The following is a 57,671-nucleotide window of genomic DNA, read 5'->3' on the forward strand; positions in this document are numbered from 1 at the left end:
CTAAAAATTACTTCCGATTCTATTTTATCACTACTTTCAATGCTCCCACAAACCTGTTCTGCTTTTTCAATAAGTTTATCATTGGTATTGTCATATAATCTAATTCCTGAAGCCGGAAGTATAGTGTTTTCAAAGACATTTTTTCCATATAAACTTACATTCTGAAAAGTTAAATTCGTCAAGTCACAATTCTTAAATACCGTTTCATTATTCTTTACTTTCGGATGTATATCGTTTAGTATTGGATTTTTCATTAGTCCAGAAAATTTACAATCATAAAAATGTTGTCCAGTAAATAAGTCAATTCCGATAAATTGACAATTTTCAAATCGACAGTTTGTATAAATAGCAGGTGTTCCAAGCGAACTATATTTTCCATAGAACTTACATTCGATAAAAGTACTGTCTGAATATTTAGAATTAAATCCGAGATAGCAGTTTTTAAAATGAACATTCCTAAACGTTACGCTTTTAATATCTGCTTTTTTAACTGTCAGTTCTTCAAATAAAATATCCGAAAACTCTTTGTTTTCAATTCTGCCATTCCAATCTATTTTATGTTCTTTGGTTTTTTTCATTCAATTTGCAGCTAACTCGTTTATATCAACATAAAATACATCTATATACCCCCAAAAAGGCCTATAATCGATGTATTTCATCCTCGTTTACTAATTTCACCGAAATTTCTCTCAAAAGCAATAGCGTAATCTTCCCGGTTGTAAGAAGTTATCAACTTGTCCGGTTTTCTGTTTCGGTAAACAGGTGGGTGGACTATTCGACAGTAATCATGTTTAAATGCTCCTTGGAGCCTGTCATCTGCCAATGGGTCAGCGATATGGGAATACAGCCCATGCTATTTAGGGTGTCAAAAAAGTCCTTAAGCACAAAGTCCTCCCCATTGGCCTCTTTTTGATGGGCGTATGCGGCCATCGCACTTTCCAACAAGTACTTTCCGGTAATGTAGCTGGTGCCATACCCGGGTTGGCGCAAATAGAGGTGCTGTTCAAAAATGAGCAGTTCCTTTTCGGTTTTCATCCAGCCCCTTGGGGTGTATTCGCTATGGATGCCGCCGGCTTCTTCCATGGTCATTTCGTTGGCGTGGGCGTAGAGGGAGCCCAAGCCCCGTGCGGCACGCTGCGCGATCATGATGTACACAATCTCGCGCGCCCTCAGACTGTCTTCGTACAGGCCCGCCTGCATAAACATTTCTTCCACGGCGGTTGCGGTTCCCTCGTTTCGGGAATCCCAAATGTTGTACAACAAAGGTCCTTTCCGGATTTCACTGGGATGCGGCTCCGTATCCATACGCGCCAGTTCAAACCAATGGTAAAAATGGGAGTAGAGCGGTCTGGGGTCGTAATGTTCCCCTATAGTGAAGAAATTGCGTTTTTCTGCGGGAATGAACTCGCCCAAGTGCTCGCGTAGGGCGGTATCAAAATAGGGTTTTACGGTTACGATGTCCTGTTGGTCCAGAAAATTGATCAAACTTTTGGCGGCTTCATCAGCCATTTTATCATAGGCTTCGGGGGAATCCGCAGCGACCAGTTGGGGCAGGTTTCTGTTTTTGTGCTCCTCCAGTTTTAGGGAGGCCCACGCGCGGTCGAGTTCCCGCTTTAGAATCATGACCTCATCTTCCCAGGTCAAGGGCACCAAGTGGACATTTTGCAAATACCAGGTGTAATTCTCCTTGCCAATGCCCGAAGGGCCAGTTTTGGTCTCCGCTTCGGCCCGTAACCAAGTGGCAAATTCGTTGGTGGATGCAATGGCCTCATCGATTACGGAAACCAATTCTGCATCTGTGGCAAGACTTGGCCGTTGTTTTAGTTCGGACAACACCTCGCTTTGGGTTTCAATATCCCGAATCCCGGCAATCCATAAATCCTTGGCGTTTCCGGTCAGGTTTTTTTGTGCCTGCGCGTTTAGCGGGGCAATCACTTTTAAGTCATTTAAAAGTCTGTCCCTTTCCTCTTTTGAAAGGGGAAACCTGTAGGTCCATAGCTCCGTGGTGCCATGATGGGTGGGTCCTTCGTGGGCGGGCACATCACTACGGGCGGTCCAAACCGTTTTGTAATAGGCGGGATCACGCACCCAAGGCTTCAAAATTCGATGGTTAAAGTCATAACCGTTCATTTCGGCCCATACGATCATCCAATCCACTTGATTTTCCACGGACCAGTTGGTGGTGTCGATAGCTTGCAGTTTGGACTGTAACTCTTTAAATGTAGGCCAGCGCTTTTCAAAGGTTTCGGCCGTGTAATCGGGAGCCCCATCCAAAAGCGGTGGGTTTTCGAAGGCTCTCCATTCCTTGAACAAGGTAACGAGGTCCCCATAATCGTTGGAGGTGAATACGGTTTGGGTCTGATTCTCTTCTGAACCGTTTTTCTTTTCGGTCTGGCAGCCGATACAAAGTAAGGTCAATAACGCTAGGGTGATGGTGGTTGTTTTCAATGGGTTGCTGTTTAGTTGGTCTCTAAGTTCGTTGAAATAGGGTTTAAAAACAACAACTAAAGGAGCGGATGGTGAATTTGACCTACAATGAGCTTAAGAACGCCACCAAATCCGTCTCCTTATCCAGTTCCAATTTCTTTTTTAGTCGATACTTTGATTTTAAGATACTATCGGGCAGTACATTCAGTGTGGCCGCAATCTCCTTGGTGGTCAGGTTCATCCGCAAAAAGGCAGCCAACCGGATTTCCTTTTCGGAAATGTCCGAGTAAATGGTCTTGAGTTTCTGGTCAAAGTCGTTATGCACCTCGGCAAAGTAGGTTTTGAACACTTCCCAGTCCTTATCGGAGGCATTTTCCTTTTTTAACAGCATCACGATACGCCGAAATTCCATTTTGAACTTTTCCGGGGAGTTTTTAATGTTCTCCAGGTTGTCCATCAACTCTTGGATAAAGGTATTTTTCTGCACTAAATGCAGGGTCTGGCTGGCGAGTTCCTTTTTCTTGTGCGCAATTTCCTGTTTGTAGATTTCCTCCTGTTTTTCGCGAGCGATCTTGTTTTTCTTCATTTTCTGGCGGTAACCGAACACCAAAAGACCAGAAAGGGCTAGGGCAGAGGCCATGCCTCCGGCATACAGACCTTTGGTGAGTCGGTTCACCTCGGCCTGTGCGTTCAGCGTATTGATTTCCTCTTCTTGCAGGGCGATTTCGGCTTCTTTCTTTTCGGTTTCGTAAATGGTTTTGAGTTCTTCTATTTGCTGGGACTTTCTACTGTTGAAAATACTATCGTTTATGATTTGATATGTTCTTAGGTCCGCTATGGCATTGGTGTATTTGCCCAAGCTTTCGTGGATTTGACTACGTTCCTTATAGGATTGTCCAAGGATGGAAACGGCACCAATACTTTCGGTCATTTCAATTACACGGTCCATTTTTTTTAGGGCTTCGCCAAACTCATTGGATTGGTAATCAACTTGTGCGAGTTCTTTGAGCGAAGAAGCGATGTCGAGTTGTATGCCAGTACTTTCCGATACCTTGTACGACTCTTCCAGAAATGTTCTTGCATCATTCAAGAGCCCCTTTTTGGCATGGATTCGACCCAAATCTCGCAGCGCAGTGGATAAAGCTGATTTTACGCCCACTTCTTGTGCCAATGTCATGGCCGCTCTTTGGTACTCCTCAGCCTTTTGCATATCCCCAAGCGCTTCAGCGGCCAACCCCGCATGGTTGGCGGCATAGGATTGGTATACCTTATCATCTTCATCGCGATAAATGGCAAAGGCTTCCTCCTCATAGGCAAGGGAAGCGTTAAAATTTCCAAGCTTGTATTCAATCTGCCCCAATTGCAACAATGCATCTCCCTTTCGTACCTTGTCTCCCACCTCTTCAAAAAAACGTAACGCATTTAGGGTTTCATTAAGGGCCAGGGTATAATTGCCCTTGTCCATGTACACGCTTCCCAAAACCTCATATTCTGCGCCGATTAGGTTGAATTCCTTTAAATCGGTCTCGTTTCTGTTTTGATCATTATATAGTGCGATGTTTCGATGGGTAATTTCAATGGCCCTGTCGTAATTTCCTTTTTCACGTTCAATTCCGGCTAAGGAATGGTTGGCGAAAATTTGTCCCCTGATGGACTTTATTCCCTTGAATTTCTCCAATGAAAGCTCATAGAAATAGGTAGCTGAGTCGTTCTCAGTTCGGTTGGAAAAATAATTCCCAAATTGAAGATAGCCATTGGCAATTCCCTTTTTGTAGTCCAGTTTTTCCGAAAGGTCAAACGCTTGTTGTGCGTAGTCTCGAGCCTTATCGGGGTCCGTGAACATCATCCTTTCATGTATTCGGGAAAGCACTTGGGCTTTTTCAATGGATTCTGGAAGTTGTTCGGCGCGGGTGATTAAACTGTCCAATTCTTTTTCCCGGCCTTGGGCGTTTATGGATTGCCAAAAAAGGGAAAGCAAGCTTAAAATAATGGTGTAGTGTTTCACGAGGTTATCCTTTATGCTTTCTAAAGTAATAAATAATCCAGAGCGCTGTAACCTCCCAATATATGGGCCCAAACCCCCTTGTCCATTCATTGTCCATGGATTTGAATGGGGCTTACTTTTTTATTTATGACATAAAACATTGACTATCAAATAAATATAATATTCATAAACATCCTGAGTACAATCAATGTCCATCTCCCTTTAACCGTATTAAATCCTTGTGTGTCCATACTTTGTCCATATCAGTAAATAGGTTGGTGACGGTTTGAAGTCTAATTTCGACAACGTTGAACCCTTTAAACCAATTAGTTATGAAATCAATTTCAAAAAAAATCAACTTATGGACCCTGTTGATATGGTCCATGACATTATGCCTCGCTGTTTCGTGCAGCAAGGATGAAGGAACGGATCCTCCCATTGACAACGGAGGCGAAAACGGGGGCGAAAATGGCGGTGAGGAAAATGATGACCTGGAGGCCATCAACGCATATATTGAAAATCTATCTTACAATCCCGATGAGCTTTTAAATGTTCAAGATACGGGCGGAAGCGCCACGGAACGTACCGTAACCAATGATAATACCATAAATACAGGCCCTACATTGGGACAGCTTTTCGAATGCAGGACACAAGACTACAATTTGGAGTCCAATTTTGACGATGTGGCCATTTTGCGTCCGACCAATGGTATTGTTTTTCCCGGGGCCTTGGTCGTGGGCAACCAAGGTATGCTGGATGGCGCTCCAGACCCTTTGACCTTGGGTAGGGCACCGGTAACGCTTCGGTTGGACCTACCGGGAATTGGATCGCAAGGGAACATTGTGGTGGACAATCCTACAAACTCCTCCGTACAGTCCAGTATTGATAATGCTTTGGAGTGGTGGAACGCCAACGCTTACCAAGAGGGGTATGTGAACGCTTCCAATTCTTCCTATCAAGCTTCCACTTCCTACTCTTCCAAGCAATTTAGTTTGGATGTTGGCCTGAATGTGGAATGGGCCACGGGATCATTGGCCTCACAATTTGATTATGAAAGCACAACGGAGAAGCGATATGCCGGAGTAGTGTTCAAACAAGTTTTCTACACGGTGACGATGGACACCCCAAGCTCCCCTGGCAGTGTTTTTGATACTTCTGTAAGCCAAGCCGCTGTTGCATCTGCCATGGATTCCGATACACCACCAGCCTATGTGAGTTCCGTTTCGTACGGACGCATCATTATGGTGCGTATGGAAACCACCAATACGAATACGTCGGTTGAGTTGGATGCAGTTTTGGAATACGCTGGAGGCGTTAGTGGTGTGGGAACGGTCAACTCGACCTATGATGAAATCTTAAAAACCTCCAACATAACGGTGGTTACCATTGGCGGAAATGCCGAAGCAGCCTCCGAAGCCATCAATTTGGCGGATATTGAATCTGGCTATGGTTCTTTGAACAGTGTGATTACGGGAGAGAATGCGGTGTACAGTAGGGATAATCCGGGAGTGCCCATTGCATATACCATCCGGTACTTAAAAGACAATACGCTGGCCAAAATGGGGTATACCACGGATTATCGCGTGGAAAGTTGCCAAACATTTAGGTATGACCACGCCAGTGTTGACGTGGACAACAATTCAATTTTTGATGTGCGGTACAGGTTTATTTATAAAACCGCCGGAACCAACAATACGGTGATTGGTGGCTATAACACCGTAAACAATGGACAACGCTCCGTGAAAAGTCCACCGGATGGAGCGCACGATGTGGAAGTGGAATTCCAGTTTCAGGATGCCTTTGTTTGGAGGGCATTGGGAAGTCCTAGGCCTTATGGGTATCTGAGCAGTCAAAAGTGCTTCGAAGTGACCAATAATCTACTTCTTCAGATTACACTTTCACCCATTAGCTGTAATTAATTAGTGCTGACAGTCGGCCGCTCAAGTGGGGTTCAACCATTTGATGCCGGCTGTTTTTATTTGATTACCCTTACAACCCTTTGTTGATTAGTTCAGCCTGTTGTTCTTCCTCTAAAATGTCCGCCGCATAAATCTTGTAGAAGTCCTCCACGTAGTAATCGTGCATTCGTTGACCTTGATCCATGTAATTTCTGGAGGTTTTCAGGTAGGACAAATACTCGTCATGAGCATCGAGTGCCTTGTAGGCTTTTGCCGTATAGAACCTATTTTCGGCCAGATCATCTATCTGTTCCTGTTTTTTGAATTGCTCAATGGCCTTTTCGTATTCTCCCTTTTCCAAATACATGGCGCCCAGATAAAGGTGGTCCACCAGTCCAGGGTTGATTTTATTTTTCTTAATTCGTTCCTGAATAAGATTGATGGCAGCTTCCAGCTGTCCCAAATGGCGTAAGCAAAGCGCGACATAGATATCTGCATGGGTGTCATCGTGCACCAGTAGTTGTTCGTTCTTATTGTTGGAGTGGATAAAACGCTCCAACAGTTTAAAATCTTCCATGGCGCCTTTATAATCCCTAAAAAAGTTGAGCCTGCATCTGCCCCGATAAAGGAGATTGTTCAAGGTGTCATATTCCACGGCTTTGTCTATCAGTTTTTTCCAGGTGACAAAGTCACCGCTTTTTAAATAGGCCGTCGATTTTTCCCGATACGGATAATCCCATGTGGGGTCCAAGGTGATGGCACTGTCCAAAATGGATTGAAACTCCCTGCTGAACTGGTAGTGGCCGGCAATTTTCTCTGCTGCCAAGCAAGCTTCGTATCGTTCCATTTGTCCAGTGTACTTGTAATAATTGCAATTGGGTTGTCCCCAAACCAAGGAACCGGGCAAAAAGCATAAGTAAAGTAGTATCAATTTTTTCATGGCATTACCTTTTCGATGTTTCCTTGGTTGATTTTAAAAACTACATATTGGTAATAATCGATGGGAGTCCCATCCTTGTTTTGGATTTTCCATCCTTTGAGTTCGCGTGATAGTTTCATCAATTGGGACGATATATTTTTATCAAATGGCCGTTCCTGATAGTTTTCGTCAGCTTCCAAAAGTCGAAATCGGCCTGTTTGTCCTTCACAGTTGACCATAAACCGTATCCGTATCCATCCGGACTGTTCACTGCTTACCGGCTTATACTGTTGAAGAAAATAATCTTCCATAGCCTTCTTTTCCCCATCAAACTGTAGCCCTTGGCTCATGTTGAAGTACTGATAGACCTTGTCATCCCCATGGCAGGGCTGAAAGGATGACTTGTCCAATGTGGTGTCATGTTCAATATCCCCGACCCATCTGGGGTAGGTAGTGGTGGGAATGGGCCGCTGATTATTTTTGCCCGAAAAGTCGCAGGAAACGCTGATTGCCATTAAAAAAAGGACGAGAAAGAATTGCTTTAAATGCATTGGTATTCAAATAAAATGATTGACCACCGTTTGGGTCAGAATTATTCAATGCAAGGCCATAAAAAATGCGTGTTGCTAAAATCGCTATTTTTTCTGAACCACCCAATAACTATTTTATAGTGCATTTGTTTTTGAAAAAACTTCTTCCGTTCGAGTAGGTCTTTTTTGGTTTGTTTAGCTTGGGTTGTTATTGACCAACAGGATACGGGAAAATTGGAGGGGAAGGTTGGGGGAAGTGATTTGGTGGGGGTGGAATGAGGTCGTTATCTTGTTTGTGTATGATTCCGTAGGGAGTAAAAATCTTAGGAAATTTCCGAGTAGGATTGAATTAGATAGATTTAAGGGTGTGAGAAATTATAGGCCTTAAAAGTACTGGGCTATAGATTTAACACTTTTTTGCAGCGTATTTTTATTCATTTTGAAGATGATGACGGTATTGGTCACAGATTTTCCCATTTGGCATTTACCATATCAAAAATGTTGAACATTTTAAGTTTAAAATAGTAAGATTTTAAATCCTTTTTGGATAGGTTTTCCTGCATTTCTTGATACATCATTTCTGGATTTTCTTTTATTTCCGCTGCTTCAAATTTGTTAAATAAATTAATCCATCTCGAGTCTTCTTTTTTTGCTAATTCAATCATTTGGCGTTCACACTCAAATACGGTTACGGCGATTTTCTTATCAATTTTATGCCATGGGTCATATTCTTGAAAAGGCTCGGACTTAATGCGAAAGCCCTTATCCGAAATTACTTTATTGTACACCTCCAAATAGCTTTTTCCATTTCCATCTATTAAAACACCATCGTTGATTAATAACTTTTCATAATTATCAATAATAGCTTTGATGTCATAACCCTCTTGTTGATATTTTGAATCATAACATTGTTGGAGTATGTCATCAAGTTGAAAAGATTGTTCATTACACGATGTGATGAGAAATGCGAATGACATAATGTAAATGAATCTATTTTTCATAATCTTCCTTAAATTAATATCTAACGTTAAAGGACATGAATCGTTTTTAATACTTCGACTGCGCTCAGTACAACATGATTTATATTGACCGATACTGAATCCAGTTCAGCACAAGTAACGAAGTTCGTAGAAAAAACCGTGGCATGCAATGGGGTAAGTGACTGATTTATGACGAGTTGTGAACACGACAAATCAGGACAGCCTGTCATTTCGAACGGATGTGAGAAATCCAAAGATGGCAAAGAGATTTCTCCATCGCCAGTGCCCTCCTCATTTCGAAGAGACGACAATCATAAAAGCTGTTGATTTGTCATTCCTGTGAAAACAGGAATACATCTGCAAAAAAGGTTGTAGTGAACACCCTTGCATAGGTCGACTACGCTCAGCATCCAACTAGCATCATAAATAGGATTTATTTCTTGGCCTCGACCAATTCCAGTTGGTCCACGCTCACATTGGTGGTGAACATTCCGTAGTTGACCACGGCCTTGCCTTTTTCCAAGGTATCGATACTCCCCACGGCTTTGCCATCCTGCAAGCGCACGCGGTCGCCCACCTTAAATAGAGGTCGCGGTTTGTTCTTTTCGGCCTGGATTTCTTTCTTCTTTTTGATCCTTTTCTCTACCCGCACCTTTTTAATCTGCTGCTCCAGTTCTTGGGCTACCTGATGTTGCTCCTGTTGCTTCTCCTTGGCTTTTTTGGCCGTAGTCTTTCTGCGTTTGCTGTTCTCAGTTTCCACAATGCGTAGCATTTCAGAGATCAAAGGGCGCTTTTTCTTGTCGATAAAGTATTTTTCGGCGGCGGTATTCACCTTGTTGCCCAATTGGATCATGCGTTGGTTGTGGTCGTACATCTCCTGATAGCTCTCCAACTTGGACTTGATCTTGGAATTCAGCTTTTCCAAACGCTCGTTTTCTTCACGCGCCTTGATTTCCTCTTCCTTCAGCTTGGAGCCCGTTTCCACCATTTTGCTGCGCTCTTTCTGCAGTTTGGCTATGGTGGCATCAAACCGGACCTTGCCGCGTTCAATTTTCTTCTTCGCCTTGTTGATCAGGGAATAGGGGATGCCGTTCTTTTGGGCTACCTCAAACGTAAAGGAACTCCCCGCTTCGCCCAATACCAATTGAAAGGTGGGTTCCAGCGTTTTGGCGTTGAACAGCATATTGGCATTGGTGGCATGCGGCAACTCGTTGGCCAAGGCCTTGAGATTGGCGTAGTGGGTGGTGATCACCCCATAGGCTTCCCGCTCATAAAAGACCTCCAAAAAGGCTTCCGCCAAAGCGCCGCCCAATTCAGGGTCGCTACCTGTTCCAAACTCATCGATAAGGAACAAGGTGCGTTCGTTGCACTTTCGCAGAAAGCGGTTCATGTTCTTGAGTCGATAACTGTATGTACTTAAATGATTTTCAATGGATTGATTATCGCCAATATCCGTTAAAATCTGGTCAAAAAAGCAGACAGAGCTACGCTCGTGCACGGGTATCAGCATCCCGCTTTGAAGCATGACTTGAAGCAGTCCGATGGTCTTTAGCGTGATACTTTTTCCACCTGCGTTGGGTCCGGAAATCACGATAATACGGTTTTCCGTATGCAGCTTAATGGTCTGCGGCCAGGTCTTTTCGTTCTTTCGTTTGTTGGACAGGTAGAGCAGGGGGTGGAAGGCGTCCCTTAGGTACAGTTCGCGCTCCTCGTTGATGTCGGGCAGCAAACCGTTAATTTCGTTGGCATACTTGGCCTTGGCCGCGGTAATGTCAGTTTCCGCCAAATAGGATTGGTAGGTCTTCAACAGTTCCAAATAGGGCCGAATCTGGTCGGTTAATTGGTTGAGGATACGTTGGATCTCTTCCTTTTCCTCAAACTCCAGATTGCTCAGCTCGCGGGTGTGCGAAAGCGTAGCTTCCGGCACTATGTAAACAATGCTTCCGGTTTTGGAGGTGCCCATCACCGTGCCTTTCACCTTTTTGCGGTGCATGGCCTTTACGGCCAATACCCTACGGTTTTCCATAACGGATTCCCGGATTTCATCCAAAAAGTCCAAGGATTGGTAACGGCCCAAGGCACTGCTAAAACTTTGATTGATCTTGCTCCGCACTTCGTTGATCTGCATTCGAATCAATCGGAGGTCGTTGGAGGCGGAATCCTTGACTTCACCGAATTTGTCGATCACCGCATCGATGGCATCGGGAATCTCGGGATGCAGCTCCAGTCCATTGACCTTATCAAAAAGCAAAGGATAGTATTCCTTGAATTTCTTAAAGAATTTCTGGTGGATTTCCACGGTTTTGCAAATCCCCCCGATTTTTCGGAAACCTGTAATCTCCAGCGTGCTATTGTCAATCTTCAACAGGCCAAGCTCGCTGTTGATATGGTCAAAACCATGATTTGGAATGCGGTTGTCGTTGGAAAAAGAGGCCAAATACTCCGAGGTTTGCCCCAATACGGCCATCAGTTCCTCTTTTTTTCGATACGGTTGGATGTCCAACGCCTGTTCCTTGCCCAATTCGGTATTGCAGCGCGCAGCGAGTTGGGTCAATACGGTCGGGAATTCGAGGTCTTGAAGTGTTTTGGAGTGAATGTTTCGCATCTTTTTCTACTAGCAGCGCAAAGATAGGATTTTGAAGTGTTTTGTAACCTTAGTGCCTGTAAAAACAATCGGCATTACGTACTTTTGACATCCACTGAAAACGAATCAACCCATTACAAAGTGATGAGAGGCGATAACACGGTAATCTATATTATTGCAGCGGTGATTTTGTTGCATTTTGTAGCCGGCATTGGCTATTTGATCTATAAATTGACCAAAAAGAAGTAAGAAACGGTATGAACGTGGACATTGAACCTAGCTGGAAAGCACAATTGGACCGGGAATTTGAACAGGCCTATTTTCAGGATTTGGCAACATTCGTGAAGCAGGAATATCAAAATCATACCTGTTACCCAAAGGGTAAGGACATTTTTTCCGCTTTTGACCATTGTCCGTTCCAAGAAACCAAGGTGGTAATCATAGGGCAGGACCCGTACCATGGACCCAATCAGGCCAATGGCCTGTGTTTTTCCGTGAAGGATGGCATCCCACATCCGCCGTCCTTGGTCAATATTTTTAAGGAAATCAAAGTGGATGTGCAAAAACCTTATCCTAAAAGCGGCAATTTGGAACGCTGGGCGGAGCAGGGGGTACTGTTGCTCAATGCTACGCTAACGGTGCGGGCCCATGAAGCGGGAAGTCATCAAAATAAAGGCTGGGAACGCTTTACGGACGCGGTTATTCAAACGGTTTCCACCGAACTGGAAGGAGTGGTGTTTTTGCTTTGGGGCGGATTTGCCAAGAAAAAAGCAAAGCTTATCGACAAAACCAAGCATCACATCCTCACATCGGGACACCCGAGTCCTTTGAGCGCTAACCGAGGTCTGTGGTTTGGCAACCAGCATTTTAGTGCCACCAACAAATTGCTGGCCCGAATGGGGAAAGAGCCGATTGATTGGTGACATCTGGCACCCCTTGTCTTTCGACTCCGATGGACCTGACATCACTTTTTGAAAAACTATTTCCAAAGAAAGTATGATGCATCCTGAATCTTCGCTATCAAATTCAGGTCGTGCAGTCTGGCCTGTACCTCATTGACGGTCTTTTCGGAGAGTTGTTCCTGTCCCCAGTGGGTTTTGGAAAGCCATTGTTGGATATCCTCCAATTGCTGTTCGTAGCGGTTGGCCAAGGTTCTGTCGATACTGGGAATTTGTTTGAATTCCACGGTATAGGTATTGATCACTTCCAAAATGTGTTTTACCAAGCCCTCATTCGCTTGTAAAAAGCTATTGTTTGCTGCAATCACAAAGCAGGGCCATGGAGTAGGGCAGTCGCCAACGCGTTTGAAGATTCCTTTGTCCACCAACGGCTTTGTGGTAAAATGCTCCCACATAAAATAAGCGCCAGAACCCTGAGTTAAGCTTTCCACGGCACCATCTAGGTTGTTGATGATCTCAAATTGAAGGTTTCCTGTGTCCCAACCTTGGTTTTGCGCATTGATGTAGGCCATGAGATGGCTTCCGCTACCCATGCGGCTGATGGCTATTTTATCATGTTGCAATGAAGCAATCGAAGTTCTGTCGCTGTTGGCGGCTACATGAATACCCCAGAGCAAGGGGGACGACACGTAGGTTTGCACAATTTTACTTGGATTGCCTTGGGAGATGCTCTTGATGATGCCTTCGGTGAGAATAATGCCCATATCGGCTTCCCCATCTTGAAGCATTTGGGTCATTTTGCCCGTTCCTTCGGGTATATCGGTCCATTGGAGCTCAATTCCCCTGTCTTCGAAAGCGTTGTCTTCCATAGCTAAATGCCAAGGCAGATTAAAATGCTCTGGAACCCCTATAATGCGTACCTTTTTCATATTGTTTTGTGCTTAGACATCTAAAAATAGGATGCCGTTTGGTATCTGTCAAAAAAATCCATCCAAAAAATTATACCAGTTGACTTTTGGAGAGGTGTTCCAAGGTAAACTCTATCAACTCATCGATGGTTCTATGTCCATTTTTGGAAAACTCACCAGTGGCCCTGTTGGCCAAGATTGCATTGAGCGAAACAGCACGGTGTCCATGTAATTTAGCGAGGCCATACATACCGGATGTCTCCATTTCCAGGTTAGTAATCTGTCTCCCATCATATGAAAAACCAGCTAATTTCTCATTGAAGTCTTTGATAGTGGGTGCTAGTCGCAACGACCTTCCCTGTGGACCATAAAATCCTGAATTAGTTACAGTTATTCCAAATCGTATACGATTATTAGTAAATTGATTGGCTAAATCTTGGTCAAAATCAACGGCATAGGGGTGGATCTGGTAGTGGCTCCAGCCCAGATAATCGCTCAGGGCCTTTTCCAAGGCTTGGTTTTTGATGTGTCCACCACCGTAGAAGTGTAGCAAATTATCAAACCCGACACCTGTACTGCTCATCAAAAAGGAGTCTACGGGAATATTGGCCTGCAGAGACCCAGATGTACCGACCCGTATAAAATTCAGTGTTCTTTTCTGCTGTTTGATTTCCCTTGACTTGAAATCGATATTGACCAGCGCATCCAATTCATTAAAAACGATGTCAATATTGTCCGTGCCAATGCCTGTGGAGATTACCGTTAAGCGTTTGCCGGCATAGGTGCCCGTGTGGGTTACAAATTCCCGCTTTTGTTTCTTGATTTCTACAGTATCAAAGTATTTGGAAACCGCTTGCACGCGATCGGGATCTCCGACGGTGATAATGGTGTCCGCAATATCCTCTGGAAGAAGATTGAGATGGTAAATGCTCCCATCAGCATTCAGAATCAGCTCTGAATTGCCTAGTGAAGCATCCATAAATTAAAGTTTCAGGATTCGTTCGGTGTCCGTGTTGTATAGGAAGTTATACTTTAAGGAACCTCCCAAATACATTTGATTATCACGCAGTTCCGAATAGTAGTTTGTCTCCTGTTTGAGCACGTGCAACCCTTTTTTGGTCAACTTGACCGGATTAAAGGAGCTGAACAATGGCTTTAGGGAGGTAATCATTCGGTCGTATTGGGTGTCTCCAAATCCGTAATAGCCTTGGTTGGCCAAAAGGTTGCCCATCAATTCCTTTTTGGATTTTGGTTTTTGTTCCTTGGCCACTTCCAAGATGTGGTTTTCCAAGTCGTTCAATCCATTTTTGATGGTAGGGAAGCGTTTTAAATGGGTTTTAAGCGCCTCTGAGAGGTATTCAAACTGGAAATCGTTGTTGGCCATTTGGTTTTCCAAACGGATTGGGTTATCGCTGCAATAGAGTTGCCAGATGTAGTCGGCGTATTCAATATCGTCCTGCGAAAGCACCTTTCTGTTGTCGTACAGCTCCATCAATTTGGCATCACTGAGTTCGTTCAGACCATATAGCTTAGTGGAGCCTTCTACTTTACCACTACAAACCAAGGATACTTCGGCATGTCTACGGTGGGTTTTGAGCCAACTGAGCACCGCCAGCATGTTTATCTGGCAAAAAAGGTCGTACTCGAACCACAGCACAATATGATCTTGCTGCTTGTGATTACAGAGCGACCGATATTCTTTGAGGGTTTTTTCGATGAACCACGATTTGGAAATCTTGTAGTTCTTGTTCAAAAATTCGAACCTAGTCTTCCAGAAGGATTCGCTACCTACTGTGGAGAGGGTCTTGCCTTCGCAAAGCATTTCCCTCCAGGTGATTACATCTCCCTTAAATTGCAAAGATTGTAACCTAGACGTGAAACTGTCCCCGTTGGTTATGTGCAACAGTGATTTCATTTTCAGTTTAGTTTTCGTTGGTTAGGAAGAATAAAAGTAATGTTTAAAGCAGGAATTCAAAAATTTTTTCACAAAACATTGGTCTGGAACGCAAGTTTTTAACATGAATTAAAAATGTAATCGATTTTTTGTTAAATCCTTTGCTTATCCGCCCACTCGCTTCACCGAGAAGCCATTTTCCTTTAGAAAATCCATGATTTTGTCCCGATAATCCCCCTGGATGATAATGGATTCATTTTTGAAACTACCGCCCACACCTAGCAGTGTTTTCAGGTCTTTGGCCAGTTTTTTAAAATCGCTATCGGCCCCATTGTAACCTTCGATGATGGTGACGGGCTTCCCTTTGCGTTTTTCGTATTTACAGATAATCGGATCATCCTGAAGCCAATAGGGAGATTTCCCCTCGTTGGTTTCCGGCGTTTCTTCCGGTTCGTGATCGGGAAAAAGGTTTTTTAACTGGTCTTTAAGGTCCATGCTTACTTTTTTACGAGTCCTAATTCAATCAAGCGCTCGTGTAAATATTCCCCAGCGGTAATATCTGCAAACCCTTTAGGGTTTTCCTCGTCAATGCAGTTTTCCAGACAATTTAGGGGCATATCGCTCACTGGGTGCATAAAGAACGGCACAGAGTAACGGGAGGTGCCCCACAATTCTTTGGGAGGATTTACCACTTGGTGTATGGTCGATTTCAATTTATTGTTGGAAAGTCGTGACAGCATATCGCCCACATTGATCATCAATTGGTCCGGTTGAGCAATGGCATCCACCCAGTTGCCTTGGTGGTCCTTTACCTGTAATCCCTTCCCGTGGGCGCCCATCAGCAACGTAATCAGGTTAATGTCGCCGTGCGCTGCCGCTCTAACGGCATTTTTGGGCTCTTCGGTAATGGGCGGATAATGGATGGGCCTCAAAATGGAGTTTCCATTTTTGATGTAATCGTCAAAATAGGTTTCCTCCAAGTCCAAATGAAGCGCCAAGGCCCGGAGCACGTACTTGGCCGTTTTTTCCAACATTTTATAGGTTTCCTTGCCCACTTCATTAAAATTGGGAAGCTCCTCCACGATGACGTTGTCCGGGTATTCCGCCTTCAGTTTCGGGTTGTCCTCCACATATTGGCCAAAATGCCAAAACTCCTTGAGGTCGCCCTCTTTTTTTCCTTTGGCGTGCTCCTTTCCGAAGGAAGTGTAGCCACGTTGTCCACCAATACCTTCAATCTCGTATTTGTCCTTTACCTCTTGCGGAAGGTGGAAGAACTTTTTGATTTCCGCGTACAGGCTATCTACCAGATCGTCCGATAAAAAATGTCCGCTTAGTGCCACAAAGCCAATATCTTCAAAAGCGGCGCCTATTTCTTTGACAAACTTTTCTTTTCTTTTGGGGTCGCCCGAGACAAAATCGCTCAGGTCTACGCTTGGAATCGCACTCATATCGTCATCTTTGATGTAGCGTCAAAAATAAGGAATTAAGCCGAGGGTTTTGGAATTTTTGAATGGTTTTGAACGCCTTTTTACTACTTTTAACCAACCTAATTTTTAAATATGAGGTATCATGTGGGCAACTTGGAACAAGAGAAGTTGCTGGAACTGTACAAAGGAATGTTGAAGCCTCGAATGATCGAGGAAAAAATGTTGATTCTCCTCCGTCAGGGCAAAATATCCAAATGGTTTAGCGGTATCGGCCAAGAGGCCATTTCCGTTGGCGTGACCCATGCCCTAAAGACCAGTGAGTATATTCTGCCCATGCACCGAAACTTGGGGGTGTTCACTTCCCGTAACATTCCATTGCACCGACTCTTTGCGCAATGGCAGGGCAAGCAAAGCGGCTTTACGAAAGGTAGGGACCGAAGTTTTCATTTCGGTACCCAGGAATATAAGATCGTGGGGATGATTTCCCACCTGGGACCGCAATTGGGAGTGGCCGATGGCATAGCCCTGGCCGATATGCTACGCAGGAAAAAGCGGGTAACCGCCGTGTTTACCGGAGAAGGAGCTACCAGTGAGGGGGATTTCCACGAAGCGCTCAACGTCGCCTCTGTTTGGAACCTTCCTGTGCTTTTTTGTATCGAGAACAATGGCTATGGACTGTCCACGCCAACCAACGAACAGTACAATTGTGAGCATTTGGCGGATAGGGCCAAAGGCTACGGTATTGAATCACGAATCATTGACGGCAACAATATTTTGGAGGTATATGCCAAGGTGGATGAGCTCTGCAAAGCTATCCGAAGAAGACCACGACCAGTGCTCTTGGAATTCAAGACCTTTCGGATGCGCGGACACGAGGAGGCCAGCGGCACCAAATATGTCCCGGATAAGTTGATGAAGGAATGGGCCAAAAAGGACCCCATTGCCAATTATGAAAGCTTTTTGTTGGAGCAAGGTTTGATTTCCCAAGAGGATATCGATAGCATCAAGGAGGAAATCAGCGAGGAAATCAATTCAAATTTACAGTTGGCTTTTGATGAACCTGAAATCTCATCAGATGAAAGTAAAGAATTAGAAGATGTCTATCAAAAGTTTGAATATCAACTTATTGAACCTAAATCAAACACCAAGGAAGAACTGCGGTTTGTCGATGCCATTTCACAAGGTTTGGAGCAATCCATGTACCGCCATAACGAACTCATCATCATGGGACAGGATGTGGCGGAATACGGTGGCGTGTTTAAAATAACGGAAGGATTTGTGCCCAAGTTTGGCCGAAGCCGTGTTCGGAACACGCCCATTTGTGAATCCGCGATTGTCTCTACTGCCATGGGTCTATCCATTAATGGGATGAAGGCCGTTGTGGAAATGCAGTTTGCAGATTTTGTGAGCTCTGGGTTCAATCCCATTGTGAATTATTTGGCCAAAACGCATTACCGTTGGAACGAAAAAGCGGATGTGGTGATACGCATGCCCTGCGGAGGTGGGGTAGGCGCAGGTCCGTTCCACTCCCAGACCAACGAGGCGTGGTTTACCAAAACCCCGGGGCTTAAGGTAGTCTATCCTGCCTTCCCCGATGATGCCAAGGGACTTTTGAATACCGCGATCAATGACCCCAACCCCGTTTTGTTCTTTGAACATAAGGGATTGTACCGTAGCGTAAAAGGAGAGGTGCCCACCGATTATTATACCTTGCCGTTCGGTAAGGCGAGGTTGCTCCAAAAGGGCGATTCCATTACCGTGGTGACCTACGGTGCAGGTGTGCACTGGGCCTTGGAGGTCTTGGACAAGCATCCCGAAATCGATGCTGAGCTTTTGGACCTGAGGACACTCCAACCATTGGATACCGAAGCGATTTATGCTTCCGTGAAGAAAACAGGGAAACTCATCATACTGCAAGAGGATACGCTGTTTGGTGGTATTGCCAGTGATATTTCGGCAATGGTCATGGAGCATTGTTTTGAATATTTGGATGCGCCTGTAAAGCGGGTAGGGAGCCTTGAAACACCTGTTCCGTTTGCCAAGTCGCTGGAATCCAATTACTTGCCTAAAAATAGGTTTGAGCAGCAATTACTCGAATTATATCGGTATTAAAATGAGCGACTTAGCTGTTTTTTTTATACTTTAACAACTATTCATACGTCCCCAATCGTATATTTTTTGAACATTAACTTAATTACTTATGATGAAACAATCACTTTTATTGATGACCATGATGGGCTTATTGCTCTCATCGTGTTCCGTTTCCAAAAGCGCTAGAACGCAACGCAATCTGTTCAGCGGTTCTTGGAATTTGGACAATGTGTATTACCAAAACAATTCAGGAAACTTTAAATCCACCTTATTCAACGATGCAGAGGATATCTGCTTCGAAGGCAGTCAATGGTTTTTCCGGGACAACAATAGTACTGGGCGCTACACCATTGCCCAAAGTTCGCTCTGCCAAGGCGGAGACCGTTTTTTTAGATGGTCCGTGGTGGAACCGGAACAAAACTATCAGAGCCAACTTCAGTTTAAATTTATCGATGAAAACCGGAAGGATATTTCAGGTGGTTATGGCTACCGTTTGAACATCGTTAGCCTGTCCGAGCAATCCATGACCTTGAACTCCAATGTCTCTGTGGATGGTCAGCCTGTGACTATTGTTTACGAATTCTCAAAAAGATAATTAGATGAAAAATATAGTTTTAAAAGGAGCAGCGGCTTTTATGGCGCTGTCCATGATCATTAGTTGCGACGCAGTTAAAAATGCAAATAACACCCAAAAAGGAGCTGCGATCGGTGCCGGAAGTGGCGCAGTGATCGGTGGTGTTATCGGCAATAACGTAGGAAAAGGCAATACCGCTTTGGGCGCCATTATCGGTGCTGTTGTAGGTGGTGCTGCCGGAGGTTATATCGGTAACCGAATGGACCGTCAGGCCGAGCGCATCGAGGAAGAAATCCCAGGTGCAGAGGTACAACGTGTCGGTGAAGGAATCAACGTGACCTTTAGCGGAGAAAACGGTGTCTATTTTGATACCAATAAAGCCGATATCAAGGGAGCTTCTGCCGCTACATTGGATAAATTGGCAGGAATCTTTAAAGAGTATCCCAAAACCAATATTTTGGTGGAAGGCCATACCGATAGCGATGGGGCCGCCGAATACAATATGAGCCTATCCCAACGTAGGGCACAATCCGTGACCTCCTATTTGATTTCAAAGGGAATCTCCAGCGGACGCTTTACCACCAAGTGGTATGGGGAGGAGCAACCTGTGGAAAGCAATGAGACCGCTGCAGGCAAAGCGGCAAACCGTCGCGTGGAGTTGGCCATTATTGCCAGCGAGGAGCTTAAGGAGGAAGCCCGAGAGCAAACTGGTAATTAAACAATTTTACCACATACAAATTGAGAAAGGTCCGGAAAATCTGGGCCTTTTTTTATGAATGTTAAATAAACCATTAAATGTTAGTTAAGTCCAGCAAGATTTAGCGGATTTTGTTTAACTTAATGGTTATCAATCCATTAATGTTAAAATTTCAACCCCTATATGAGCCACTTGACCCACTATAGTACCAAAGAGCAACAAGCATTGGTGATGCGGGTGGAACGCAACCATAGAATGGTGCAACGACTCAACGAAAAGTTGAAGTCCTATACCCACGAGCCCAAATGCCTCAAAAGGTTCGAAAAGTTTTACGAATTGAACAAAAGCATTCAGAACTTCAAAAAATACGATGCCCGTATCATGACCATCATCCGCCAGCGGCATCTTGATTTTAGCGACCTCGACCAGAGCGAAGTGGAAAACCACATCAGACTCTTTAAAAAGTTGGAGAGTGATTTCGCCTCGTATTTGTTGGAGCTGGACAAGCCCCTTTAAAAATCTCCGATTTATTTTTGACCCAATTCGCCGGGCCATAGTAGTTTCTTTTTGAAACATGCGTAATATTGCAGCGCAGTTAAACCAGATTGCTATGGGAAAATCCTCAAATTCCGCCTTGGTGATACTGGCATTTTTTGCCATTTACGTCATTTGGGGCTCTACCTATTTGTTGAACAAGATTGCGGTATTGGAACTGGAGCCCTTTATGTTGGCGGGTTGCCGATTCACCGTGGCAGGGCTTTGCATTTTCCTTTTGGCAAAAATTATGGGAATCAGCCTTAGCATCACCAAAAAACAACTCTGGAATACCATCATTGCGGGCGTACTTTTTTTAAGCATTGGAAACGGCTTTGTCGTTTGGGCATTGCGGTATGTGGATACCGGTTTTGCCGCTTTGGAAATCTCCGCTCAACCTCTGATTATTCTGTTATTGATGCGCATCCTACAAGGGAAAAAGATACAGCCCATGTCCATGGTCGGGGTACTGCTGGGTATTTTGGGCATTTACCTTTTGGTAAGTCAAAAACAGATCATTGCGCAAGAGGAATCCATTTTGGGGATGGTGACCATCTTCTTTTGTTTGGTCTGTTGGGCCTATGCCAGTCTTTTTGTGGCCAAAGCCGACCTTCCCACCAATTATTTTGTGAACACCGGCTATCAAATGTTCTTCGCAGGCATCATTTTGGGGCTGATGAGCCTTGCCTTCGGCGAGGAATGGTCATCACCCTTGGGCTGGAGTACCGAAGTCCAAGTCTCCATGCTCTTATTGGTTTTTTTGGGAAGCATCGTGGCCTTTACCTCTTTTAACTACTTGCTCAAGGCCGTTTCCCCGGAAAAGGTGGCTACTTCCACCTACGTAAATCCCATTGTGGCCCTTTTGCTGGGATGGTATTTTTTGGATGAGCAGATTACCCTGCAATCCATAGTGGCCGCCGTGATCCTATTAACGGGGGTATATTTCATCAACACCAAGAAAACACTGGCCATCTTCGAGCGCTTCAAACGTTAAGACTGCGTTATTTTTTGAGGGATTGACACCGCTTTTTTGTATTTTCTATGGACTAAAAACCATAATGAGATGAAGACTACAGCAAAAATCGGGGCTTTTATGCTACTGCTGATGACCCTTGCCTGTGCATCCAACAAGAATAGTGCAACCCCAGAAGAAATAGCCGCACTGGAAGATATGATAGAGAATCGAAATTTTGAAATTCAAGCCCTGTGGGCACGGCCCATGCCGAGCCAAGGGATGAACAATATTACCAATGCCGGATTGCTGCCTTTTGGCAGTACGGCCAATCGTATCGATATTACTACAACGGGTGGATATTTCCGCATGGTAGGGGATACCGTTAAGGCCAACCTTCCCTATTTTGGTGAACGGCAAATTGGTGGACATTATAACCCAAAAAAGGCGGGAATCCAGTTTGATGGCGTGCCCAAGGAGCTATCCTTTTCGTCCAATAAAAGGGAGACCGGAAAAATTATGCAGTTTACCATCAATGACGATTTGGAGAACTACCAAGTGTACGCGCAGCTCTTCCCCAACGGAAATGCCTTGTTGACCATCTCAAGTTCACATCGCAGGAATATCGGGTATCAGGGGAACGTCTCCAAGTACGAGAAAAAAGAGTAGGAGGCTAAGTGCGTGGTAGCCATATTGGTGTACTGCATCAATATTTTAAATGCACCCATTCAATATCCAAATCCAAACCGCTTCCGCTTTCCATGTTTTTATCATAGCTTTAAGCTTTCAGAAACCAAAACACCTAAAAAATCAAAATGAAAATGAATCAATTGACCTTCAGGTCTTTGTTGCTACTGATGTTTTCCGTAGTTATTCTTTCCTGCAAAGGCAACTCGGAAAACAAAGAAGAAGCTTCGGAAGAGAATGCCGAACCCACTACGGAAACAGAATACACGGGAAATTTAACATTGGATAGGCTCAACCTTCCCGAAGGTTTCCACATTGACACCTATGTCGAAAACTTGGAGGGTGCCCGTTCCATGGCCATGGGACCGGATGGCACCTTGTTCGTAGGAACCCGTAACGAAGGAAAGGTATATGCCGTAAAGGATACCGATGGGGATTACAAGGCGGATAAAACCTACACCATTGCCACCGATTTGGAACAGCCCAATGGCGTAGCGGTGAAAGATGGCGCTCTTTATGTGGCCGCCGTAAGCCGTCTGTTCAAGTATTCGGATATTGAATCCCAGTTGGAAAATCCACAGGAGCCCGAATTGATCTACGATGACTATCCCACCGAATTTCATCACGGTTGGAAGTACATCGCCTTTGGACCCGATGATAAATTGTACGTGCCCGTAGGCGCTCCCTGCAATATTTGTGACAGTGCAACGGTGGACAAGCGTTATGCCTCCATCACCCGAATGGACCCCGACGGCAGCAATCGTGAAATTGTGGCCCATGGCGTGCGAAACACGGTCGGCTTTACCTGGCATCCCGAAACCCAAGAACTTTGGTTTACAGATAATGGTCGGGATATGATGGGCGATAATATACCTCCTTGTGAACTGAACAAATTGACCGAAGTGGGCCAACACTTCGGCTATCCCTTCTGTCATGGGGGCACCATAAAAGATCCTGAATACGGTGACCAGCGTCCCTGTTCCGATTTTGTGCCACCAGTACAGCCCTTGGGTCCGCACGTAGCCCCTTTGGCGGTTAAATTTGCCAAAGGTCCCATGTTCCCCGAAGCGTACCGAGGACATGCGCTAATTGCAGAACATGGCTCTTGGAACCGTTCGTCGAAAATCGGCTACAGAATCACTATGGTAAAATTGGAAAATGGAAAAGCCGTAAGCTATGAACCTTTTATTGATGGTTGGTTGGACGAGGAGACCCAAGAAGCCTTTGGGCGTCCGGTAGACCTGTTGTTCTTGGAAGATGGCTCCTTGCTCATCTCGGATGATGAGGGCAATGCCATTTACAGGGTCACCTATAAAGGATAAAACATAACGATTTTAGAGAAGGTACTTGGGAATGGACATTTGCTCCATTTTCCAAGTACTTTTTTTTTGGTCTGGGTCGGTCACCTCTACAAAGAACAAATCTGATCGGCCGTCGTCCGAACGAAGGTGCTCTAAGGTATAGATGCATCCCCTGTAATGGAATACGTATTCAGCGCCAGCACCGTCCTCATTTTCAGTAATGGTTCCCTGACGAAGAATCAAATTGGGTTTGGCCAAAATGCTGTTGCTCTTGTGCCAACACAAATAACGGACTTCACCCGAGCACATAAGGTCAATACGAATGGTGAACTGATCATCACCACAATAGGCCAAAATACGTTCAATGCTAGTGTCTCTCCAATAGATGGCTCAGTAGGTTTTAATAAGGTTTGGAGTCTTCTCGAACGGTCAAAAAATGACTGTATTGCTTCAAACAGGGTATTTTTTGGTAAAGATGGCCCCGAACATCCAACCGATCATGAAGATGATGCAGCCCAACAGAATCAAACAAATAATTTGTAAGGTATTTATGGTATCAATTATAGTCATACTCTTTAAATTTTTATAAGCAAGCTACACAATGTGCAATAATTTTTCGCAGCCAATTGACGGATGCCCCTTTTGATCTGACGAATGGCCCTTCCCGATCCATGGATGCGATTTTTGCCTCTTTCCAAAAGTGCTGAAAAAGGGAAAATTGTCCATTCACTGGCGAAGTCCGTCCATTTTTCCGAAACTGCGATTGCCGCAACTTTGTTCCATCAAAAATTAAGTTGAATCAGTTAAATAAAATACCATGAAAAATTTGATGCGAACAGTAACATTGTTCCTATTTACCATTACGGGTGTGTTTGCCCAATTACCAGAACCGGGTTTCACTATTGACGGTTCCACTGCCATTGTGATCACCGACCCACAAAACGATTTCCTGAGTCCCGATGGTGTGGCCTGGGGTGCCGTGGGGCAAAGCGTGCAGGAAAACAACACCATTGAGAACTTGGAGACCATTTTTAAATTAGGGGAACAGTACAACATTCCCGTTTTTATCTCTCCCCATTATTATTATGAGCACGACCATGTGTGGAAGTTCGAGGGAACCCTCGAAAAATTGATGCACAACATCAGCATGTTCGATCGTGGGGACCAACTCAATGTGGAAGGTTTTGAAGGTTCCGGTGCCGATTGGTTGCCCCGTTACAAAAAATACATTGAAAAGGAAAGGGTAGTGGTCACCAGCCCACACAAAGTGTTCGGTTCCGAATCCAACGATTTGGCCCTACAGTTGCGCAAACAAGGGGTGGACAAGGTGATCTTGGCCGGAATGTCCGGTAACCTGTGTGCTGAATCGCACATGAGGGAATTGGTGGAGAACGGTTTTGAGGTGGCCGTGGTGGGCGATGCCACCGCTTCTGCTAAATTGCCCGGATTGGATGGCGACCAAGCTGCCCAAACCAATTATAAAATGATTTCCAGCCGGGTGTTTACCACCGACGAATTGGTGAAAGAGCTCAAAATGCATCCGGTGAAATAAGTTTTCATGTGGTTGATGTTGAAGTGGAGTGGCAAGGGGCCGGACCGTTGGTTCGGTCCTTTGTTTTTTTGTTGAAATACCTCATTCTGAATTCCCGCTTTTGTTGGCAGATCTGTTTATTTCAGAATCCCATCCAGTTTATGAGAACCTGAAACCTGCTTTCGCAGCCATGCAGGCAAGTTTAGGTTGACGGAAACCAGCTTTTTCCTATCTAGGGAAAATTGTCCACGGACTTGCGTCATCTGTCCATTTTATCCCAGCGCAGAGCGCCCCACCTTTGTCATGTCAAAAGTTGACAAGCAAATCATAAATCAAAAACAGAAAGTTATGACACGATTACAAGCATTAGATCCAAAGGAAGCAACCGGAAGATCCAAAGAATTATTTGAAGGCATCCAAGGCAAATTGGGTATGGTTCCCAATATGATGCGTACCATGGGGAACTCCCCAGCTGTTTTGGAAGGCTATTTGAATTTGAGCGAAGCCTTGGGCAAAGGGTCCTTGGGCGGTAGATTGGGCGAGCTCATCGCCTTGGCCGTTGCCGAGTCCAACGCCTGTAACTACTGCCTTTCCGCGCATTCCTTTATTGGTGAAAAGTTGGTGGGTATCGACACCAATACGCTCCAATCCGCTAGGGATGGCATCAATTCCGACCCCAAAGTGGCCGCAGCGCTTCAGTTTGCCAAGACCTTGATCTCCAAAAACGGACGGGTATCCTCCGAAGATGTGGAAACCGTAAAAGCTGCCGGTTTTTCCGATGGAGCCGTGGGCGAGATCGTAGCGCACGTAGCCTTGAACATATTGACCAATTATTTCAACAATACGGCCAATACCGATATCGACTTTCCCGTAGTGGAAGCCGCAACGGTCTAATCAGTAACAATTAAAAATCAGAAAAGATGAAAACAATCAAAAATGTAGTACTTCTAGGATTGGTGTTCTTGGCTGCCATAAGCGTGAACGCCCAGACCCCTCCAGTAGACGATAACGGCCTTGCCATTGGTGGGTACGATGTGGTCGCTTATTTTTCCGGAGCGGCTCAAAAAGGGAGCAAGAGCTATGCAGTTAAGCACCGCGGCGCTACCTATTACTTTGCCAACAAGGCGAACCAAAGCGCCTTCAAACAATCGCCTAACCAGTATCTGCCCCAGTTCGATGGCTATTGTGCTTGGGGCGTAGGGGCCAAAGAGGCCAAGTTTCCCATCAACCCGGAAACCTATACGGTGATCGATGGCAAATTGTACCTCTTCTTCAATGGTCCGTTCAACGGGGAACCGTTCAACACCTACGAAGATTGGGGACAACGCACCACGGAGCTCAAAACGGCAGCACATGCCAATTGGCCCAAAGTAAAGAACAGTAAGTAGTTTTAATTAGCAGTAAGGGTAGGGTCCCGCCATAGGTCCTGCCCTTTTTTAATGCAAAAAAATCAACAACATGGAGATCGAAAAAAAATATCCGCTGCCTCCCTTTACCGAGGCCACCGCACGCGAAAAAGTACAATTGGCCGAAGATGCCTGGAACAGCCAAGACCCTGAAAAGGTGAGCAAGGCCTATACGGAGGACACCGAATGGCGCAACCGTTCCCAGTTTATCAATGGGCGCGAGGAAGTGGTCGCCTTTTTGACGGAAAAGTGGCAAAAAGAAAAAAATTACAAATTGAGAAAGGAACTATGGGCCTTTACCGACAATAAGATTGCAGTTCGGTTTGAATACGAATACCAGAATGCCGAAGGAGCGTGGATACGCGCGTATGGAAACGAGAATTGGGAGTTCAACGAGCATGGGCTGATGCAGAAGCGCTATGCCAGCATCAACGATTTGCCGATAGCCGAATCGGAGCGAAGATTGTAGTCATTTTGGAGTTATGTCACTTCGAGCGCAGTCGAGAAGTCTTGAATATCAATACAAAAATGCGGTCAAGACCGCTTAAAAGTGAATAGTAATAAGGATTTCTCGATACAATTTTTGGACCCCGGTCCAAAAACCACTCGAAATGACATAGGATTGTAGATTGCTAAATGCAGACAATTGAAAACTGATTACTGAAAACTGATTACTGAAAACTGATTACTGAAAACTGCCAACTGATAACTGACAACTGCCAACTGATAATTGAACATACATGGACATCTACAACACCAACACGCTCATCGACGAACAGACTGGTAACCTGGCCTTTAAGCTTTCCGAATTTGAGGATGGCTGCCAGTTTTGCGATCTGCACCGGTTGAACCAGTATTCCTTGATTTGGATCAAAAAGGGGAGGGGTACCGCCCAAGTGGACTTTTCGGAGTACACGTTTACGCCAAACACCCTAGTTGCCGTAACGCCCTATCAACCTTTTGCGCTAACCGAGGAAGAACCGTTGGAGGGCGTGGTGTTGCAGTTCCATCCCGATTTTTTCTGTATCCACAAGCACCACGAGCAGGTGGCCTGCCACGGGGTACTGTTCAACAATATTTACAGTCCGCCCATGCTGCAGGTTACGGCCGATATCCAAAACGAGCTGGAGCTGCTCATCCAGCAGATGTATGCCGAGGTACAAAAACCGGAACTGGCCCAGTACGAGCTATTGGTCTCCTACCTTAAGATTTTTTTGATCACCACCTCCCGCGCCAAGGCCAAGCAACAGCCCGAAGCCTTGGAAGGCAGCCCAGACGAAAAGGAACCCTTTATCCTGCAAAAGCTCAAAAACCTGATAGAGACGCACTACAAGACCATGCACTCTGCCGGGGAATATGCCGATCTGCTCAACATTAGTCCCAAAGCGCTCGCCAAAATGACCAAGAACCATTTTAACAAGACCATGACCAACCTGATCAGCGAACGGATCATTATCGAGGCGAAGCGCGAGCTGTACCTCACCAACAAGACCGTAAAGGAGATTGCCTACGATCTGGGGTATGACGATGAGCACTACTTTAGCCGCTTTTTTAAGAACAATGCGGACATCTCGCCTAGTACCTACCGCGAAAATGTGGGCTTTGCCCGCGCCATGGCCTAACCCCACCGCCCTATGAAAGCCCATGTGGAATACCAAACCCTGCCGCTGCCCTTTGGGCAGGTGTACGGCACCCTAAAGCAACGGATTACCGAGCACGGTTTTTTGCTGCTGCACGAGATTGACACCCAGGCCATTGTGGCCCAACACGGGATTACCATACCGCCCTTGCGGCAATTGCTCTTTTTTGAGCCCAAATACATTGCCCAGATCATGGCGGGCGACCCTTTGGCGATCAACGACATTCCCTTAAAACTGGTATTGCAAGAACTGGATACTAACACCACCCAATTGAGCTTTAAAAACCCTGTGGGCAGCTTACAGGATTATGGATTGGAACCAGAAATGGCGGAGGAATTGTTGGAGCGGGTGCAAGGGATGTTTTCTTTTTAAGGAGAGTTGGATTTTTGGATTTTTTGGAATGTAGAGAAAGCCTTTTGGGGCTTTTTTTGTGGAAAAACCTTAGTTTTTTTAAGGTTTTTATGCAATGAGGTTTTAGCATCAATAATTATATTTGGATATTACTTCCCCATGCTTAGAACATTACCTGATATTCCATTTTAATGATATACGAGTGTATTAGTATTATCATTAATAATTTTAACTAATAAATAGATTAATGGCCAACGAAACAAAACTGGAAGTTTACACAATTAAGGTTAGAGAGAAAGGGAAAAAGAATAGCGCACTACCATTGGAGAATTTTGTAGGTACGAATGATTTTTTGAAGTTTTTTCAAGAATATATCAAATCATTTGATCAACAATTAGAGTTAAATGAGGCTCAAAAAAAATCTTTAAAACTTGATTCTGCAACGCTTTCGTTCATTGAATCTGATAGAATGATCAGTGGTATTATTGAAAGTGGCGATTATGGTTATGCAGGGACAGGTGTAAATATTAAGACAGGAGAAATTAGCTATGAAAGGACAGTTGATGATACTGAAATAAAACCGTTTTACTTTTTAATTTTTATGCCCAAAGGCAAAGGGTTAGGTTTTTTTATGCTACAAAGGATTGGAGTTTACGGAATACACAGTGTTTTTAAAAAACATTTAAATAATTTTTTTGAATCCCGTTTTGCTAATCTTAAATTAGATATTGATCAATTTGTTTCAAAAGAATTAGCAAGAGCCTATGTTGAAAAAGGTACTATTAAGGAAATATCTTTGGTAAAATACAATTTGCCTGCTGACATTGCAGAAAAGATAGATTTAAAAGGATATCAAAAGGAAATCAAATCTTTGGAGCTAAAAATAAAGGCTAAAAGTAGATTGCCTTTTAATGATAAGGCGGCAAAGTTTATGGACGATCCAAACACTGCTTTTTTTTCAGTTGAGGCATTGGAAGATTTAGGTTTTGATGGAAGCCACATAATCAAAGTCAAATCAAAATTTAATGGTAATACTCGAACTGTAGATTTATCTGATACAGGTCAAATTCGACCTTATTATGATATTGATAGTGATGTCGAGAAGAACAATGATGGCCATCCAACCTTCAAGAGTATAGATAAAGTTGCAAAAGAATTGATTAAAGAGTTAACTTCATAAAATGAATGCTCTTGAGAAAATAAATATAAAACAAATAATCAAGAATCATCTTGCTACTCTGGTAAACGACAATTCTAAAAAGCCTGAGTTTTCTGATTGGTTAACATTTTTGATTATACCAGCAGTTGTAGCTGGTGTTTTGGTTTATTTAAAAATTGAATTGTCAGAAAGGGCAATTAATATTGTTATAACTACATTATCAATCTTAGTAGGACTTCTATTTAACGTTATTGTTATTCTTTTCGATATCTTAAAAAGAGATAATTCGGAAAGAATTAAAAATGAACTTCTAAAACAGCTTTTAACAAATATTTCCTATTCAATATTCATTTCTTTATTTATAATATTTCTTACTGTAATGACATTTTTTAAAATTGAAATATGGGTAACTATTTGCACATTTCTAGTTTATTTTTTTCTTTCTCATTTCTCACTTACAGTACTTATGATTTTGAAAAGAGTCTATGCGTTATTTTTAAATGAAATGAATGAAATTGAAGAAGATAAGTGAGATTGAAATTTATAGTTTATTTATAACTAATTTATTTAACCCAGTTAATTCTTTAATTGTTGCATCGTCATAACCTTTGGCTTTCATTTTCTTGGCAATATCCAACGCCTTCTCTTTTTCGGCCCTCTTCCTTTCCGTTTCCAATTTAAAGGCTTCGAGCTCCTTTTTTTCGGGCCCGGTAACCTCATAAAAGCCGCTTTTGCGCAATTGGTTCATGATCCCACGGTCCTCAAAACTGGTATAACTGGTTTCGGTAATCACCAAATGGTCCAGCACTTCCACATGGATTAGTTTGCCCACTTTTAGCATATGGTCGGTAAAGTTAAGGTCGGCATCGGTCACCTCGTGCGAGCCGCTGGGGTGGTTGTGCACCAAGATCAGCTTGCTGGCGAGTTTGTAGATCGCCATCCGGAACACATCGGGCGGGTCGGCATTTACCCGGTTGCTGGCGCCAAGGCCGATGAGCTCCACAAACAAGATCTTATTGTTGTTATTGAGCCCCACCACCCAAAAGTGCTCTTGGTTGCGGCGAATCTTGTTTTCGCGCAACAGAACCTGCTGCATGATCGCATATATGTCCGCAGAGTTGAGCACCTTGATCTTTTGTTCTTTGGTAAGCCGTACGTTCATGGTAGGTAAGTTATGTATTGGGATGGGAAATTTAGGCGAAGCACGCCAATAATGCAAACAGTGCCTCAAAAGAAACCGATCGCCCCCGCCCATGGTTTCCTAAAAAAGCGTCACAAGCAACCCCAAAGTTTCGTACATTTAAAAAACTCAACTAAAACACACATTATGGACACTATAGCCGTTAAGGCCTTTGGCACCCAATCTGCCGAAGCCGACCTAAAACAAATGCAGATCGACCGAAGAACGGTCCTCGAAAAGGATATTGAAATTGATATTATGTACTGCGGGGTCTGCCATTCCGACCTTCATTTTGCCCGAAACGATTGGGGCATGACCCAATATCCGGTGGTTCCCGGCCACGAGATTGTGGGCAAGGTCACCCAAGTGGGTTCCAAGGTTTCCAAGCACAAAGTGGGCGATATCGTCGCCGTGGGCTGTTTGGTGGATTCCTGCCGTAGCTGCCAAAGCTGCAAAAACGATGAGGAACAGTACTGCCCCGAATGGGTGGGCACCTACGGTGGCTTCGACAAACATTTGAACAGCCCCACCCATGGAGGCTATTCCGAAAAAATTGTAGTGGACGAGGACTTTGTGCTCCGCGTGCCCAAAAATCTGGACTTGGCGGGTATCGCCCCCGTACTCTGTGCGGGCATCACCACCTGGTCCCCGTTGCGCCACTGGAAAGTGGGCAAGGGCAGCAAAGTGGCCGTAGTCGGTTTGGGCGGCTTGGGACACATGGCGTTGAAATTGGCGTCGGCCTTGGGTGCTGAGGTGACCTTGTTTTCGCGATCCACCAATAAAATGGATGATGCCAAGGCCTTGGGAGCGGACCATGTGGTGATATCCACGGACGAAGCCCAAATGGAACAGGCCGCAGGCCAGTTTGACCTGATTATCGACACCGTACCCTACGAGCATGATCTTAACCCTTACGTGGCCACTTTGGCCACCAACGGAACCTTGGTGGTGGTGGGCTATTTGGGGCCATTGGACCCCATGCTGGTCACCGTGCCTATGATCATGGGCCGAAAAAGCGTTGCAGGTTCCTTGATCGGGGGCATTGCCGAAACCCAAGAACTGTTGGATTTCTGTGGCGAGCACAATATTACCTCGGATGTGGAAGTGATCAACATTCAGGACATCAACACCGCCTACGAACGCATGCTCAAAAGTGATGTGAAATACCGTTTTGTCATTGATATGAAATCATTGAAGGGGTAGTGGGGGTCGTACCACCAAATCAACTTGCTGGACAAGGTATTCTTTAAATTAAAACCGCCCTTTGCAAATGGTCCGCAAAGGGCGGTTTTTTTTGCGCAAACGTACTTAAAGTTAGGAGATACCATCAACGCAAAGTGTAATTTGACAAAAGCTCAAGAAACCATTGGATATAAATACAATGATATTTACAAGGAATACTTAAATGAAATTTACCAGAAGTATTTAGATGCCTTGAAGACTGATTTATCTATAATATGATACCATTCGTAGTAAATTAAAATCTTTAGTTTAAAAAAAATCTTACTTTTATAACGCACATAAAAATTAAATTAACTCCATACTTCAATGCACGGCATAGTTAGCTGTGATTCCACCAAACATTGCATCATTTTATGAAAAACGCTTCTTACCTACTTGTGTTGTTCACTTTGTTGATATCCTGTACCAAAAGTGAAGAACCAAATTCCACCAATATTCCTGAAACACCCGATGCAATTGAGCAGGGAGCACAATCCTTTAGTATTAGCAATAAGGAGATAACTGCTAAAAGCACTTCAGGCCTAACGGCTAAAGAATTTATTCCAGCCAATGTTTTTGTTAGTGTGGAAACCAGCAATGGTGCTACTATTTTAAATAGAAAAAAACTTAGTGTAATAGATAATGGTGTTGATTATGTTACGGAAGAGATAATGCTGGATCCCGGAACATATAAATTAACTGAGTTCATAGTCATAGATTCTGATGATTTTGTCATTTCCTTGGTGCCAAAAGCCACCTCCGCATTATCTCAGTTTACCAGTACATCGCTTCCATTTAATTTCCCTGTACAAGAAGCTAATTCAAAGAATACACCTGTCGAAAATATTGAGGCAGCCGGCTATTCTTGGGTGCAATTTGGATATGAGGACGATGACCTCGCTTTCCCCGAATCTGATGATTTCTTTACACTAACAGTTGATGATACGGAAAATCTAACAACCAAAACAATTGTTCTAAAGTCACTAACTGGCTCAACTTATAAGGTTGATTGGGGGGACGGTACTGTTGATGAGTATGTTTCAACCCTAAGTGACCTGAACATAAATAATGAACTGTCCCATGATTTTGAAGATAATGGTATTTATGAAATAAAGGTTATCGGGGCCATTGAGGCTATTGAAGAGTTAGAGTTTCGAAATAACGTTCCTGAACATGGTTATCAAAGTAATCTTGTATCGGCGAATATTGGAAATTTGATTTTGTTGTCGACAATAGAATTTCATTTGGGTAAATTATCAACTTTGGATACATCCAGTAATATTGATTTGGAATATCTAAGTTTAGGGTACAATCAAATTATTGATTTAGATCTCACAAAAAATCAAAAATTAAAAAAGCTTTATGCAAGGTATAATCAGCTAACGGCGATAGATGTTTCCCAGAATCCTGATTTGGAATTTTTGTGGATGGAAGGAAATCAAATTTCCAATTTGGATGTTTCCAATAACTCAAAATTAAGTGTATTGCTAGCAAGAGGGAATGTTTTAACCAATGTAGATTTTACTAATAATCAGGACCTCCAGCGATTTGATTTGAGCAATAATTTACTGTCCAGTATTGATCTTTCCCAAAACCTAAGTTTATTTGAAATCAATGTTGGGGCAAATAACCTCACTCAAATAGATCTTTCCAATAATATAGAATTAGAACGTATAGATTTATATGAAAATCAAATAAGCTCGATTGATCTTTCTTCAAATCTGAGACTAAGGGATTTGTATATAGGTGATAATTTGTTGGATAATATAGACTTAAGTTTACATAGTAGTTTCGAAAGGTTATCAATTCACAATAATAATTTAACTATTCTGGATTTATCCAACAATCCCTTGGTATCCCATTTGTATGTTGGCAGTAATCAATTGAGTGCAGCCCAATTGGATTTGATAATTTCCGGTATTTATGATAATGCCGTTTCAAACTCAATTAACATGGGATATATCGATTTTCAAAACAATCCAGGTACGGATTTGATTGACCAAACTACTATTGCTAAAATCAATGAATTAGCTCTGGATTATGATTGGTTTTTTAATAACGGTTAATAGTTAGGCTGATTAATCCAAGATGACAAAGGTTTAGGTCAAGTCATAGTATAAAAAAGGCGCACTCAATGGTACGCCTTTTACTTTTTATATAAGTCCAGTCTTACTGTTTCATTCCGGGTACACCTTCCGGTTTTTGGGTCTGCCAAGGAAACGGCTTCGCTGCTTTTTCCACAGGGGCCACTTCATTCAAGGTCTCGGCATCGTACACTCCTCCATTTTTGACCACATGGGTCAAGGTATTGGTGTTGCGGATATCTTCCAACGGATTTTGGTCCATAATCAGGATATCGGCCAATTTGCCTTCCTCAATACTGCCCAAATCTCCGTCCAAACCAAGGGCTTCGGCGCCCAAAATCGTGGCGGTTTTTAAGGCGTCGATATTCTTCATGCCTCCGCTGGCTACCGACCACAGTTCCCAGTGGTAGCCCAATCCTTGCAACTGGCCATGGCTTCCTACGCCGCCAATACCATCAGCTTCTACCAAATCCTTCATAAACTCGGCGTGCTTTTGGAATACGTGCTCTTCGGGCATAAACCAGGCGGCCCTTCTGCGCGATTTCTGCGCCAACTCTTCGTAAGGCGTAAAATACTGCAGCTTTTGGTCGTGGTATACATCCTCGGTAGCATAGTAGTAGTTTTCCGCCCAAGGTCCGCCGTAGGACACCAAAAGGGTAGGGGTCACTGCCATTTTGGATACTGCAACGGATTGCACCACATCCTTATAAATGGGATAAATGGGGAAGGAGTGCTCGTGCCCCGGGTAGCCGTCTAACAACTGGGTCATGTTGAGTTTAAAGTCCAATCCACCTTCGGTGGTTGGCATCAATTCCAGTTCCTTGGCCGCCATGATTACCCATTGGCGCATTTGGCGATTCCCTACCAGATACATTTTGATGCTCTTGGTGTTGTAATACTCGCTGTACTGTTTGAGCACATCTTTGGCGTGCTCCAACGATTTGAGTTTGTACGACCAGTAGCCAACACCGGGACCAGTGCTGTACACACGGGGCCCGTGCATCATTCCGGCATCTACCATATCGGCATAGGTGAGCACATCGGTGGTTGCCGTTTGTGGGTCGCGCGTTGTGGTGACGCCATAGGCGAGGTTCGCGGAATAGATCCAGATCTGGTTTTTATGGATGCCCCAATTGGGCCACATATGGGCGTGGGTATCCACAAAGCCAGGGGTAATCGTCTTGCCGCTGGCATCGATTTCCACGGTGCCTTTGGGCACTTCCAAACTACCTGAGGCCCCAACGCCTTTGATGCGGTTGTTCACGATCAGGATATCGCCATTCTCGATGACCTGGTCACCTTTCATGGTAATGATCCTGGCACCTTTGAGCAACACACTGCCTTCGGGAATATCCTTGGTATAATTGACCTTTACCTTGATTTCATCCGCTTCAAAGACCTTGTCCTCTTCCTTGTCCTTTTTATCCTCTTCCTTATCCTTGTCTTCCTCCTTTTGCTTGTCTTTTAGCTCTTCCGCTTCTTTTTTGGCCAAGGCCACACTATCTGCATAGGCTTCTGCCGCTGGAATATTGTAGATAAAATGACTGGCTCCGAGCGACCAGTGCACATTTTTACTATCGCTTCGCCACGCGGGAAACTCACCGCCCATTACCGTTAGTTTTTTGGCAGGGAAGGCCGCTTTATCGGCATCGGCCACCGATATTTTCGGGGTCTGCCCGAATTTGGGAAGGGTCACGGTGTAAATATCATTGTTGATTTTGGCCAGTGCCGTAGTTCCGTCAGGCGATATTTTGATTTCTGAAGGTGCGGACGATTTATCCTCTGGGGCCTGATACTGTTCCGAACCGGGCAGGATATTGTGACCTCCGTTGTGATCGTGGAACCCAAAGGAAGAAGAACCAAAGGTGGTGATGCCGCTCAATTTCAAATGCTCCTTTTGGTCGGTACCGTCCCAACGAATGGACAGCAAAGATTTATTCTTGCTCAGGTAAATGCGGTCATCCACTTTGGTGAAGTGTGGGCCGGAACGTCCTTCCGCCTTGTCGATGACAGTAATTTTTCCGCCCTCAGCGGGAATCCACGCCAAATCCTCTTCCGCACCGCTGGCCCTTGGACCGATGGCATCACGGTACACCTGTGCCGGACCTTTTAGGAAAACAATCCTATTGCTGCTGTACGACCATGCTGGACTGCTATAAATGGCAGCCTCATCCGTCAATTTTTGAACACCGCCACGTCCGTTGGCACTGACTTTGTACAAATGTCCGCCATTCGTCTCCCAAGTGGCAAATACGATACTTTTGCCATCGGGTGACCAAGCAGGTTGGGCTTCGGTAAAATCGTTTTTGGTGAGCCTTTTTGGGGTTCCATTGGGCAAATCCATTACATAGAGCCTGTTCAATGCGGTAAAGGCCAACCGATTTCCATCTGGGGAAGGCACACCATCACGGATTTGGGTGACTAAGGCTTCTGGTGTATCCTTGATGGGATATTTAAACTTGAGCTGTGGTCCCAGTTCCAGGTTCACATCCACTTCAAACGGTATTTCGGAAGCGGAATTGGAGGCAATGTCGATACTGTAGATTTTTCCACCGTAACTGGTCACTAGATTTTTACTGTCGGGCGTAAAGGCCATCCCCGGCAACACGCCCAAAGGGGCAATGGATTCCTGCTCATCACGTTGTACCGGATAGGCCAACCAACGTTCGTCCCCGTTTTCCAGATTACGTAGCACCAATCCGGTTTCGGTTTCAAAACGGCTACCGTACACCAACCATTTCCCGTTGGGCGAAAGGGTAGGAGTAAACGCGGAGCCGTAGCGGGAGGTAACGGTCGCCAAATCGCCATCTTCCATGTCGTACGTTCCCAATTGGTATTGTGGCAACTGCGCGTTGTAGTTCCAAGCACGCATTCTTCGGGAAAAATAAATCAGCTTTCCGTCGGGTGCGAATTCGGGGTCAATGGTCTTAAGGTTTTCAGGTTCATCGATCAATTGGGCGCCGCCGCCACCATCTTTATGGTACAGGTGCAGTTTGATGTTCCTCCGGCCACGGGCACCAACAATGTATTCCCCATCAGGACTCCAATCGGCCGAAAAGAAGTTCTGATTGTCGTCCTTTGTAATCTGTTTGGTTTCTTCGGAAGCCAATTCCATGGTCCAAATATTGTCGGAACCGCTTTTATCGGAAATAAAGACGATGGATTTTCCATCGGGACTGAACCTGGGATGGACATCATACGCCATTCCCTCCGTAACTTGGGTGGCCTTGCCGCCTTGGATGGGAATCGTGTAGAGGTCGCCCATCATATCAAATATAATGGTCTTTCCATCGGGGCTTACATCAAGAGATAGCCATGTCCCTTCCTTGGTGGTAAAGGAGATGCTGCGTTCCGGCTCCAAGGGCAGTTCTTTGGTCGCTTTTTTGGTAGTGTCGGTCTCTTTTTCCCCATTCTGTGCATTGAGGGACGAGAGCCCCATACATAGGGCCAGAGCCCAAAGATACTGATTTTTTTTCATATTGTTAGTTTATGCTTGACAGTAGCTAACAAGGTATGAAAAATCGGGATATGGCTTCTGTTTTTTTGGATAAGGAATTCTTGCGTTTTATTGGTGAACACTTGCAGTATTACAAACTGAGGCAGCCCAATGTTGAAAACCTCCAAATGAAAGAAGCAAATCAAAACAAATTCCATAAAACAAGGGGTTTTATAGTCCGCAAAGGGGGATTGGCTCGTACATAGCTATAAATATCAACCTCATGTTCCAGCCTTGTAAACAATGGCTTTTCTCGGTTTTTTTAGTGTTGGCAGTTGTGCTGCCGTCTTTTGGGCAAGACCCAAAAACCTATGAAGGTCCACTTCAAGTGGGTGATTATTCCGGTCAGGCCGTTTATCAGTACATCATATCGGATTTGGACACCATTTATAATGGTGATTTTTTATGGCAACAATCCAACTTGGAGACCTTGGTAGAAAACGAGGATGCTTCCTTTCGCATTTCCGGTGCCTTTGACCAAGGCATTGCCAATGGTCCGTGGCAATTTGAGTTTGGGGAGTATCAAACCAATAGTCAAAGTCAGGTAGTGGGCTACGAATACCGTGTTTTGGTGAGCGGGACCCAAGAAAAAGGGGAGGGGCGACTCTCGGAGGGAAAGCCAGATGGAAACTGGACCTACACCATCAACCAGATCAAGGACTCCGAAATACAGCAAATTCTATTTAAAAGCGATATCACATACGATAAGGGCGTTCCCCAACAAAATTTTCAGATAGAAAACGACAGCAGTGTCTTGGTGGGAAGGTTTTTACGTGATGGCTTGGCCCACGATGAATGGTCCTACTACGGCACCGAGCGCGTGGAGGATATGGAGGATTGGTTTTTTGATGACGGATTGCTGCGCAACATTCGGTTGACCACCGACCAAGTTTCCAAGGAAATTCAGGTTTTTGACACCAACGCGCCTAATTACAAAACCATCCCTTTGCATAGGGGCTATATCGCGCTCCTGGAGGCTGTTTTACAAGAGCAAGAAGTGGAAAGTGGTATCGCCAGCATACTGGCCCAAAATCTTCGATATTACCAAAAAATTGATAATGTACTGCGGCAATTGGGGTCTGATGGTTTTCAAATGGAAGCCAAAGTAAAAGTCCCATTTTATCCGCTGGATTCCCTTCAAACAAAGACCTTGGAGCAGATTGCTTCGGATTACCAAGTCGCTGCCAATTTGAGCCGGACCATTTTGCGAAACAGCCATTTGAATATCGTCAAACGGACCGACCCCGAAGCTTATTTCTACTACAATGTGGCCCAAAAAATCAGTACGGATTTTCTGGAGCCCTTAAAGGCATTGGTCAGTTACCAAGAAAATGACATTGTGGCCTATCAGGAAATTCCTGTAATGCTGCAACGGTTGTGGCCCAATGGAAAACCCGGGACCGAAATTACGGTAGCGGCCAACGAAGCTGGCGCATTACGGAGTTTTAGACTTCCCAGTTCGGAAGAGTTTGGATATGAAGGCAACGATTTGCTTTCCGTGGCCGCATTGGGTACCTACGCACGAATGAGCTTGGAGTACATAAAAGGTTCTTTGGCATCCAGATTGACCAATGAGGAACAACTGCAAATGCTCAATGGTCTCGAAGAGGAGCTTATTCAATTGAACAATTTGTTGGAGCGTGAGGTGGACTCTGTTGACGGACTCGCCAACGATTACAAAAACGCACTTGCCCATCTGCAACAATTGGCGGATAGCTCATTGACTACCTATGCCGATATGAAGAACCCCAACGAGAAGTTGACGTACGGTAAGAGCATCAAAACCTGTTTGATGGAGCTGACCGACCTGGCCCAAAGCTTGAAAAATATACCCCAGCAGCAGGAAACCATCAAAAAGGAATATACCAATGCTGTTTGGAACCCCTTTATGGCCAATGTAATGGCAGAACAGGTCAAAAAACGAATCACCGAGAGCTACGAGGAGGTGCTGATACCCTATTTCCTGAAAGCCACATCATCCTTGGAGTGTGGAAATGTAAAGGCATTGAACGAACAAATCATTCAGACCCATAAAACCATTCTTGGCTTGCGGAACAAGGACACCCGAAAACTGGAACGTAAACTGCGAAGGGAGAAGCGCCCTATGGAAGTGCTACAACTTTTACAGGTGACATCAACCCCCAAAAACCAATAGGCATGGCAGTAGTTGAAAAGAGCCTTTTGAGAGTCATGGTGGTATGCATATTTTTGGTTGGTGCCATTGGCCATGCCCAACAAGAAGACCCGCAGGTGTTACCGGAAACCTCCCAGTATAAGGAACCCAAAACCAAGGTGTGGTTCAATACCTACGGTAATATTAGGATTGGAAAGCGTTTCTTTTGGGACGCACAGACGCATTTGAGGCTTGAGGAAACCAAAAACACTGCGTTTTTTGGGCAAGTGGGTCAAATCTACAATAGGCACGCCATTGGTTACATCTTCAACAAGAAGACCGATGTTCGATTGGGTGGAGTAGTGCGAATCAATTTTAACACCGACGAGGATTCGGAAGACCGAAATGTAGTCCCTGAATGGCGGATTTGGCACCAGTACCAATTTGCCATGCCCTTTTACTCGGCCATGCTCTATCACCGGATACGGATAGAACACCGATGGACCCAAGACTTTGCCGAGAACAGCGAGTATATTTTCAGAAACCGTTGGCGGTATATGTTCCGCGCCAAGATACCTTTGAACGATACCAAATTACAGCCCAAAACATGGTATGTTTCCCCAGAGGCCGAGTTGATTATGCAAAGCGGTAAGGAGGTAGTGGCTAGCCCCATGGAGGATTTACGTTTGACCACTACGCTTGGGTATATCGTAACCCCCAGATTGACCTTTGCCGCAGGGGTGATGTACTCCCAAGGCCAGGAAAGGCTTAATGGCGGATTTTACCAGCAGGGTTGGACACTGCGCTTCCACATGTACTTTTCCCCAGACTTTAGGAAGGTGAAAAACAAACTGCCCGACGTCCATTTAACAGATTGATACGTACCTATTAACGAACCATGTGATTGAAAATGAAACTTAAAAAATACACATTCTTCATATTATTGGCAGTCTTAGCGGTCGGAACGATTTTCTTCGTTGCCAAATCCCTCAAATTAAAAAAAGAACTTGCCCTCACGAAGGAGCAGAATCAAACATTGACCAAAAAGCTGGAGTCACATGAGCAATTGGCCAAGATAGATTCACTTTTATTGGAAGGCGATTACGATGGAGCCATTGCATCCTATCAAACCAACTTGCAAACCGCGGGCAAGGAAAACAATATGGTAATTCCGTTGCGCATTGCCCTGGCGGAAAAACTACGGAACAAGGATATAAGTTTAAACACGGCCGTAGTAGACGAAACGAAAAGGCAGGATTCTTTACCTGTTTCCCGTTGGTCCGAAGAGACGGCCATCAGAAAATACGATTCCCTTAATTTTTCGTTGGAAAAAACAAAAGTGCAGTTGGCACGGTTGAAAAAGCAGCTTCAGCAAAAATCCTATGGGGAATATTTGACCTTTACCAGCCAAAAAGGAAACCAGTTGCACTACATTGGTCAGGTTAAGAATGGAAAAGCCCATGGATTTGGCGTTGCCTTGCTGGAAACGGGCAGCCGGTACGAAGGGGAATGGGAAAACAATCAGCGCCATGGCGAAGGTACCTTTTATTGGCCTGATGGGGAATACTATGTGGGCACTTATCAAAACGATAAACGCAGCGGTTATGGCACGTATTACTGGCCCAATGGTGAAAAATATACCGGGCAGTGGAAAGATGATAAGCGCAGCGGTACCGGGAAATTCTATGATGCCGAAGGCGAAATTGTGGCCGGTGGCGAATGGAGCGATGACAAACTGGTTGAGGTCAACGAAAAATAGGAGGCTAAATCACTCTTGACCCACATATTGCCCATCTTCCATCGTAATATGCATTATATCGAGGTTTTGTGAAATGCATAGTGATATCTGAAAGATTTTGTTAAATTTAGGGGAAACCAGTTATTGGTTTAAACTACATTAACTTAAAAATTGAGAACACGATTATGAAAAACCTCACAAGAACTCGACGCCATTCCCTTTGGATGGCAGCCGTGCTCGGCGCAATTGCATTTACCTCTTGTTCGGACGAAACAATTACCCAAGATGATGCCAATGCCATTTTGGAAACGGAGACAAGCTCATTATCATTGGTGGATCATGGCGACAAAATGATCATGCTTGATGATTTGATCGTGGGCGATGACCTGCTTACCGCCCGTGCAACAAATGCCGCTGGCAACGATCGAGGCCGTTTTAACATTACCCTTAATTTTTTATTGCCGCCCACAGAACGGCAGGAACAGGTATTCAATGATGCCGCTGCCCGTTGGGAGCGTATCATTATCAAAGATGTTCCCTCCATTACAGGGACCATCCCATCCGCATTTGAGGGGTTTCCTCCAGCTTCTGAAGGAACCTTGGACGATGTGGTAATAGAAGTCGCTTTGGCGCCCATCGATGGCCCGGGCGGAATTTTGGGACAAGCAGGGCCACGTTTTGTACGCACCAGCGATTACTTGACCATTTCGGGCATCATGTTCTTTGATGTGGACGATTTAGCCTTCTTGGAAAGTCTCGGTCTCTTCGAAGATGTGATCGTACACGAAATGGGGCACGTTTTGGGAATAGGTACATTATGGAATATATCCAGACCCAATTTTGAGCGTAATCTACTTTTGGGCGGAACAACCAATCCCTATTTTGGAGGACGCAAGGCCAATGTATTTTGGAATGCCGAAGGAGGTACGGGAGAGCTACCCATTGAGAGCATGTTTGGACCAGGTACTGCTTTTGGCCACTGGCAAGAGTCTACTTTGAACAATGAGCTAATGACCGGCTTTTTGAATTTGGGCGAAAACCCATTGAGTAGAATAACCGCAGGTTCCATGTCCGATTTGGGCTACGGAGCAGCCAGCGTAGGAGAGTCGTATGATTTACCACGAGGCACACCGGGTGTTAATTTGAGCACTTTGGAAGAGGCCGGTACAGCAGAAGGATTGAACATTGCCGCTATGGAAGAATTGTTGATGCCCATAGGCTTTATCAATACCGATAAAAAATAAAATCACGCTCTTTCAAAAATAATAGGCCTACTTCCTTGGGGAGCAGGCTTTTTTTTGTTCATGGACTAAAAATTTTCTGCAGCAACGGCCTATGGCTAGAGTAATCCTTTGGCTTCCAGAGTTTTTTCCAAACGGTCATGGTTTTCCCAAAAACGATCGGCTATTTTCTGCATCACCGTTTCATAGCCGGGGTGTGTTTCAAGTTTTTGGAATACGGGGTCTAATCCCATGAACAGCACAATCCAATACTGAAAGTGGTCTTTGGCTGCAAAAGCTTCCAATTGGGCAATGCCTTCGTCCAATTTGCCTTCGTAGGCATAAAGTACCGCCATGCTGGCTGGTTGATAGATGGACTGATCATGTTCGCAATAGTCGGCATAAGCTGCAAACAGCTGGTCCGCTTCCTCCTGAAGCCCCATTTTTTCGTACGTGTAGCCTATTTTTATGTCCTCTTGCGGATATACGCCCAACCCCATTGATTTCCTGATGTCGTTGAACGATTTATAATACTGATAGGCACTATCATATTCTTTTTGAAAATAGTGCAACTTGGCTACTTCCTGCAAAATGTCGAGTCGGGTGGTGTCCTTCCTCAGTTCACGCTTCAAACTGTTCAATGTTTGTTTGATGTCCTTGTTTTTGGCATATCGGATATACGCCTTTAAATAGGGAGCGTATTCATTGTCTGGATTGGTTTCGAGCGACTTGTTGATGTATAACAATGCTTCATCCGTAAACCCGGATTGAGCAAGTGCATTACTCAGGTGGAGATAGGTATAGCTTTGCGTAATATTGTTTTCCGAGACATCCAACTGAATGCCCTTTAGGGCATATTCCAAATATTTTCCGGTATTGGGGAGGGCATTGGAGTAAATGGAAGATAAAATATTGATTACACCTGAAGCATTGGGGTTGTATTCCAAAGCTTTTTCCAAATGTGGGACCGCCAACCGATAATCCCCAATGTGCATATAATACAACGCCTTTGCAATTAAGCTTTCTGTTAGTTTGGAATCATGTAGCAGGGCCTTGTCCGCATAATTATTAATGGTCTCTGTATATTGTTTTTGTTTTTTATACAGGTCGAGATAGTAATAAGCTATGGCCAAATCTGCATAAACCAAGGCAAATTTAGGGTCCTCTTCAACGGCTTTTTCAAATAGGGGAATGGCCTCCAGAAGACCTTCTACGGTTCCTCTGTTAAACGGCTCTTGTGCCTTTAGGTAATAATCGTAAGCCACCAAGTTCTTCGTAGGTTTTTTGTCAATCTGCTCCAACTCCGAAGGTGTTACTTGCGCTTTGATGGCATCTGCTATTTTTTTGGCCACTTCATTTTGTATTGCGAAAATATCCACCAATTGATGGGTATATTGTTCGCCCCAAACCTGTGTGTCGGTTACCGCATCGATCAATTGGATGTTGAGCATGACTTGGTCGCCTATCTTCTGACCACTACCTTCCACAATATAGTTCACGTTAAGCTCAGCGGCGATTTCTCCAATGTTCTGATTGGTATTCCGGTATTTTTCCACTGATGTACGGCTAATGACCCGTAAATCCTCAATTTTTTGAAGATTGCCCAAAGAGGATTCCATCAAACCATTGACAAAATAAAGGTTGGTGGAATCACTGCTCTCATTTTTAAATGGAAGTACGGCAATGGACTTTTCGAGCGAAATTGTTTCCACCCTTTTTTGGGAAGAAGAGGAGGGAAGTAGTAACCAAATAAGACCGCCACCGATTACAAGTGCCATGGCAAGGAGAGCCCAACGATATCTTCTAAAAAAGGAGGGAGCGGCTATTTCGGTCCCTGCGTCCTGAAATCCCTGTTTGCCAACTTCGCCCGGGGGATGACCGTACTGTTCCCGAAAACACTTGATGAAATAGGAGACACTTCCAAAACCTACTTGATATGAAATCTCGGAAACCGTCTGGTCGGTTTCTTGGAGCAATCCCATCGCCTCTTCCAGTCTGATTTTTCGAATAAACTGGCTGGCCGATAACTGGGTCTGTTTTTTGCATTTCCGCAGCAAACTGGAACGGCTCATGTGCATGGCTTTGGCCAATTCCGAAACACCAAAGTGCTCATCGCTCAAATGCTCGAGTATGATGGCCTTGGCCTCATCGGTAAATTTCTGCCCTTTGGGTTTGTCTAGCATTTTGGTTTGCAGATTGATAGCTGCGCGGTCTGTACAAATATAAACGTTTCCTCCCCATGGGAAAAATGCCGCTTTTGCCGCATAGTTTATATCCATGCGCCATATTTTTTATGGACCGAGCAGCAGTTACATATATCGCAGCATAGGTGATTGGTACTGCATCAGGCTTTGGGGAATCTTTGTGATGTAAAAATTATTGTTCAACACTTAAAACGAAAAGTAATGAAAAACCTTAAAAACAATTCCATGAAACATCTAATGTATGCACTACTTATTGTATCGATAAGTTTATCTGCCTGCGGACAGCAAAAAAACAAACCGGAACAACAGAGTTCCGTGAAAACCCAAGTAAAGACTCCCAAAACACCATTGTCGGCGGCTGTGGTTACTGGCGATTTGGAAGCCGTGAGACAGCATATCGAGGCAGGAACCGACATCAATGAAAAGGACCCACTTAGCGGGTCGACCCCATTGATTACCGCAATCACTTTTGACAAAAAGGATATCGCGAAAAGTCTGATCGATGCCGGAGCTGATTTATCCATCAAAAACAATGACGGTTCCACGGCACTGCACGTAGCTGCCTTCTTTTGTAAAGTGGAAGCGGTCCAAATGTTGTTGGATGCAGGTGCCGACAAGAATTTGAAGAACAATTATGGGGCCACCCCTCGAGAAACTATTGTGGGTTCTTTTGCCGAGGTGAAGCCCATCTATGAAATGATGCAGCAACAATTGGGACCTATTGGCCTTCAGTTGGACCTGGAAGAAGTCGAAGCCACCCGTCCCACCATCGCCGTAATGCTTCAATAATCCATCAAAAAAACGATAAGTCATGAAAACAGCACGTAGACACGATATTGATTGGTTGCGGGTAATCACAATTGCCTTGCTATTGATCTATCACATTGCCATTATATTTCAGCCTTGGGCCATGTTCGTAGGCTTTGTACGAAGCGAGCGATCTTTGGAAAGTTTGTGGACCCCGATGACCATGCTCAATGTTTGGCGTATTCCTATCCTATTCTTCGTATCGGGCATGGGACTCTATTTCGCCATGCGAAAACGGAACTGGAAACAGTTGATAGGGGAGCGGACCAGAAGGATTTTGTTGCCGTTGCTTTTTGGTATTGTAGCTATTGCTCCCTTACATATGTTCCTCTTCCAGAAGTTCTACAAACTGCCTTTGGGATATTATCCACATATGGGCCACCTATGGTTTTTGGGCAATATTTTTGTTTACGTGCTGATGTTTTTGCCCGTTTTCTATTTGTTGAAAGGTAACATAGAAGGTAGATTCCACCGATTTTTGGATCGAATGATGTCCCATCCCGGTGGACCCCTGTTGGTTTCCCTTTTTTTTATGCTCGAGGCCATTTGGGTCAAACCGCAGGTCTACTCCCTGTATGCGGAAACATGGCATGGATTTGCGCTCGGAGCTTTGGCCTTCTTTTTTGGTTATCTGTTCGTTTACAGCGGACGTGGATTTTGGGAAACCGTAAAAAAATGGAGATGGGCCTACATCGCTTTGGCCGCAGCATTATACCTGGTGAGATATGTGGAGTTTCAATTGGAAGCTCCGGGATATCTGATGGCATTGGAATCCAATTGCTGGATATTTGGGGTGTTCGGTCTTGGTTATCGTTATCTGAATAAACCAAGTGCCTTATTGGTCTATTTGAGTCAAGCAGCGTATCCCTTTTATATCATCCATATGTTTGTAATGTATGGGGCGGCTTGGTTGATTTTGCCTATGGAGATGCATCCAATCGTACAATTTGTGGCCATTACCGTACTCACTTTTGGAATCTGCTACATCCTGTATGAGTTTGTCATCCGAAGAATAGGGTTCTTACGGCCATTATTTGGACTGAAAGGAAGGCAAGTCCCTAAGATAGCATCCAAAATGATGATAAATGAGGGCTAAGGGCCGATTTTAACCTCCTTTTTGGAAAACCAATGCGCCAGTCCTTCGTTTAACCATTTTATACCCTGTATATTTGCAACGTTTTGATTTTAAAACTATAAACAAAAATTATGAGCACAGTAAAAGAGAATGACACTGTAAAAGTGCACTACACGGGTAAATTGACCAATGGACAGGTGTTTGACAGTTCTTTGGAGCGTGAGCCTATGGAAGTAGCCTTGGGACAGGGTCAGCTTATACCTGGATTTGAAAAAGGGCTTATCGATATGGCCGTGAACGAAAAAAAGACCATTACCATCGATAAAAAAGATGCGTACGGCGAAGTGAACGAGTCCCTTTTCCAGAAAATATCAAAGTCCCAACTACCTGAGGACCTAAAGCCCGAAGTGGGTATGGGCTTGGTAGGTTCCAACGCTGAGGGACAGCAACAACAGTTTAGGGTGGCCAAAGTAGAGGAAAACGACATCATTTTGGATGCCAATCACCCATTGGCCGGACACGATTTGGTGTTTGACCTTGAAGTGGTAGAGATTCTGTAAGCGAGAATTTCAATTAGTATATAAAAGCCTCGTCTGTTTGACGGGGCTTTTTTGTTTTGAGAAAGTAATCCGCAGTCTTTCAAAAAAGTTTTTCCGGTAACAAGCTATAAAATGTGGTATTTTAGGATAGGCGCCAAAAAAATGATATGAAAAGAAACCGCTTCCGATTCCTGTTGCTGCTATTTTTGGGTTTACAATCCGCACTGGCCCAGAAAAGGACATTTCAGCCAGGATATATCATCGAATTGGACGGCGATACCATCCAGGGACTCCTTAAAGACCGGTCTCCAGAGCCTTTTGTGTCCCTGTACAACAAGGTCAGGTTTAAAAAAGAGGGGAAGGGGAGGACCTTTAGGTACAGCCCTGATGATATTTTGGGATATGGATTTCAGGGCGAGCATTTTATTTCGATGCCGTTTCGGGAAGAAAGCAACTTTTTTAAATTCCGCTACTATGCTGATAAATCGGCACCACGAACCTTTTTGAAAGTTGTTCGCAGATCAGAGGAGTTGATGTATCTGGAACAGTATTTTGTTCATGACGATAATTTTTATTTGGACTTCATTCCCTTTTTTTACAAACCAGGATCCACACGATTGGTGAGAGTAACCCAAGGTATTCTCGGATTTAGAAAGAAGGCGTTGGCATCTTATTTTTCAGATTGCCCTGAAGTGGTGGAGGAACTTTATTCAGAAACCTCAGTAATACAAAGTGTTCCAGAGCTGTATGAGTTTTGTGTTGCCCATTGCACTCCATAGTCTGTTCACATGCCCCATTTATGGGTGTAGGGCGGCAGTATTGCCTTCAAATGAGGTGTAAACGTTCAATTTCCATAAGGATTGGACACACAATCCTTATCTTTAGGGATGTAAACCAGTAATCAACCCAATGCCGCCTTTTGGATGATTTTGACCCACCAAATGACGGCGTCCTAAAAAAATGAAAATGAAATTTTTGTCATTCCTCATGCTCGTGGTCCTTATGGGCACCTGGGCACAAGCCCAAGACCGACTAACCGGCGAAACCTTTACTACCCGTTCCGAAATTTTGGCTCAAAATGGCATGGCGGCCACAAGTCAGCCATTGGCCACCCAAGTTGCTTTGGATGTTTTAAAAAAGGGTGGCAGCGCCATGGATGCGGCCATAGCTGCCAACGCTGTGCTCGGACTCGTGGAACCTGCAAGTTGTGGTATCGGCGGAGATGTCTTCGCCATCGTTTGGTCGGCCAAAGAACAGAAGTTATATGGCTTAAACGGAAGTGGGAGGGCGCCCCAATCCTTGACCATCGATTATTTTATGGATAAAGGCTTGTCCTACGTTCCTTTTTATGGCCCACTCCCAGTATCGGTGCCGGGCTGTGTGGACGGATGGTTCACCTTGCACGAAAAGTTTGGACGCTTACCCATGGAGGATATTCTGCAACCCGCCATTGATTATGGTAACAACGGATTTCCGGTATCCGAAGTGATCGGTTACGAAATGGCATCGAGCTATGAGTCGGTCAAGGACCAACCAGGCTTTGCCCAAACCTATATGCCCAAGGGAAGGCCGCCCGTAAAAGGCGAGGTATTTATCAATAAAGATTTGGCCAATACCTACGAAATCATTGCCAAAAAGGGGCGGGATGCCTTCTATAAAGGTTCCATTGCCAAGACCATTGACAGCTACATGAAAAAACACGGTGGATTTTTAAGCTACGAAGATTTGGCCAGTCATACCTCGAATTGGGTAACGCCGGTTTCCATAAACTATCGCGGGTACGATGTTTGGGAATTGCCGCCCAACGGACAGGGTACCGCAGCCTTGCAGATGTTGAACATTCTGGAAGGCTTTGATATTGCCAAAATGGGTTTTGGTAGCGCTGAATATTTGCATGTGCTTACCGAGGCCAAAAAGTTGGCCTATGAAGACCGGGCCAAGTTTTACGCCGACCCTGAATTCAACAAAATTCCTTTGGAAACACTTTTGTCGGATGCCTATGCTGCCGAGCGGAGGAACCTCATAGACCTCAACAAGGCGGCTGATAGTTATCCGGCTGGCGATATGGAAATAGAAACGGGCAACACCACGTATTTGACCGTGGCCGATAAAGACGGTAATATGGTTTCCTTGATCCAAAGTATTTATTCCGAATTTGCATCGGGTATGGTACCGGACGGATTGGGCTTTGTGCTTCAGAATCGTGGGCAAATGTTCAATGTGCAGGATAGAAGCCATGCCAATGCCTTGGAACCGGGCAAACGTCCGTTCCATACTATTATCCCCGCCTTTATTACCAAAGAAGGCAAGCCTTGGGTCAGTTTTGGACTTATGGGAGGGGCAGTTCAGCCGCAGGGTCATGCACAAATTGTGGTCAATGTGGTTGATTTTGGCATGAACTTACAAGAAGCAGGGGATGCGCCACGAATGCGCCACCGTGGTAGCTCGCAACCCACGGGTTCCGTCATGACCAATGGTGGTACTTTGTACCTTGAAAGCGGTTTTGCACCCGAAACCCTGAGGGAATTGAGCAAAAAAGGACATCGTATCGGCTTTGGTGTCGGGATGTTCGGTGGTTATCAGGCCATTGGGGTGGATTTGGAAAACAAAGTGTATACCGGGGCTTCGGAGTCCAGAAAGGACGGTCAGGCTGCCGGGTATTAATTCAAAAATATGTTCAGAAGTACGTCAACCATAGTAGCAATGGTCACAGGACTGTTCTTGCTGTGCTCCTGTAACGGGCAAACCAAGAACGATTCCCAAGACTATGTGTATAAAAAAGGGGACCCAAACGGTATCGGAAAGTGGTATATGGGTCGTGAAATAGCCTATGTGATGGGCTACCAAGGGATGAACTGGTTGGAGCGACCAGAACGCGAAGAAGAGGAAAACACCGCTACGCTGTTGAAAAACATGAACATACAGCCCACAGACCACATTGCCGATATCGGGGCAGGTTCGGGTTACCACGTTTTTAAAATGGCGCCCATGGCTCATCAAGGAACCATCTTTGCGGTGGATATTCAGGAGGAGATGTTGGCTGCGATACAGGAAAAATGGAAGCAAAAAACGTTCAGAACATCCAAATCGTGAAGGGTGGCGAGCAAAGTGTGAACCTTCCCGAAAAATCGGTGGACAAGGTCTTAATGGTGGATGTTTACCATGAATTCAACTACCCGAAGGAAATGATCGCTTCCATCAAAAAGGCATTAAAACCAAATGGGGAATTGTTTTTGATCGAATACCGTGGGGAAGATAGGTCGGTGCCCATTAAGAAATTACACAAAATGACCGAGGCACAGGCGGTCAAGGAAATGAATGCCGCCGGCTTTACATTGGAACGAAATGTAGGTAACTTGCCATGGCAACATTGCATGGTGTTCATCAAAAAGTAAGGCCGTCTGTGCGGCACATTGATTTTCCTTGTCCCAATAAAACCCACAAGTAACCCCTACGCTATCTGTTTTCAATCGCTATGAACCACAAATCTTTAACCGAACACGTCAAAAATCAAGTAAATGCCAGACCGGAGGACCTGTATCTGTTCACTTCAAAACTGCGGGAGGTCACGGTGGCCAAAGGCAAGTTTTTGCTGTATCCCAACACCTATGTCAAACATGAGTATTTTGTGGTGAAAGGCTGTTTAACGGCCTATTATTTAGACAAAAAGGGAAATAAGAACATTGTACAATTCGCCATAGAGAACTGGTGGTTAGGTGATTTTGACGCCTTTTACAATGGGGTGCCCTCCAAATTATACATTGAAGCCTTGGAGGATTCCACCTTGTTGGCCATCAATCACGATGATCTGCAAAGGCTATTGGAAGAGGCTCCCATATTTGAACGCTATTTTAGGTTATTGGTCACCAGTGCCTTTATTTCGCTACGCAAACGGATTTTGTCCTCCTTGGGAAAAACCGTAAAGGAGCGGTATCTGGAATTCTGCGAAAGCTATCCGAATATCGAGGGCCGTGTTCCCAACTATCAAATTGCTAATTATTTGGGGATTTCTGCGGAGAGCCTGAGCCGTACGCGTAGAAAATTGCGAGCGTTAAAAAAAACCTAATTGATTTAGGTCAATCATTTTAGCCTTTCCAAATGGTATATTTCTGTAAATCAAAAACAGATATATGCAACAATTACTCACACCGTACAACAAGAACATTAGCCTAAGAAACCGAATCGTAATGGCACCCATGACCCGAAGTAGGGCGGCCAACAAGGACAACAAACCCACAGATGAACTACATGGCCTGTATTACGAACAGCGAGCCTCCGCAGGTTTGATCATCACCGAAGGTTCCCAGGTTTCAGAACGTGCGGTAGGATACGTGAACACCCCGGGAATACACACCAAAGCCCAAGTAGAGGGTTGGAAAAAGGTGACCCAAAGGGTACATGATAAGGGCGGAAAGATATTTATCCAATTGTGGCACGTGGGCCGGATTTCACACCCTGATTTTCATGATGGAGAATTGCCGTTGGCGCCATCAGCACTAAACCCGAACGAGCAATCGTACACGCCTGATGGTTTTAAGGATACCGTCACCCCAAAGGAAATGACCAAGGAGGATATCAAAACCACAGTGGAAGATTTCAAAAATGCCGCCAAAAATGCGGTGGAAGCCGGATTTGATGGCGTGGAAATCCATTCCTCCAACGGTTATCTGTTCCATCAATTTTTTAATAGCACCTCCAATAAAAGAACGGATGAGTACGGCGGAAGCCACGAAAACAAAGCACGCTTCTTTTTTGAAGTCTTGGACGCGATTAAGGAAGTGATTCCAGAGGAAAAAATTGGTGCCCGGTTCAATCCTTCACTCAATGGGGTCTTCGGAATGACCATGGATGAGGATACCATTCCTACGTTTGAATACATCATCAAAAAATTGAACGATTATAACTTGGCCTACATCCATCTATCCGAACCCTTTACGGATGTTTCCGATATTCCTTTTGCGGTAACGGAAATCGCCAAACATTTTAGACCGCTTTATAATGGCACGTTGATGATCAATGGCGGTTTTGACCAAGATTCCGGGAATAGGGTAATTGAGTCTGGAAATGCAGATTTGGTGGCCTATGGTAAACCCTATGTCTCCAATCCTGACTTGGTAGAGCGTTTTGAACATAATTTGGAACTGGCCGATTGGGACAAGGATACGTTTTATACTCCCGGCAAAGAAGGGTACACTGATTATCCCAAGGCCGATATCAAGCAAGAGGCCTAATTAAAAATTCCAGAAACTAAAACTGTCAGTTCGATTTTCGATGGTTGAGCGTAGTCGAAACCGAAGAAAACTTTACTTGCCTGCCAGTATATCAGGGGGGAGCACCTAAAAACTGTCAGTTCGAGCGCAGTCGAGAACCAATTTTGGACTTGAAAATAAAATTTTCGACTTGTCCGAAGGTAGACAGACATAATTTTCTTTCGAAAAATCCTTCGAACTGACAAGTTTTAGTCACCACATACAACGAATTACAAACATAAAAAACAGCACACATGAAATTCACAAGAAAAGCAGAAGCCCAGTGGAAAGGCTCGGGCAAAGAAGGAAAAGGAACCCTAAGCACCGCCAGCGGCGTATTGGACGGTACACCTTACTCGTTCCATACCCGTTTTGAGGACGGCGAAAAAGGCACCAACCCCGAAGAATTGGTCGGAGCGGCCCATGCCGGTTGCTTTGCCATGCAGTTGAGTTTTTTACTGGGCGAGGAAGGATTTACGCCCGATAGTTTGGATACCGCTGCCACCGTAAGGTTTGAGGATGGAGCCGTTACCCAAGTGGCCTTGGATTTAAAAGGGGATATCCCCAATATCGATGCCGAGCAATTTCAGCAAATAGCGCACAAGGCCAAAGAAGTATGTCCCATTTCAAAACTATTGGATACAAAAATTGAACTCAAGGTCACTTTGAAAAAATAGATTGGCGAAATCCAATAGCTAAAAGCTACCGCAGAAATAAATCAAATCACAAAATTCTAAAAACAGCACATGCCACATCAAGTAAAGATTCAAGAAATAGGTTTTATCACGCACGACGTGCTTCAAATACAAACGGAGCGACCGGCCGATTATCATTTTGAACCCGGCCAGGCCACCGAAGTTGCCCTCGATAAGGAAGGATGGCGAGACGAAAAACGCCCGTTTACTTTTACGGGACTTCCCGACGATGGCTTTTTACAGTTCACCATAAAGGTATATCCCGACCATAATGGGGTGACCGATACCCTGCAAACCTTGGAGCAGGGCGACCATTTATTATTGGAAGACGTATGGGGTGCCATATCTTACCAAGGTCCTGGCGTATTTTTGGCCGGTGGGGCAGGAGTGACCCCCTTTATTGCCATATTTAGGCATTTGGCTGAGCAGGGCAAGCTCGAAGGCAATCGGTTGTTGTTTGCCAACAAGCGCGAAAAGGATATTATCATGCAATCCCAGTTTGAAAAATGGTTGGGCAAGGACTTTGTCAATATTCTTTCGGAAGAACAGAGCAGTAAGCATGCACACGGTTTGATGGATACGCAGTTCCTCAAAGAACATATTACGGACAAGGATGCCAAATTTTATCTCTGCGGACCGCCGCCTATGATGGAATCGGTACAAAAGGATTTGGAAGCCCTCGGGATTGATAAAGAACAAATGGTCGCAGAGGAACTGTCCTAAAGCAAGCGATTTAAACAAAATTACAGAAGCCACCCTTTGGGTGGTTTTTTGTTGGGGTGGCAAGGAATTCATCAATGCTACGCATGTGTGGCTGGGCACGGTAGTGCCATTTCCAGATTTTGAAATAAAGAAGAAAAAACCTCAACAAATTGCTTGGACATACGTGGCGAATAAAATTATCTGGCAGATGATTTTATTTGACGGCGAGATGAAGCGTTGGAATTAAAATTGCGAATGTTACAAGCAAATTACTTTGACATAAAATCGTTGTCGTTATGATGCTAAAGTATCAGAACTGATTTTATATCAAATAGCATAGCCATAATTAAATTTAGTGTCTTTTCACGCAATTTTTCATCCGCACAAGTCTCGCCACCAATCTAAAAAGTCTACTAGACTTTCCAGATCGTCACGTGTACTATAATTTACATTATGTAAAATAGAATATTTCAAACCCTCCAGAATACCATAAAATAACCCCGCCCCCATCTTTCCGTGTAATTTATTTTTGTGTGCAATTAGGACAAGGTTTCATCAAAACATATGCTTTATTTTCTTGGCGAGCTTTAAGGAAATCGAATACGGCGCGTAGCGCAATGGCACATCCAACCAAGTCGCTCGTTTTACCATGGATTTTTTATGGGAAAACAAATCGAACGTATGCCTGCCGTGGTAGCCACCAATCCCGGATTGGCCCACGCCACCAAATGGCAATTCCTTATTGCTGATATGTACCACGGTATCGTTTATGGTACCGCCGCCAAAGGAATAATGTCGCATCAAACATTTTTGGAACTTTTTATCGCTGGAAAACACATAAAACGCCAATGGATTCGGGTATTTGGAAATATAGGTGTCCAATTCCTTCTCTTCGGTATACGAAATCAACGGCAAAATGGGTCCAAAAATCTCCCCTTCCATAATGGTACTGTCCAGCGCAGGCTCGTCCACCAAGGTCGGTGCTATAAATCGGTCCTCATCCGTATAGCTGCCACCAAACAGATAGGTCTCACCCTCGAGCATGGATTTCAGCTCGTTGTAATGTTTTTTAGTAGCAATACGGGCAAAATCCGGAGATTTTTCCAGTTCCTCACCATAAAATTCGGTAATCCGTTGCTGTAAGGCATCCACCAACGCCTGTTTTACAGAGGCGTGTACCAAAATATAGTCCGGCGCAATACAGGTTTGCCCCGCATTGATGAACTTCCCCCAGGCAATACGCTTGGCCGCCAACGATATGTTGGCCGTAGCATCCACAATACAGGGATTTTTTCCGCTAAGCTCCAAAGTCACAGGGGTAAGATGTTCTGCAGCGCTTTTATACACGATTCTGCCCACATGGGTGCTTCCCGTGAAGAAGATATACTCCCATTTCTCGGCCAATAATTGGGTGGAGACCTCTACTCCGCCCTCAACCACGGTCACATATTCCGGCGGGAATACTTTACGGATAATCTGTGAAATTATTCGGGAGGTATTTACACTGAACTCGGAGGGTTTCAGCAAGGCCGTGTTGCCCGCTGCCAGGGCACCAATCAACGGCGAAATGGCCAGCAAAAACGGATAATTCCATGGCGAAATGATGAGCACCTTTCCATAGGGTTCGGGCTGTATCCACTCTTTGGACGGGAAATTAACCCATGCCCCCCCTACCCGTTCCGGCTCGCTCCACGAGGCCACATTTTTTATGGCATGTTTGAGCTCTGCCAAGGCCAATTGGGTCTCCGTGGCCAGACTTTCAAAAACTGGTTTTTTAAAATCAGCGTACAGTGCGTCGCAAATGGCATCCTCCTGCTCCAATATTTCTTGGTGCAGCTTTTTCAGATAGTGTTTCCGAAAGGCGATATCCTTGGTTTTTTGGGTATCAAAAAATTCCTGTTGCGCCTGTACCAGCTGTTTGACCATAAAAGTTTTGTTTCCCTAAATATAAACAAACTCCGTAGCATGTAACCAAAAAAGCACCGACATCAAATCGGTGCTTTTCTTTTTTATGCCCTGTGCTCAGGTAGTTTCTTATCGCAAAACCATCAATTCGAGTGAAATTCCAAAGGAATTTGGCCTGCCTGCGGTAGGCAGGTATCGAGAAATCGAAGAGTCAGCGCAGCTAATCGGTTTTGGCTTGAAATATGGGTTCTCGCTACAATTTTTCTTCCGAAAAATCACTCGAACTGACAAGTTTCTTTACAGGCTAATCTCCTCGGTCGCTCCGTTCGGATAGATGATGGTGGCCACATCGTCGCAGGCTCCGTCACCAAAATCCACGATAACGGACAATCCGTTTTTGGAAACGCTCATGCTACCGGAGGTCAAATACTCACAGGCGGCACTTCCTTGCAAATCTTCCAAGGTTTCAACCGCGTAGGTATTGCCATCTGCAGCAACGGTCCAGTTGCCGGAAATGGAAATTTGAGTAGTTTCCAAGCTATCGCCAAAGGCAATGGTAAAGGTTTTTGTCCCGTTTTCGGAAATCACGGACTCGTCCTCCATTTCCACGGTCATGTCACTGACCACGGTAAAGGAAACACTGCTCTGTTCACTGTTTCCAGTAATTTCGAAGGTTCGTGTTCCGTTGATTTTTACGGTACCCACATAAAAATCTTGGTAGGTGGCCGTAAAGGACGATGCCTCTTCCCCTACTTCGTAGGTTACGGTCACCGTTCCGTTTACGTTGTCCGTTCCGTTGAGCACACAATTATTAAAGGTTGCCACAAATCCGGTATCGGAATATTCGGCGCTGTAGCACTCCCCTTCTTTGGCAGTAGCTCCTTTTGCTGCGGTATCCCCGGCAAAAAGCTCGGCCAAGGCGGTATCAGCGGCCCCGGCAATGTCATCGGTGCTCAAAATGGTCTGTAGTTCTTCCTGTGTAAGGGCCTCCCCTTCGTTGGTCATGCCATCCTCACTACACGATTGAAATCCGATCATGGCTATCGCTATAAAAGCGGTCGATACAAATTTTAAGGTAAGTTTCTTCATGGTATTGGGTTATAAGATGTGTTAGCAAAACGTCCCACCCTAGGGTTTAGTGTAAAAAGGGGCTTCAAATCGATGAATTGCCCGCCCGGGCCACCATTATTCTTCAAATTGTGTTATTTTCAACCTATAAAAGCATAAAACGCATGAAAAAGACGACGAATTTCCTTTTGGGCCTAGCGAGTATGGTGCTGTTGACAGCCTGTAGTGACGACGATGGCAATGGCTCCGGCTTTTCCGCCGATGCACTCGTTGGTACTTGGGATTTGACCGCAGTAAATGTCAGCAGCCAACTCGATTTGGATGATGATGGCACTTCCTCTGCCAACCTCATTGATGAACAGGACTGTATTTCTGGCACCATTACCTTCAATGCCGATAATACCTATCAATTCCAACAATCCAACTTTACCATTACCACCATTACCAACGGGCAGTATTTTGTGGATTGCAACGGTTCCATTCAGGCTACCGGAGCATGGGCCAGTGATGGTACACAGGTCGTTTTTCAAGGAAGCACAACGTTGGGCACCCTACAATTGAACGGCAACCAAATGACCTTGAATGAAGGACAGGATTTGCCGGATGTTCGTAGCTATGTGTACGTAAAGCGATAGGCTTTTCTTACTTCAAATAGGTAACAAAACACCATTATGGGACGACCATCCATTTTGCGGGACCGCATCAAGGACCATTTGCTGGAGCAAATCCAAAATGGCGGACTGCAAGTGGGCAAGACCATCAATTTGGCGGCACTATCCCGGGATACCGGTGTCAGTGTGACGCCCATTCGGGAGGCGTTGAGCCAATTGGAGCAAGCACTGGTACTGAAGGCGATTCCCAATCGTGGTTTTGTGGTAGCTCCCCTATCCAAGTCCGAAGTCAAGAATCTGATTGAAATTGTCGCCCAACTTGAAGTGATGGCCCTGGAAAACACTCCTTTTGGGACAGCTGATGTACAACGGTTGATGGCATTACAGGAAC

55 protein-coding genes (2 of these 55 cut by a window edge) are annotated in these 57,671 nt (G+C 44.7%); 37 read left to right on the top strand and 18 right to left on the bottom strand.

Annotation, left to right across the window (positions count from 1 at the left end; all coding sequences use genetic code 11):
• The 3 genes from RBB12_RS08045 to RBB12_RS08055 form a co-directional block, all read right to left on the bottom strand.
• Positions 1 to 578, bottom strand: partial view of a pentapeptide repeat-containing protein gene (locus RBB12_RS08045; RefSeq protein ID WP_306012965.1) — the 5' portion only. Its footprint begins 124 nt before the window's first position; only the first 578 of its 702 coding nucleotides appear in the window; its start codon is at positions 576 to 578; its stop codon lies off the left edge, out of view.
• A 193-nt stretch (positions 579 to 771) separates the two neighbouring features.
• Positions 772 to 2,448: a hypothetical protein gene (locus tag RBB12_RS08050; protein WP_306012964.1), complete on the bottom strand. Its 1,677-nt coding sequence runs from the start codon at positions 2,446 to 2,448 to the stop codon at positions 772 to 774.
• An 82-nt stretch (positions 2,449 to 2,530) separates the two neighbouring features.
• Positions 2,531 to 4,522 (bottom strand): tetratricopeptide repeat protein, encoded by a 1,992-nt coding sequence (locus RBB12_RS08055; RefSeq protein ID WP_306012963.1) that lies wholly within the window; start codon positions 4,520 to 4,522, stop codon positions 2,531 to 2,533.
• A gap of 221 nt (positions 4,523 to 4,743) precedes the next feature.
• Between RBB12_RS08055 and RBB12_RS08060 the strand changes: the two genes are divergently transcribed.
• The gene (locus RBB12_RS08060; protein ID WP_306012962.1) at positions 4,744 to 6,330 is read left to right on the top strand and encodes a thiol-activated cytolysin family protein; all 1,587 of its coding nucleotides are present in this window, start codon (positions 4,744 to 4,746) and stop codon (positions 6,328 to 6,330) included.
• A gap of 70 nt (positions 6,331 to 6,400) precedes the next feature.
• Here the strand turns inward: RBB12_RS08060 and RBB12_RS08065 are convergent, their stop codons facing one another.
• From RBB12_RS08065 to RBB12_RS08080, 4 genes are all read right to left on the bottom strand, one after another.
• Positions 6,401 to 7,249, bottom strand: a complete 849-nt coding sequence (locus RBB12_RS08065) for a tetratricopeptide repeat protein (protein ID WP_306012961.1) — start codon at positions 7,247 to 7,249, stop codon at positions 6,401 to 6,403.
• Positions 7,246 to 7,743: a hypothetical protein gene (locus tag RBB12_RS08070; RefSeq protein ID WP_306012960.1), complete on the bottom strand. Its 498-nt coding sequence runs from the start codon at positions 7,741 to 7,743 to the stop codon at positions 7,246 to 7,248. Before RBB12_RS08070 ends, RBB12_RS08065 begins: the two co-directional genes overlap by 4 nt.
• A gap of 476 nt (positions 7,744 to 8,219) precedes the next feature.
• Entirely contained in the window at positions 8,220 to 8,759 is a 540-nt protein-coding gene (locus RBB12_RS08075) for a hypothetical protein (RefSeq protein ID WP_306012959.1), read from the bottom strand.
• A gap of 412 nt (positions 8,760 to 9,171) precedes the next feature.
• A complete protein-coding gene (locus RBB12_RS08080; RefSeq protein ID WP_306012958.1) occupies positions 9,172 to 11,343 on the bottom strand; it encodes an endonuclease MutS2 in 2,172 nt (723 codons plus the stop codon).
• 236 nt (positions 11,344 to 11,579) lie between these two features.
• Between RBB12_RS08080 and RBB12_RS08085 the strand changes: the two genes are divergently transcribed.
• On the top strand, positions 11,580 to 12,245 hold the full coding sequence (locus RBB12_RS08085; RefSeq protein ID WP_306012957.1) for a uracil-DNA glycosylase: 666 nt from the start codon (positions 11,580 to 11,582) through the stop codon (positions 12,243 to 12,245).
• Between the two features lie 56 nt (positions 12,246 to 12,301).
• Here RBB12_RS08085 and RBB12_RS08090 read toward each other — a convergent pair whose 3' ends face one another.
• The 5 genes from RBB12_RS08090 to RBB12_RS08110 all read right to left on the bottom strand — a co-directional run bounded on the left by RBB12_RS08090 (position 12,302) and on the right by RBB12_RS08110 (position 16,471).
• Positions 12,302 to 13,150, bottom strand: coding sequence for a substrate-binding domain-containing protein (locus RBB12_RS08090; protein ID WP_306012956.1), 849 nt, complete (start codon positions 13,148 to 13,150; stop codon positions 12,302 to 12,304).
• A 70-nt stretch (positions 13,151 to 13,220) separates the two neighbouring features.
• A complete protein-coding gene (locus RBB12_RS08095; protein ID WP_306012955.1) occupies positions 13,221 to 14,108 on the bottom strand; it encodes a nucleoside phosphorylase in 888 nt (295 codons plus the stop codon).
• Positions 14,109 to 14,111: 3 nt separating this feature from the next.
• Positions 14,112 to 15,044 carry a DUF1835 domain-containing protein gene (locus tag RBB12_RS08100; protein WP_179385881.1) on the bottom strand — a complete coding sequence of 311 codons (933 nt, stop codon included), beginning with the start codon at positions 15,042 to 15,044 and terminating at the stop codon, positions 14,112 to 14,114.
• A 144-nt stretch (positions 15,045 to 15,188) separates the two neighbouring features.
• Positions 15,189 to 15,518, bottom strand: coding sequence for a translation initiation factor (locus tag RBB12_RS08105; protein ID WP_306012954.1), 330 nt, complete (start codon positions 15,516 to 15,518; stop codon positions 15,189 to 15,191).
• 2 nt (positions 15,519 to 15,520) lie between these two features.
• On the bottom strand, positions 15,521 to 16,471 hold the full coding sequence (locus RBB12_RS08110) for an isopenicillin N synthase family dioxygenase (protein WP_306012953.1): 951 nt from the start codon (positions 16,469 to 16,471) through the stop codon (positions 15,521 to 15,523).
• Between the two features lie 111 nt (positions 16,472 to 16,582).
• Between RBB12_RS08110 and RBB12_RS08115 the strand changes: the two genes are divergently transcribed.
• The 7 genes from RBB12_RS08115 (at position 16,583) to RBB12_RS08145 (ending at position 23,307) form a co-directional block, all read left to right on the top strand.
• On the top strand, positions 16,583 to 18,562 hold the full coding sequence (locus tag RBB12_RS08115) for a dehydrogenase E1 component subunit alpha/beta (RefSeq protein WP_306012952.1): 1,980 nt from the start codon (positions 16,583 to 16,585) through the stop codon (positions 18,560 to 18,562).
• Between the two features lie 91 nt (positions 18,563 to 18,653).
• Positions 18,654 to 19,136 carry a lipocalin family protein gene (locus RBB12_RS08120; RefSeq protein WP_293286341.1) on the top strand — a complete coding sequence of 161 codons (483 nt, stop codon included), beginning with the start codon at positions 18,654 to 18,656 and terminating at the stop codon, positions 19,134 to 19,136.
• A gap of 4 nt (positions 19,137 to 19,140) precedes the next feature.
• The gene (locus tag RBB12_RS08125; protein ID WP_306012951.1) at positions 19,141 to 19,833 is read left to right on the top strand and encodes an OmpA family protein; all 693 of its coding nucleotides are present in this window, start codon (positions 19,141 to 19,143) and stop codon (positions 19,831 to 19,833) included.
• 162 nt (positions 19,834 to 19,995) lie between these two features.
• The gene (locus RBB12_RS08130; protein WP_306012950.1) at positions 19,996 to 20,328 is read left to right on the top strand and encodes a hypothetical protein; all 333 of its coding nucleotides are present in this window, start codon (positions 19,996 to 19,998) and stop codon (positions 20,326 to 20,328) included.
• A gap of 94 nt (positions 20,329 to 20,422) precedes the next feature.
• Positions 20,423 to 21,340 (top strand): EamA family transporter, encoded by a 918-nt coding sequence (locus RBB12_RS08135; RefSeq protein ID WP_293289286.1) that lies wholly within the window; start codon positions 20,423 to 20,425, stop codon positions 21,338 to 21,340.
• Between the two features lie 69 nt (positions 21,341 to 21,409).
• Positions 21,410 to 21,967, top strand: a complete 558-nt coding sequence (locus RBB12_RS08140) for a DUF4251 domain-containing protein (RefSeq protein WP_306012949.1) — start codon at positions 21,410 to 21,412, stop codon at positions 21,965 to 21,967.
• A gap of 146 nt (positions 21,968 to 22,113) precedes the next feature.
• Positions 22,114 to 23,307: a sorbosone dehydrogenase family protein gene (locus RBB12_RS08145; RefSeq protein ID WP_306012948.1), complete on the top strand. Its 1,194-nt coding sequence runs from the start codon at positions 22,114 to 22,116 to the stop codon at positions 23,305 to 23,307.
• Positions 23,308 to 23,319: 12 nt separating this feature from the next.
• Here the strand turns inward: RBB12_RS08145 and RBB12_RS08150 are convergent, their stop codons facing one another.
• Positions 23,320 to 23,640 (bottom strand): hypothetical protein, encoded by a 321-nt coding sequence (locus RBB12_RS08150; RefSeq protein ID WP_306012947.1) that lies wholly within the window; start codon positions 23,638 to 23,640, stop codon positions 23,320 to 23,322.
• 463 nt (positions 23,641 to 24,103) lie between these two features.
• Between RBB12_RS08150 and RBB12_RS08155 the strand changes: the two genes are divergently transcribed.
• From RBB12_RS08155 to RBB12_RS08190, 8 genes are all read left to right on the top strand, one after another.
• Positions 24,104 to 24,838 carry a cysteine hydrolase gene (locus RBB12_RS08155; protein ID WP_306012946.1) on the top strand — a complete coding sequence of 245 codons (735 nt, stop codon included), beginning with the start codon at positions 24,104 to 24,106 and terminating at the stop codon, positions 24,836 to 24,838.
• Positions 24,839 to 25,165: 327 nt separating this feature from the next.
• Positions 25,166 to 25,711, top strand: a complete 546-nt coding sequence (locus RBB12_RS08160; RefSeq protein ID WP_293282548.1) for a carboxymuconolactone decarboxylase family protein — start codon at positions 25,166 to 25,168, stop codon at positions 25,709 to 25,711.
• A 26-nt stretch (positions 25,712 to 25,737) separates the two neighbouring features.
• Positions 25,738 to 26,205 carry a YHS domain-containing (seleno)protein gene (locus tag RBB12_RS08165; protein WP_306012945.1) on the top strand — a complete coding sequence of 156 codons (468 nt, stop codon included), beginning with the start codon at positions 25,738 to 25,740 and terminating at the stop codon, positions 26,203 to 26,205.
• Between the two features lie 70 nt (positions 26,206 to 26,275).
• Positions 26,276 to 26,692: a nuclear transport factor 2 family protein gene (locus RBB12_RS08170; protein ID WP_306012944.1), complete on the top strand. Its 417-nt coding sequence runs from the start codon at positions 26,276 to 26,278 to the stop codon at positions 26,690 to 26,692.
• Positions 26,693 to 26,963: 271 nt separating this feature from the next.
• Positions 26,964 to 27,845 carry a helix-turn-helix domain-containing protein gene (locus RBB12_RS08175; RefSeq protein WP_293282551.1) on the top strand — a complete coding sequence of 294 codons (882 nt, stop codon included), beginning with the start codon at positions 26,964 to 26,966 and terminating at the stop codon, positions 27,843 to 27,845.
• 12 nt (positions 27,846 to 27,857) lie between these two features.
• Positions 27,858 to 28,235: a DUF302 domain-containing protein gene (locus RBB12_RS08180; RefSeq protein WP_306012943.1), complete on the top strand. Its 378-nt coding sequence runs from the start codon at positions 27,858 to 27,860 to the stop codon at positions 28,233 to 28,235.
• Between the two features lie 226 nt (positions 28,236 to 28,461).
• Positions 28,462 to 29,394, top strand: a complete 933-nt coding sequence (locus RBB12_RS08185) for a hypothetical protein (RefSeq protein WP_306012942.1) — start codon at positions 28,462 to 28,464, stop codon at positions 29,392 to 29,394.
• Position 29,395: 1 nt separating this feature from the next.
• A complete protein-coding gene (locus tag RBB12_RS08190; RefSeq protein ID WP_306026759.1) occupies positions 29,396 to 29,905 on the top strand; it encodes a hypothetical protein in 510 nt (169 codons plus the stop codon).
• A gap of 9 nt (positions 29,906 to 29,914) precedes the next feature.
• On the opposite strand, the gene RBB12_RS08195 is transcribed toward RBB12_RS08190, so the two are convergent.
• Positions 29,915 to 30,535, bottom strand: coding sequence for a JAB domain-containing protein (locus RBB12_RS08195; protein WP_306014146.1), 621 nt, complete (start codon positions 30,533 to 30,535; stop codon positions 29,915 to 29,917).
• A 165-nt stretch (positions 30,536 to 30,700) separates the two neighbouring features.
• Between RBB12_RS08195 and RBB12_RS08200 the strand changes: the two genes are divergently transcribed.
• Together RBB12_RS08200 and RBB12_RS08205 are read left to right on the top strand one after the other, a co-directional pair.
• Positions 30,701 to 31,756: an NAD(P)-dependent alcohol dehydrogenase gene (locus RBB12_RS08200; RefSeq protein WP_306014145.1), complete on the top strand. Its 1,056-nt coding sequence runs from the start codon at positions 30,701 to 30,703 to the stop codon at positions 31,754 to 31,756.
• 392 nt (positions 31,757 to 32,148) lie between these two features.
• Positions 32,149 to 33,840 carry a leucine-rich repeat domain-containing protein gene (locus RBB12_RS08205; protein ID WP_306014144.1) on the top strand — a complete coding sequence of 564 codons (1,692 nt, stop codon included), beginning with the start codon at positions 32,149 to 32,151 and terminating at the stop codon, positions 33,838 to 33,840.
• Positions 33,841 to 33,943: 103 nt separating this feature from the next.
• Here RBB12_RS08205 and RBB12_RS08210 read toward each other — a convergent pair whose 3' ends face one another.
• Entirely contained in the window at positions 33,944 to 37,336 is a 3,393-nt protein-coding gene (locus RBB12_RS08210; RefSeq protein ID WP_306014143.1) for an amidohydrolase family protein, read from the bottom strand.
• 241 nt (positions 37,337 to 37,577) lie between these two features.
• Between RBB12_RS08210 and RBB12_RS08215 the strand changes: the two genes are divergently transcribed.
• From RBB12_RS08215 to RBB12_RS08230, 4 genes are all read left to right on the top strand, one after another.
• Positions 37,578 to 39,509, top strand: a complete 1,932-nt coding sequence (locus RBB12_RS08215; RefSeq protein WP_306014142.1) for a hypothetical protein — start codon at positions 37,578 to 37,580, stop codon at positions 39,507 to 39,509.
• A 2-nt stretch (positions 39,510 to 39,511) separates the two neighbouring features.
• Positions 39,512 to 40,345 carry a DUF2490 domain-containing protein gene (locus RBB12_RS08220; RefSeq protein WP_306014141.1) on the top strand — a complete coding sequence of 278 codons (834 nt, stop codon included), beginning with the start codon at positions 39,512 to 39,514 and terminating at the stop codon, positions 40,343 to 40,345.
• A gap of 32 nt (positions 40,346 to 40,377) precedes the next feature.
• Positions 40,378 to 41,226, top strand: a complete 849-nt coding sequence (locus RBB12_RS08225; RefSeq protein ID WP_306014140.1) for an MORN repeat-containing protein — start codon at positions 40,378 to 40,380, stop codon at positions 41,224 to 41,226.
• A 164-nt stretch (positions 41,227 to 41,390) separates the two neighbouring features.
• Positions 41,391 to 42,449, top strand: a complete 1,059-nt coding sequence (locus RBB12_RS08230; RefSeq protein WP_306014139.1) for a hypothetical protein — start codon at positions 41,391 to 41,393, stop codon at positions 42,447 to 42,449.
• A gap of 95 nt (positions 42,450 to 42,544) precedes the next feature.
• Here RBB12_RS08230 and RBB12_RS08235 read toward each other — a convergent pair whose 3' ends face one another.
• Positions 42,545 to 44,704, bottom strand: a complete 2,160-nt coding sequence (locus RBB12_RS08235; RefSeq protein WP_306014138.1) for a helix-turn-helix domain-containing protein — start codon at positions 44,702 to 44,704, stop codon at positions 42,545 to 42,547.
• A gap of 126 nt (positions 44,705 to 44,830) precedes the next feature.
• Here RBB12_RS08235 and RBB12_RS08240 point away from each other — a divergent pair, with 126 nt between their 5' ends.
• From RBB12_RS08240 to RBB12_RS08295, 12 genes are all read left to right on the top strand, one after another.
• Positions 44,831 to 45,418, top strand: a complete 588-nt coding sequence (locus RBB12_RS08240) for an ankyrin repeat domain-containing protein (protein WP_306014137.1) — start codon at positions 44,831 to 44,833, stop codon at positions 45,416 to 45,418.
• 22 nt (positions 45,419 to 45,440) lie between these two features.
• Positions 45,441 to 46,532 carry an acyltransferase family protein gene (locus RBB12_RS08245; RefSeq protein ID WP_306014136.1) on the top strand — a complete coding sequence of 364 codons (1,092 nt, stop codon included), beginning with the start codon at positions 45,441 to 45,443 and terminating at the stop codon, positions 46,530 to 46,532.
• 110 nt (positions 46,533 to 46,642) lie between these two features.
• The gene (locus RBB12_RS08250; RefSeq protein WP_179385816.1) at positions 46,643 to 47,071 is read left to right on the top strand and encodes a peptidylprolyl isomerase; all 429 of its coding nucleotides are present in this window, start codon (positions 46,643 to 46,645) and stop codon (positions 47,069 to 47,071) included.
• A 146-nt stretch (positions 47,072 to 47,217) separates the two neighbouring features.
• Positions 47,218 to 47,829 carry a hypothetical protein gene (locus tag RBB12_RS08255; RefSeq protein ID WP_306014135.1) on the top strand — a complete coding sequence of 204 codons (612 nt, stop codon included), beginning with the start codon at positions 47,218 to 47,220 and terminating at the stop codon, positions 47,827 to 47,829.
• A 187-nt stretch (positions 47,830 to 48,016) separates the two neighbouring features.
• Positions 48,017 to 49,714, top strand: a complete 1,698-nt coding sequence (gene ggt, locus RBB12_RS08260; RefSeq protein WP_306014134.1) for a gamma-glutamyltransferase — start codon at positions 48,017 to 48,019, stop codon at positions 49,712 to 49,714.
• A 9-nt stretch (positions 49,715 to 49,723) separates the two neighbouring features.
• Positions 49,724 to 50,143, top strand: a complete 420-nt coding sequence (locus RBB12_RS08265) for a class I SAM-dependent methyltransferase (protein ID WP_306014132.1) — start codon at positions 49,724 to 49,726, stop codon at positions 50,141 to 50,143.
• Positions 50,107 to 50,445, top strand: a complete 339-nt coding sequence (locus RBB12_RS08270) for a methyltransferase domain-containing protein (RefSeq protein ID WP_306014131.1) — start codon at positions 50,107 to 50,109, stop codon at positions 50,443 to 50,445. Before RBB12_RS08265 ends, RBB12_RS08270 begins: the two co-directional genes overlap by 37 nt.
• 80 nt (positions 50,446 to 50,525) lie before the next feature.
• A complete protein-coding gene (locus RBB12_RS08275; RefSeq protein WP_306014130.1) occupies positions 50,526 to 51,116 on the top strand; it encodes a Crp/Fnr family transcriptional regulator in 591 nt (196 codons plus the stop codon).
• A gap of 64 nt (positions 51,117 to 51,180) precedes the next feature.
• The gene (locus RBB12_RS08280) at positions 51,181 to 52,281 is read left to right on the top strand and encodes an alkene reductase (RefSeq protein ID WP_306014129.1); all 1,101 of its coding nucleotides are present in this window, start codon (positions 51,181 to 51,183) and stop codon (positions 52,279 to 52,281) included.
• Positions 52,282 to 52,553: 272 nt separating this feature from the next.
• Positions 52,554 to 52,976: an OsmC family protein gene (locus RBB12_RS08285; protein ID WP_306014128.1), complete on the top strand. Its 423-nt coding sequence runs from the start codon at positions 52,554 to 52,556 to the stop codon at positions 52,974 to 52,976.
• Between the two features lie 69 nt (positions 52,977 to 53,045).
• Positions 53,046 to 53,717, top strand: coding sequence for a flavodoxin reductase (locus RBB12_RS08290; RefSeq protein ID WP_306014127.1), 672 nt, complete (start codon positions 53,046 to 53,048; stop codon positions 53,715 to 53,717).
• Entirely contained in the window at positions 53,680 to 53,943 is a 264-nt protein-coding gene (locus RBB12_RS08295) for a hypothetical protein (RefSeq protein WP_306014125.1), read from the top strand. The genes RBB12_RS08290 and RBB12_RS08295 overlap by 38 nt, the downstream gene beginning before the upstream one ends.
• 308 nt (positions 53,944 to 54,251) lie before the next feature.
• Here the strand turns inward: RBB12_RS08295 and RBB12_RS08300 are convergent, their stop codons facing one another.
• Both RBB12_RS08300 and RBB12_RS08305 read right to left on the bottom strand, forming a co-directional pair.
• The gene (locus tag RBB12_RS08300; RefSeq protein ID WP_306014124.1) at positions 54,252 to 55,622 is read right to left on the bottom strand and encodes an aldehyde dehydrogenase; all 1,371 of its coding nucleotides are present in this window, start codon (positions 55,620 to 55,622) and stop codon (positions 54,252 to 54,254) included.
• 276 nt (positions 55,623 to 55,898) lie between these two features.
• Complete coding sequence (locus RBB12_RS08305) at positions 55,899 to 56,690, bottom strand: hypothetical protein (RefSeq protein ID WP_306014123.1); 792 nt, start codon at positions 56,688 to 56,690, stop codon at positions 55,899 to 55,901.
• 143 nt (positions 56,691 to 56,833) lie between these two features.
• Here RBB12_RS08305 and RBB12_RS08310 point away from each other — a divergent pair, with 143 nt between their 5' ends.
• Both RBB12_RS08310 and RBB12_RS08315 read left to right on the top strand, forming a co-directional pair.
• Complete coding sequence (locus RBB12_RS08310; protein ID WP_293282574.1) at positions 56,834 to 57,304, top strand: DUF5004 domain-containing protein; 471 nt, start codon at positions 56,834 to 56,836, stop codon at positions 57,302 to 57,304.
• Between the two features lie 36 nt (positions 57,305 to 57,340).
• Positions 57,341 to 57,671 carry the 5' portion of a GntR family transcriptional regulator gene (locus RBB12_RS08315; RefSeq protein ID WP_306014122.1) on the top strand. It continues 296 nt past the right edge of the window, so 331 of the gene's 627 nt are visible here — the first part of the coding sequence; it begins with the start codon at positions 57,341 to 57,343; its stop codon lies beyond the right edge, outside the window.

It is taken from the genome of Allomuricauda sp. MMSF_3307, assembly GCF_030733585.1.
Taxonomy (GTDB): domain Bacteria; phylum Bacteroidota; class Bacteroidia; order Flavobacteriales; family Flavobacteriaceae; genus Flagellimonas.

What these genes read in the sequence shown, in the direction of transcription:
- RBB12_RS08055 (WP_306012963.1), bottom strand. Translation starts at nt 4,522, where the DNA reads ATGAATGGACAAGGGGGTTTGGGCCCATATATTGGGAGGTTACAGCGC.
- RBB12_RS08215 (WP_306014142.1), top strand. Translation starts at nt 37,578, where the DNA reads ATGTTCCAGCCTTGTAAACAATGGCTTTTCTCGGTTTTTTTAGTGTTG.
- RBB12_RS08195 (WP_306014146.1), bottom strand. Translation starts at nt 30,535, where the DNA reads ATGAACGTACGGCTTACCAAAGAACAAAAGATCAAGGTGCTCAACTCT.
- RBB12_RS08255 (WP_306014135.1), top strand. Translation starts at nt 47,218, where the DNA reads ATGAAAAGAAACCGCTTCCGATTCCTGTTGCTGCTATTTTTGGGTTTA.
- ggt (WP_306014134.1), top strand. Translation starts at nt 48,017, where the DNA reads ATGAAATTTTTGTCATTCCTCATGCTCGTGGTCCTTATGGGCACCTGG.
- RBB12_RS08265 (WP_306014132.1), top strand. Translation starts at nt 49,724, where the DNA reads ATGTTCAGAAGTACGTCAACCATAGTAGCAATGGTCACAGGACTGTTC.
- RBB12_RS08090 (WP_306012956.1), bottom strand. Translation starts at nt 13,150, where the DNA reads ATGAAAAAGGTACGCATTATAGGGGTTCCAGAGCATTTTAATCTGCCT.
- RBB12_RS08305 (WP_306014123.1), bottom strand. Translation starts at nt 56,690, where the DNA reads ATGAAGAAACTTACCTTAAAATTTGTATCGACCGCTTTTATAGCGATA.
- RBB12_RS08105 (WP_306012954.1), bottom strand. Translation starts at nt 15,518, where the DNA reads ATGGACCTTAAAGACCAGTTAAAAAACCTTTTTCCCGATCACGAACCG.
- RBB12_RS08170 (WP_306012944.1), top strand. Translation starts at nt 26,276, where the DNA reads ATGGAGATCGAAAAAAAATATCCGCTGCCTCCCTTTACCGAGGCCACC.
- RBB12_RS08190 (WP_306026759.1), top strand. Translation starts at nt 29,396, where the DNA reads ATGAATGCTCTTGAGAAAATAAATATAAAACAAATAATCAAGAATCAT.
- RBB12_RS08120 (WP_293286341.1), top strand. Translation starts at nt 18,654, where the DNA reads ATGAAACAATCACTTTTATTGATGACCATGATGGGCTTATTGCTCTCA.
- RBB12_RS08100 (WP_179385881.1), bottom strand. Translation starts at nt 15,044, where the DNA reads ATGAAATCACTGTTGCACATAACCAACGGGGACAGTTTCACGTCTAGG.
- RBB12_RS08085 (WP_306012957.1), top strand. Translation starts at nt 11,580, where the DNA reads ATGAACGTGGACATTGAACCTAGCTGGAAAGCACAATTGGACCGGGAA.
- RBB12_RS08135 (WP_293289286.1), top strand. Translation starts at nt 20,423, where the DNA reads ATGGGAAAATCCTCAAATTCCGCCTTGGTGATACTGGCATTTTTTGCC.
- RBB12_RS08205 (WP_306014144.1), top strand. Translation starts at nt 32,149, where the DNA reads ATGAAAAACGCTTCTTACCTACTTGTGTTGTTCACTTTGTTGATATCC.
- RBB12_RS08235 (WP_306014138.1), bottom strand. Translation starts at nt 44,704, where the DNA reads ATGGATATAAACTATGCGGCAAAAGCGGCATTTTTCCCATGGGGAGGA.
- RBB12_RS08070 (WP_306012960.1), bottom strand. Translation starts at nt 7,743, where the DNA reads ATGGCAATCAGCGTTTCCTGCGACTTTTCGGGCAAAAATAATCAGCGG.
- RBB12_RS08275 (WP_306014130.1), top strand. Translation starts at nt 50,526, where the DNA reads ATGAACCACAAATCTTTAACCGAACACGTCAAAAATCAAGTAAATGCC.
- RBB12_RS08185 (WP_306012942.1), top strand. Translation starts at nt 28,462, where the DNA reads ATGGCCAACGAAACAAAACTGGAAGTTTACACAATTAAGGTTAGAGAG.
- RBB12_RS08210 (WP_306014143.1), bottom strand. Translation starts at nt 37,336, where the DNA reads ATGAAAAAAAATCAGTATCTTTGGGCTCTGGCCCTATGTATGGGGCTC.
- RBB12_RS08130 (WP_306012950.1), top strand. Translation starts at nt 19,996, where the DNA reads ATGAGCCACTTGACCCACTATAGTACCAAAGAGCAACAAGCATTGGTG.
- RBB12_RS08280 (WP_306014129.1), top strand. Translation starts at nt 51,181, where the DNA reads ATGCAACAATTACTCACACCGTACAACAAGAACATTAGCCTAAGAAAC.
- RBB12_RS08245 (WP_306014136.1), top strand. Translation starts at nt 45,441, where the DNA reads ATGAAAACAGCACGTAGACACGATATTGATTGGTTGCGGGTAATCACA.
- RBB12_RS08180 (WP_306012943.1), top strand. Translation starts at nt 27,858, where the DNA reads ATGAAAGCCCATGTGGAATACCAAACCCTGCCGCTGCCCTTTGGGCAG.
- RBB12_RS08240 (WP_306014137.1), top strand. Translation starts at nt 44,831, where the DNA reads ATGAAAAACCTTAAAAACAATTCCATGAAACATCTAATGTATGCACTA.
- RBB12_RS08165 (WP_306012945.1), top strand. Translation starts at nt 25,738, where the DNA reads ATGAAAACAATCAAAAATGTAGTACTTCTAGGATTGGTGTTCTTGGCT.
- RBB12_RS08290 (WP_306014127.1), top strand. Translation starts at nt 53,046, where the DNA reads ATGCCACATCAAGTAAAGATTCAAGAAATAGGTTTTATCACGCACGAC.
- RBB12_RS08285 (WP_306014128.1), top strand. Translation starts at nt 52,554, where the DNA reads ATGAAATTCACAAGAAAAGCAGAAGCCCAGTGGAAAGGCTCGGGCAAA.
- RBB12_RS08300 (WP_306014124.1), bottom strand. Translation starts at nt 55,622, where the DNA reads ATGGTCAAACAGCTGGTACAGGCGCAACAGGAATTTTTTGATACCCAA.
- RBB12_RS08225 (WP_306014140.1), top strand. Translation starts at nt 40,378, where the DNA reads ATGAAACTTAAAAAATACACATTCTTCATATTATTGGCAGTCTTAGCG.
- RBB12_RS08175 (WP_293282551.1), top strand. Translation starts at nt 26,964, where the DNA reads ATGGACATCTACAACACCAACACGCTCATCGACGAACAGACTGGTAAC.
- RBB12_RS08310 (WP_293282574.1), top strand. Translation starts at nt 56,834, where the DNA reads ATGAAAAAGACGACGAATTTCCTTTTGGGCCTAGCGAGTATGGTGCTG.
- RBB12_RS08270 (WP_306014131.1), top strand. Translation starts at nt 50,107, where the DNA reads ATGGAAGCAAAAAACGTTCAGAACATCCAAATCGTGAAGGGTGGCGAG.
- RBB12_RS08095 (WP_306012955.1), bottom strand. Translation starts at nt 14,108, where the DNA reads ATGGATGCTTCACTAGGCAATTCAGAGCTGATTCTGAATGCTGATGGG.
- RBB12_RS08075 (WP_306012959.1), bottom strand. Translation starts at nt 8,759, where the DNA reads ATGAAAAATAGATTCATTTACATTATGTCATTCGCATTTCTCATCACA.
- RBB12_RS08110 (WP_306012953.1), bottom strand. Translation starts at nt 16,471, where the DNA reads ATGAGTGCGATTCCAAGCGTAGACCTGAGCGATTTTGTCTCGGGCGAC.
- RBB12_RS08230 (WP_306014139.1), top strand. Translation starts at nt 41,391, where the DNA reads ATGAAAAACCTCACAAGAACTCGACGCCATTCCCTTTGGATGGCAGCC.
- RBB12_RS08125 (WP_306012951.1), top strand. Translation starts at nt 19,141, where the DNA reads ATGAAAAATATAGTTTTAAAAGGAGCAGCGGCTTTTATGGCGCTGTCC.
- RBB12_RS08155 (WP_306012946.1), top strand. Translation starts at nt 24,104, where the DNA reads ATGAAAAATTTGATGCGAACAGTAACATTGTTCCTATTTACCATTACG.
- RBB12_RS08145 (WP_306012948.1), top strand. Translation starts at nt 22,114, where the DNA reads ATGAAAATGAATCAATTGACCTTCAGGTCTTTGTTGCTACTGATGTTT.
- RBB12_RS08065 (WP_306012961.1), bottom strand. Translation starts at nt 7,249, where the DNA reads ATGAAAAAATTGATACTACTTTACTTATGCTTTTTGCCCGGTTCCTTG.
- RBB12_RS08250 (WP_179385816.1), top strand. Translation starts at nt 46,643, where the DNA reads ATGAGCACAGTAAAAGAGAATGACACTGTAAAAGTGCACTACACGGGT.
- RBB12_RS08060 (WP_306012962.1), top strand. Translation starts at nt 4,744, where the DNA reads ATGAAATCAATTTCAAAAAAAATCAACTTATGGACCCTGTTGATATGG.
- RBB12_RS08220 (WP_306014141.1), top strand. Translation starts at nt 39,512, where the DNA reads ATGGCAGTAGTTGAAAAGAGCCTTTTGAGAGTCATGGTGGTATGCATA.
- RBB12_RS08080 (WP_306012958.1), bottom strand. Translation starts at nt 11,343, where the DNA reads ATGCGAAACATTCACTCCAAAACACTTCAAGACCTCGAATTCCCGACC.
- RBB12_RS08140 (WP_306012949.1), top strand. Translation starts at nt 21,410, where the DNA reads ATGAAGACTACAGCAAAAATCGGGGCTTTTATGCTACTGCTGATGACC.
- RBB12_RS08115 (WP_306012952.1), top strand. Translation starts at nt 16,583, where the DNA reads ATGAGGTATCATGTGGGCAACTTGGAACAAGAGAAGTTGCTGGAACTG.
- RBB12_RS08200 (WP_306014145.1), top strand. Translation starts at nt 30,701, where the DNA reads ATGGACACTATAGCCGTTAAGGCCTTTGGCACCCAATCTGCCGAAGCC.
- RBB12_RS08160 (WP_293282548.1), top strand. Translation starts at nt 25,166, where the DNA reads ATGACACGATTACAAGCATTAGATCCAAAGGAAGCAACCGGAAGATCC.